The following is a 55,143-nucleotide window of genomic DNA, read 5'->3' as shown; positions in this document are numbered from 1 at the left end:
TGCGCGGGCGTTTGAGGAATGCATAGTGCTCGCCAGCCTGTGCGTGCAACATGAGTAATACGCCCATCGACCGGCGCATTGCCCGTGAAGCGGCCAATTGGTTCGTGCGCTTGCAGAACAGCAGCGCCGGCGCCGCAGAGCATGCGGCCGGTGCCGAGTGGCGAGCGCGGCACACTGACCACGAACGCGCCTGGCAACTGGCCGTGCGCTTCAGCAGCCGGGCACAGCAGCTTACCGGTGAACCCGCACGGGCGGCCCTGGAGCGCCCGCGCAGCCAGGAACGCCGGAATGCGCTCAAGACCCTTGCGCTGCTGATCGCCGCCGCTCCGCTTGGCCTCGCAGCCTACCGAGGGCTGCCGTGGCGCGAATGGCGTGCGGACGCGCGTACCGCCGCCGGGGAGCTACGCACCGTGCACCTGCCGGATGGCGGGCAGATTCGTCTGAATACCGGCAGCGCCGTCGATATCGCCTACGACGACAGTGCTCGCCGCGTGCACCTTATCACCGGTGAGATGCTGGTCGAGGTGCTGAGCGAGCCTGCAAGGCGCCCATTCATCGTCGATACCGCCGAAGCGCAAATCACCACGCTCGGTAGCCGTTTGCTAGTGCGTCATTACCCAGGCAGCACGTTCCTCGCCGCACTGGAGGGCGCTGTCGAAGTGCGCCCGCGGTTGTCACCGGGTGATGATGGCCTGGTGCGCCTGGCTGCCGGCCAGCAAACCCATGTCAGCATCCAGGCTGCACAGCCCCCCATGCCGCTGGCCCAGCATCATCTCGACTGGCTCAGCCATGTGCTGCGGGTAGAAAAGACGCGCCTGGATGACTTCATCAGCGAGCTGGGGCGCTATCGCCCCGGCCTGTTGCGGTGCGATCCGGCCGTGGCCGGGCTGCTGATTTCCGGCACCTTCCAGTTGCGCGACACCGATCAGATTCTGCGCGCCCTAAGCCAGACATTGCCGGTGGATGTCCACTACCGGACGCCTTACTGGGTCACCCTCACTGCGCGTGCCAACGCGTAGAAAGAATCGTTGTCGTGTTTTCCTCAAGCTGCGTGTCCCTTCCGTAAGCACATCACTTTCACAGGGCGGGGACGAACACATGGCGACGACACAGGGCATGCAACCATTGGCGCGGGCAGTGCATGCTGCTGCACTGGGCCTGATCATCACCGGTGGCAGCCTGGCGGCAGTTGGGTCGCAAGCCGCCGGGCAGACCGCGCAGCAGAGCCGTACCTTTCAGGTACCAGCCGGTAACCTGAGCAGCGTCCTCGCCGAGTTCGCCAGCCAGGCGGATATCACCCTTCCCATCGAACCGGGGCTGGTGGAAGGTTTGCGCAGCCCTGGCCTGAACGCCGCCACCAGCGTGCAAGACGGCCTGCACCAACTGCTGCAAGGCACAGGCCTGCAAGCTTCACCACAAGGCAATGGTCTGTACCTGCTGACCCCGCAGGCAATGGGCACAGGCATGGAGCTGGGCGCTACCAGCATTACCGGGCAGGGCCTGTCGGCAACTACCGAGAACAGCGGTTCCTACACCACCGGCACGATGCAGACTGCCACCAAGCTACCCTTGAGTCTGCGCGAAACGCCGCAGTCGGTCAGCGTGGTTACGCGCAAGCGCATGGACGACAAGGCCATGACGACTATCAGCGATGTGGTCAAAAGTGCGCCGGGGATTTTTCTCAGTAACTCCGGTGGCGCTGGGCGGCCATCTTTCAGCGCCCGCGGTTTTGACGTCGACAACATCATGTACGACGGGTTTTCCACCAGCTTCCTGACCTACCTGCCCAGTGGGGAAGCAAACCTGGCCATGTATGACCGGGTGGAGATCGTACGCGGGGCCACCGGGCTGGCCCAAGGCGCCGGCAACCCCGGTGGTGCAATCAACCTGATTCGCAAGCGCCCCACCCATGAATTTCAGGGCACGCTCACCGGCAGTGCTGGTAGTTGGGACGATTACACCGGCACGCTGGATGTCGGCGGCCCGCTCAATGAAAACGGCACCCTGCGTGCCCGCACCGTGGTCTCCCGGCAGGACGCCAAAAGCTTCCGTGATTCGGTAGAGAGTGATCACGACCTGTTCTACGGCGTAGTCGACGCCGACCTTAGCGAAAGCACCACCCTCACGCTGGGGGCCTACCGCCAGAAGAACCACACCAACTATATCTGGGGCGGGTTGCCCATGGCCCGGGGCGGCGGCCACCTCGGGCTACCGCGCGACACCTTCCTGGGCCATGACTGGGAATATTCGGACAATCGCACCACCGGCTATTTCGCCACCCTGGAGCATGCCTTCGCCAATGACTGGTCGCTTCGCCTCGCGGCCATGCAGACGAAAACCGACACCGACGTATTGGCCTCTTCGGTATGGGAATATGATCGCCACTATCTATGGACAGAAGCCATGGAGCAAAAGGAAAAAGGCTACGACCTGGCACTCAGCGGCCCCTTCCAGTTGCTCGGCCAGACACATGACCTGACCCTGGGCGTCAGCAAGCGCCAGCTGGATTATCGTTCTGGCAAGGCTTGGAGCGATTTCATCGACACCGGCAGCAACCCCTTCGAATGGAACCCCCGTGGTCATGCCAAACCGGATTACGTTACCGGCCCTGACGGCCTGCCCGAGACCACCACACAGGACAGCGTTTATGCCAGCAGCCGCCTGCGCCTGACTGAACCACTGTCGCTGATTCTCGGCGGCCGTCTCGACTGGTATGAATTCGATGACAGCGAAAACAGTGAAGGCAACTACAAGATCACGCGTAACCTGACCCGCTATGCCGGCCTGATCTACGACCTGGACGCCCATCACTCGGTCTATGTCAGCTACACAGATATTTTCAAGCCGCAGACCAGCAAAGGCATGGACAGAAAAGTGCTCGACCCTGTGGTGGGTGAAAACTACGAGGCGGGCATCAAGGGGGAGTACTTTGGTGGCGCACTGAACGCCAGCCTGGCTGTTTTTCAAATTGACCAGAAGAACCGCGCCCAGGAGTTACCTGACAACAAGGGTTGCGGTTCGGGCGCCGCCAGTGCCTGCTACGAGGCGGCCGGCCTGGTACGCAGCAAGGGCATCGACCTGGAAATTCAAGGCGCCCTGACCGACAACTGGCAGCTGGCTGCCGGCTACACCTACACCCAGACAAAATACGTCAACGACGCCAACAAGGCCCGCGAAGGCGAAGACTTCGACCGTGCCAAACCGCGCCAGCTATTCAAACTGTCCACGATCTACAACCTGCCCGGCGAGCTGCAGCGCTGGCGCATTGGCGGTGATATCTACCAACAGAGCCGCATCCGTACCTCTGGGGGCGCCGGTGCTACTGCATGGCAAAACCAGCAGGGCTCGTACACGGTGGTCGGGCTGGTGGCAGGCTACAAGGCTAGCGAGCAGCTAGACCTGCAGGTCAACGTCAACAACCTGTTCGACCGCACCTACTACAGTAGCGTCGCCAACGGTGGGTGGAGCCCATACGACATCTACGGTGACCCACGTAACGTGAAACTGACTGCCCGGTACAGTTTCTAGTAGCCGGTTAATCGCCGCGCGCGTGCTGCATGTAGCAGATGCGGCGATGTCAGCGTTGCGGGAGTCAAGTCGGCCGGTTAGAACCGTGCCCGCAACGCCACGTTGAAGTTGCGTGGTTCGCCATAGAAGTTCCAGTAATTGGGGTTGCCCAAGGTCTGGTAGTACTTCTTGTCGAACACGTTATCCAGGTTGTACTGCACCTCAAGGTTCTTGTTGATCTCGTAGATCGCATGCAGGTTGGTCAGGTGGTAAGCGTCCTGCTGGAGCTTGTAGTCTGCCCCAACCTCGGTCTGGGTCATCTTGCTCTGCGCATAGAAGCTGCCACCTACCCGCAGCTGGTCAAGCGCACCGGGCAGACGATAGTCGGTCGCAACTTTGAACAGGTGGCGTGGCGAGGCGCCGTTGAAGTCGTCGCCTTTCTGCTGGCCGCCGATGTACTTGGACTGGGTATAGGTATACCCCGCCGATACATTCCAGTTCGGCAGTACCTCACCGGTCAGTTCCAGCTCGATGCCTTTGTTGCGCACCTTGTCGGACGCGCGGTAGCAAGCCCAGGTCTGCGCACAGGTTACCCGCTCGGCACGGCCGGTCTGGTCAGACTGGAACAGCGCGATGGCAGTTTGCAAGCGCTTGTCCAGGAACTCACCCTTCAAGCCGATCTCGTAGTTGCTGCCGGTCATTGGCAGGAGCGTGGTGCCATTCACATCCTGCGCGCTCTGCGGCTTGAAGATTTCGGTGTAGCTGGCGTAGGCCGACCAGTTTTCGTTCAGGTCCTGCACCAGGCCCGCATAAGGGGTGACTTCGCCACTCTTGGAGAAGTGCTTGCGGTCGGAGGCTTCACGCACGCCATTGGTATCGTCCAGCGAATCGTGGCTGTACCAGCTCAGGCGGCTGCCGAGGATGAATGTGGTGCTGTCGGTGAGGCTGAACCGGCTGGCCACGTACACGCCCTTCTGCTCCTGGGTGCGGTTGTATTGCCACTGGTTGACGTTGAGGGCAGTCGGGCTGGGTGGATCGAAGGCTGCCAGGTTGTTCATGTCGACGATGTAGCGATAGGTTGCGTCGCGCCCGCCGTGATAGTCGAAGTCGTCCTTGTTCCAGTTGCCGCCAACGATCAGCTCATGCTGGCGGCCCAGCAGCTGGAACGGGCCGGTGAAATAACCGTCGATGCTGGTCTGGGTATCATCGAAGTGAAAGTGGCGGGGGTTGAGGGTGAACAGGTCGGTACCACCACCCGGGTAGGTGTAGTTACCCAGGAAGTCCGACTTGGCCCACATCTGGTTCACGGCCACCACGCCCTTCCAGCCGTTGGCAAAGGTGTGCTGGATGTCGGCGAACACGGTGGTATTGCGCTTGTCCAGGTGGTTCCACTCGCCGGTCAGCGAGGTAGAGCGCGAAACTGGGTAGAACGCGCCGCTCTGCTTGCTGGGCAGGCCCGACCAGTCATAACCTGAGTTGCGGTCCTTCTGGTAGGTAAAACCGAAGGTGGCCAGGGTCGACTCATCCAGGTCGGCCTCGATAATCCCGTAGAACAGCTGGTTTTCTTTCTGGGCAGTGTCCAGGTAGCTGTTGGCATTGTTGTATGTGATGACCGAGCGGCCGCGCAGGGTGCCTGCTTCGTTCAGCGGCGCAGACAGGTCGACCATGGTCTTGTAGTCGTCCCAGGAGCCGACCGATGTTTCGATCAACGCCTGGTGCTCGGCCGTGGGCCGCTTGCGGACCAGGTTGATGGAGGCCGACGGATTACCCGCGCCTTCCATCAGGCCGGTGGCGCCCCGCACCACTTCCACGCGGTCGTAGATGTCGGTGTTGGGCTTGGAAATGGTATCCATCGAGTACGGGTTGCCAATGTTGGTCGGCACGCCATCAATCTGCAGGTTGTCGACCGTCTGCCCGCGAGCCTGGTACAGCGAGCGCTCGCTGCCGTTCTTGATGATGGTGACGCCGGTGGCGTTACGCATTACGTCGTCAAGGTTCTTCATATTCTGGTCGTTCATGCGCTGACGGGTGACCACCGTGACCGACTGGGGCGTTTCACGCAGGCTCATCGGCAGCTTGGTGGCAGTGGACGAACGGCCCGTCGCATAAGCCCCTGTAGCCTCCGTCACAGCACCCAGGCCCTGGCCCGAGATGGTGGTGGCGCCCAAGGTCATCACGCCTGCCGCATCTTCGGCCTGGCTCACCAGCTGGAACTCCCGCTCACCCGTGCGCACGGCCGCCACACCGGTGCCGGCCAGCATCTGCGCCAGCGCCACCTCTACGCTCAAGGCGTGCACCGCCTGGCTCTGCTTGTTGGCCGTCAGCGCCGCATCACCGCCGATCAACAGCCCGGCCTGGCTGGCCAACAGGTTCAGTTGGCGCGCCAATGGCCCGGCTGGAATGTCGAATACCACGCTTTGGGCTGCAGCACTGCTGTCGGCCTCGGCGACGGCAACGTGGCCGCCAAGGGCCAGGAAAATGGCCAGGGCCAACGGATGACGGTGCGCGGAAGCAGAGTCGCGAAGCAGCATGGAAGAATCCTTTCGCAAAGAGGATGAAGTAGCGTCATCCCACCAAGCGAATGAGCGTCGCAAAACCGGAAAAAGAATTTTGAAAAAACTTCAGACCGCCTCGATGGAGACCCACCAAGGCAATGTACGCACAACCCGGATGGGCAACGCACGCTCGAGCATGGCCAACGCACGGTCGGTGTCGAGCAACGGGAAGGTGCCGACCGCACGCAGGCTTCCAATCGCCGGGTCGATGCCCAAGTGGCCAAGGCGGTAATCGCGCAGAATGCCGATCATCTGAGCCAGCGGCATGTCCTCCGCCACCAACACACCGCGGCTCCAATCCTCGCGCAAGCGTTGTGCAGTTGATGGGGCGCCGACTTGCTGCGCGTCGAACACCATCATTTGCCCGGCTTGCAGCGTGGTTTGCCTGCCGCTGCCGGAGCAAGTTGCCTGCACGGCGCCGGCAAATACGCTCAAGGTGGTCTGCAACCCCTGGTCCCGGACACTGAAGCGCGTGCCAAGCGGTTGCACCCGCCCTGCCCTCGTCACCACGGAAAGTGGACGTGGGTCCTGGCCGGACTCGATCAGGATTTCTCCGCGATACAGGCGCAATTGCCTTGATCCCTCATCGAACTGCAGATCCAGCGCCGTCCCGCCGTTCAGCCACAGCTGGCTGCCATCGGCCAGGGTGACCGGCCGCACCTCACCCAGGCCGGTGCGGTAAGTGGCGAACCAGGCACGTGGCGAATCGACCCAACCACGCTGCCATCCGCCCCAACCCAACACACCCGCCACACCCGCCACACAGAGGCTACCGAGCACGGCCCTGCGCGAATGCCGGTCACGGCGCACGCTGTCGAACACTTGCCGAGCCTGCTCTGCCTGGCCGCCAAGGCCACCAAAGCGCTGATTGATGTTCTCTACGTACGACCAGGCCAGGCGATGCCGCGCATCCTCGTTCAGCCACGCATGCCACTGCGCCTGGATCGCAGCGTCATTCTGCGCCGCGTGCAGCCGTGCGAACCAACCGGCAGCCGCTTGCAGTACGCCATGGTCGAGTGGCGCCCTGCTCATGCCAGCGAGCCATCCAGTTCGGCTTCCAGCAGCAGGCATTGGTACATAGCCTGAGCCAGGTAACTGTTCACACTGCGCTCGCTCACGCCCAACTGCTCGGCGATCTCGCGTTGCTTCATGCCCTGCAACTGCGCCATGGAAAATGCCTCGGCCACGCGCTGGGGCATGCGCTCGAACATTGCCTGCAGTTGCTCGAGGGTTTCGAGGATAACGGCCTGATGTTCCAGCGAAGGCGCAAGTTGCTCGGGCTGGGCGGCCAGCACTTCCAGATAAGCCTGCTCCACCCGCCGCCGTCGCCAGAAGTCCACACACGCATTGCGCGACATACGTCCCAGGTACGCACGGGCATGCTCGTGGTCATTGAACACACGGGGTTTGGACAACAGCCGCACGAACACATCCTGGGCCAGTTCCGCCGCATCATGGGCATTGCCGAGCTTGCGCTGGAGCCACTGGCGAATCCAGCCATGGTGGGAACGGTAGAGTTCCTCCAGGTCGAAACCAGGGGCTGGAGCACTGGGAGAGGCATTCATGGGGCCGGCCATTATGCTAATAGGAATTATTCACAATGGTAGCGTGGATGAATGACGCCGGGCAATTGCGATAAGCAACGCTGCCCGGTTTGGTCATGGCAGGGATGATTTTGCGATCAGGCCGAGGCCTGCCCATATCAAGCAACTGGTCTGCGCTTTCAGCCTAGCGGTCACAGTGAATCCGGGCACCCAGGGCACACAGCGAACACCTGCACCTCTACCAGGTAGCCATCCCCCAGGGCTGCGCCCACGCAGGCCCGCACCGGTTTTGCACAGCCTTGCAACCAGGCGTCGTACACTTCGTTGACCAGGTCGAAGTGGCGGTAGTTGGCAAGCCACATCTGAACCCGCGTCAGCTGCGCCTTGCCGACGTTGGCCTGCACCATCAGGCCGTCGATCACGCTCAGCGCCTGAAGCAACTGCCCCTGCACATCCTGTTGCAGGTCATCCGCCACGATGCCTGCCGTTTCAAACAGGCCCCTGTAACTGACCGCCAGTGACATCCGCGCGCTTGATCCGTAGCGAGTGATCATCGAGGTACCCTCCCCCTCAACCCATCTGGTTGAAGCAGACGACTTTAGGTTGGGTCATGTCCTCGTAGGCGAACCGCACCCCCTCACGCCCAAGGCTCCCATACTTGGCACCACCAAATGGCATGGCATCGAAGCGGTAGTCGGAAGAGTCGTTGATCATTACACCGCCGGCCTCGATACGCCGGGCCAGGTTCAACGCCAGCGACAGGTCGCGGGTGAACACACCGGCATGCAAGCTGTACTCCGGGGCATTGGCCAGCGCTATCGCCTGCTCGACAGTCTCGAAAGGCGCCAGCATCACCACCGGTGCGAAAACCTCCTCAAGCCACAGCCGGCTGACGGGGTCAACGCTTTCGAGCACTGTCGGCGCATAGACCGCCCCCTGACGCTGGTGGCCGCAGAGCAGGCGGGCACCGCCCTCAAGCGCCTGGTTGACGCGTGCTTCGATCTGCCGTGCAGCCGCTTCGGTGATCATCGGCCCCATATCGGTTTCGCGCCGGCCCGGATCGCCCCAGACCATCGCCTGGGTCAATGCCACGAAGCGTGCACGAAACGCCTCGTAGATCGAGGCATCTACGAGAATGCGCTGGGTGCCGATGCAGTTCTGCCCGGCCGCCCAGAACGCGCCCGACACACACGACTCGACCGTGGCTTCAAGATCGCAGTCCTTGAGCACCAGCACCGGGGCGTTGCCGCCAAGGTCCATGGCAAGCTTTTTCAAGCCAGCCCCGTGCGCAATCTGTTCGCCCGTCGCGAAACCGCCCGTAAAGGAAACCATGCGCACCTCACGCACGGCCACCAGCGCCTTGCCCAGTTCGGCGCCCCCTGTGGCTACGGTGACGACGGCCTCCGGCAACCCTGCATCCACCAGGTACTGCACCAGTTTCAGGGCAGAAAGAGGGGCCAGTTCCGAGGGTTTCAGAATGACTGCATTGCCCCCTGCAAGTGCTGGCCCCAGCTTGTGCGCCACCAAGTTGAGCGGGTCGTTGTAAGGCGTGATGGCAAGGATCAGCCCCAACGGCTCGCGGGTGAACCAGCCCTGACGCGATTCGGAGCCTTCATAGGCATCGAAAGGCACCACCTCACCGGCGTTACGCCGCGCCTCTTCGGCAGACAGCTTGAGCGTGTTGATGCAGCGTTTGACCTCTTTTTCGGCCTGCCGCAGGGTCTTGCCCGCTTCATCGACGATCAGGCCGGCAAAGTCTGCCGCATCCCGTTCAATGAGCTGAGCGGCGTGTTCCAGAATTCTGGCCCGGCGGTGCCGGGGCAGCGCCGCACTTTCACGCACACCCTGACGGGCACGGGCGAGCAAGGCAGGCACCGCTTCTGCCCCGAGATTGTCGACGCTGCCGACCAGGCTGCCATCGAAGGGGTTGTACACATCGATCAAGGCGGGTTGCTGAACAAGCGCCCGGGAAACGGAAGTCAGGCTCATGAACGTTGCTCCTCAGGCCGAATGGCCGGCCGTGTGAATGGCGATGATGTCCGACAGCAGGGCAAAAGCCGTTTCGATACGCCCCGCCCCCGGGCCGGACACGGTTACAGCCCCCAGCAACTCGGTGTCGAACGCCAGCGCATTGGTGGCGCCTGAAATACCTGCCAAGGGGTGATGGCCAGGCAGCAGCTTCGCTTCGACGCTGGCTCGCACCGAGCCATCGGCCTCACGGCGGGCACTGCCGATCAGCTTCCAACGCTCGCCCGCCGCCCGTGCCCGCTCGATAGCCGCGCTGTCGATGGCACTGATACCGCTGCACGCCACATCACCCACCTGCAGACAGGCGCCGAGCAACTCATTGGCGAGGATCACCACCTTCAGGCGTACGTCATGGCCTTCCACATCGGCGGTCGGGTCAGCCTCGGCAAAGCCAAGCGCTTGTGCCTGGGCCACCGCCTCGTCGAAGCCAAGCCCTTCCTCCATGCGCGTTAGCACATAGTTCGAAGTCCCGTTGAGAATGCCCTCGAAACCCACCAGGCTCGCGCCCGCCAGGGTCTGGCGCGCCATGCGCAGCACCGGTGTGCCGCTCATTACGGCGCCTTCGTATTCGAACGACACATTGTTGGCCTGGGCCAAGGCCTTGAGCGCCTGGGCATGCAAGGCAATCGGCCCCTTGTTGGTGGTGACCACGTGCTTGCCCGCCTCCAGCGCCCAGCGGCAGAAGGTTGCCGCCGGCTCACCGTCCTTGGGGTTGGTGAATGTGGCCTCGGCGATGATGTCGGCGCCTGATTGCTTGATCACCGCCTCATTGAACGCCTCGGCCGAACCTTGAGGGATTTGCGCCAGCGCGCCCTTCTGGGCCGGCAGCGCGGCCAGCATGGCGGCATCCAGGCCGTCGTGGTCGATCACCGACCCCAGGAACAAGTCGGTGACACCAACGATTTTCAGGCCAAAGCCCAACTCTTGCTGCCAGCGCGCATTGCGTTCGGCGATCAGTTGGGCAAGAGCGCGGTTAACGCCACCAAAGCCAACGAGTGCAATTTTGTATTCGGTCATGGTTTGCTGTCCTGCTCAGGCAGTGGGTCGATGAGGACTAGCGTAAGAGCCGTGCACTGCCAGTTGAATATGGCAATCCGCTGTATTTATTGGCCAATTTGGCCAGTGCAAAGCGCGCACCTGCGCCGGGGCAAAACGCACAACGCCGCCTGGGCGCGAACCCAGGCGGCGTTGTGCTAGCCAATGCAAAGACGCGGTTCAGACCACCGCAGCCAGGACGAACGAAGTCACCGTGTTCTCCACCCCGGGCATGGCAGCGATTTCCTTCCACACATGATGCACCCGCTCCGGGCTGGAGGCCTCGACGCGCAACATCAGGTCGAACTCGCCGCTGAGCACTTCACACTGGATCACCTCGGGGATCTGGCGCAGTGCATCGAGTACCGCCTCACCGCGCATGCGGTCATAGCGGTAGACGAAGATCACCGCGTTGATCAACGACGCCGGCCGTCTGCCCTCACCGATGCGCAGGGTATAACCCTGAATGGCGCCGTCGCGCTCCAGGCGCTCGATGCGCTGGCGTACCGCATTGCGCGACAGGTTCACCTTCAACCCCAACTCGGCGTGGGCAATACGCGCATTGGCGGTGAGCTCGGCGAGAATGCGCTCGTCCAGGGGATCGAGGATGCGCTTCATCGCCCAGCCTGCAACCGGGTTAACAAGGCATGAACACCGGCCAGGTCGTCAGGTGCCAACAGCGGCCCATCACCCGCTGTGCCGACCGCGCTGGCCGGCACCTCACCGTGCCAGGCCCCCAGCTCCGCCAGCAGCCCGGCAGACTTTTCGGGGGCAAACTGCCCCAGCGTAACGATGGGCGCACCGATGTTGCGCCGGTGCAGGCGCCCGGCGAATACCCCTGTCGCGGCATGGGGGTCTACTGCGCTGCCCGTTTCGTGGAACAGCGTGACAATTTCTTCGCGAATCAGCACGTCGTCCACGGCATAGGAGTCGAACAGCATGCGCGCATGCAACCACTGGCGGTTGCCGATGCTCAGCTCGCCACACGCCTCGAAGTGCTCCATCAGTGCCCGGGTCGCCCCACCATCGCGGTCATACAGTTCCCAGACGAAGCGCTCCAGGTTGGAGAACAGCGAAAAGTCCATGACCGGTGACAAGGTCTGGCTGGTTGAGCCACGGCTGTAGCGGTTGCAGTGGATGAACCGGTGCAAGGCATCGTTGCGGTTGGTGGAGACGATGATCTGGTTGATCGGCAGGCCCATTTTCTGGGCAATGAACCCTGCGTAGATCTCGGCAAAACTGGCCGTGGGGATGCTGAACCCGACCGGGCGTATTCCGCCACCGAGCTGCAGCGCTGCATGGAAATAGAACACGATCTGCGCCAGCACACCGACCCAGTTGGTGGAGTTGAAGCTGACCGGAATCAGCCCGGGGCATGGCCAATCACGCAGCAGCGCCGACACCAGCGACTGGCAATCGTCAAAGCTGCCATCCACGGCCACGCAGCTCACGCTGTCAGACGCGGCGCTGCGCATCACTGCAGCACGGTCGGCGGGCGTGCCTGCGCTGGGGTATAGCGCCAGCAAGCCTGCTGCAGGGCAATGCCGCAACGCTTCGATAGCCGCTACTGCGGTATCGCCGTTGCTGGCACCGACCAGCATGACCCGCTCGCACTCCGCCCCCAGAAAGTGCCGGACAAAACGCGCCTGCAACTGCGCGGCAAAGTCCTTGGAGGACCGGGTAGGCCCATGGAAAAGCTGCAGGATCCATTCGTTATGGCCAAGCTGCTGCAACGGCGCAATGCCGCGGTGGCGGAACCCGCGATAGCTGTCGCTGACCAGCGCCCTGAGGGTAGGCTCGTCGAGGGTATCGCCGACAAACGGTGCCATTACCCGCCAGGCCAGTTCGTCGAAGGGCAACCACGACCAGCTGGCAATTTCCTGTGGGCTGAACACCGGCACCGAGATGGGCACATAAAGCCCGCCATCGTCGGCCAGGCCAGAAAGCAATGCCGTGCGGAAATCGACCCGTGTCTCGTTGCCGCGCGTGGATGTGTACTGCATCGGTGCTCCAGATAGCTACGTAAATTAACGATGCGCCATGGCCACCAGCCAATGGCTGAACGCCTGGGCATCGGGGGACAACGCTTCACCCAGGCCGCGTACCAGGAAAAACGACTCGCTTGCCTCGATACGCTGGGCAAAGGGAGCGACCAGCCGCCCCTCCTGCAGCAGATCCTCGACCAGCGACGAGCGTGCCAGCGCCACCCCGAGCCCCAGCTCCGCCATGCGCAGGGTCGACACCAGGGTGTCGAACTGCAGGCCACTGGAAGAGTCGACCTGATCGGCGCCGACCCGCTCCAGCCAGTAGCCCCACCCCTCCTCGTAACCCAGCACATGCAGCAACGGCACACGGGCCAGGTCGCGCGGGTCGCGCAGCGGGCAACCGGCCAGCAGCGCGGGTGCGCACACCGGCACCAGCATGTCGCGGGTCAGGCGCTGCGCCTCTACCCCGGCCCACTGCCCGCTGCCCCAGCGGATTTCCAGATCATCTTCGGCATCCAGCTCCTTGACCCACAGGTTGCTGATGTAGCGGATGTCCACCTGCGGGTGCGAACGCCGAAAGTCGGCCAGCCGCGGGGCCAGCCAGAAGTGCAGGAACGACAGGCTGCCCCGTACTTTCAGGGGCCGACGTTGGCGTTGCCCGAAGATTTCATTGGTGCCGACCGCAAGGCGGCTGATGGCGTCCTGCACCACCGGCAGGTAGGACTGCCCTTCTTCGGTCAGCCCCAGCCCGCGCGGCAGGCGCTTGAACAGCGCCACACCCAATTGGCTTTCCAGGTGACGAATCTGTTGGCTCACCGCCCCTTGGGTAAGGTGCAGCTCTTCTGCCGCATGGGTGAAGTTCAAGTAACGCGCCGACACTTCGAAGGCTCTCAGCCAGTTCAGGGGGGGCAAAGTTTTCTGGGTCATCGGCGGCTTCTCGTGGCTAGGTTCCGGTGGCCTAGTATCACCTGCTCAGGCGGCCTCGGAACCTGGGGCGACGATTTCCAGCGGGGCCGTACGGCGGCTGCGGTACTTGCACGTCAGCCAGTAGGCCAGGTAGCACCAGGCAATGAAGGGCAAGCCGAAGTACAAGGCAACCCGCTGAGCAGGGTCGAAGGCAATGCCGACGCAGGCCAGTACGCAGCAGAATATGGCCCCCAGTGGTACGAACGGATAGCCACGCACCCGGAACTTGAGGTCCTCGAGCTTGCCGCCGCTGGCGATGTAATGACGGCGGAATGCGATTTGGCTCGCCGCGATGCTGATCCACACCACCACCACGGCCAACCCTGAAATCGACACCAGCGCCAGGTAGATGGTGTCGGGGGCAAACACACTGCTCAACAGCGAAGCCATGCCGCCAGCCATGCTCAGCACGATTGCATTGAAGGGTGTGCCGCGGCGCGACAGCGTGGCGTAACGGCGGGGCATGTTGCCTTGGTCGCTGAGGGTCCAGAGCATGCGCGAAGCGGCGTAGAGGCCGGAGTTGGCGGCAGACAGCAGCGCGGTGATGATGACGAAGTTCATGATATCGGCCGCATACGGGATACCAATCATCGCAAAGACCATCACGAACGGGCTTTCAATAACCCCGGCCTGTTCACGCGGCAGCAAGGTGGCCAGCACAAAGATGGTGCCGATGAAGAACAGCGCCAGGCGCAGCACCGTGGTGCGAATGGCCTTGGGCACGTTCTTTTCCGGGTCTTTGGTTTCGCCGGCAGCGATGCCGATCAGCTCGGTACCCGAGAACGCGAAGGCCACTGCCAGCAGGGTCATGGCAATTGACCAGAAACCGGTGGGGAACAACCCTTCACGGGTAAAATTGCCCAGCCCTGCACTGTGCGCCTGCTGGATCTCGAAGCCACCCAGAATGGCTCCGCCGCCCACCACCAGAAAGGCGATGACGGCCAACACCTTGACCAGTGACAACCAGAATTCGGTTTCGGCGAACGATCGCACCGAAATGATATTGCTGATGAACACCGCAGCGCCGAACAGCGCACTCCACATCCATACCGGCGTGTCGGGGAACCAGCGCACCATCAGGATGCCCGCGGCGGTGAATTCGGAGCCGATGGCCACCGTCCAGGTCAGCCAGTACATCCAGGCCACCATGTAGCCGGTACCCGGGCCGAGGTAACGCGTGGCATAACTGCTGAACGAGCCGACTTCCGGCATGTGTACCGCCAGCTCGCCCAGGCACATCATGACCAGGTACACCATGATTGCGCCGAGTATGTAGGCGATAACCGCGCCCAACGGGCCGGCCTGGTTAACGGTGTAGCCCGACGTGAGAAACAGGCCGGTGCCTATCACACCGCCCAGTGCCAGCATGACGATGTGGCGGGTTTGCATATCCTGCTTGAAGGTATGCGCCGAGGCATTTCTAGTTGTGGTTGTCTGCACGGACATTGTGGGTTACTCATGAAAGTTGGCGGGCAAGGACGTAGCAACGACCTCGTCTTGGCAGAGCGAATCGAGTTGCCTTGCATATTGTTTTTGTTCGACTTCATGAAGTGGCACCCACCGCACGGGTGAGTGCTACGCGCCAGCCTCAGGCCTGCACCGGGCGCTGGCAGGCGTCTGCGTCAGCGTGCAATTCCTTTGCGACGGCCAGTTCCTCACGCACCGATGCACAGGCCTGTGCCAGGTCCGCCAGCAGGTCATCGGTTTCCTCGATGCCCACTGAAATGCGCACCAGCCCTTCGGAAATGCCCAGCGCCAGGCGCTCTTCCAAAGTGTTCTCGACATGGCTGGTGGTGCGCGCCGGGCCATAGATGGTTTCTACCGCGCCGAGGTTGCCGGCCCGATGGGCATACTTCAGCCGCGGCAGCAAACGGGCCACGGTCGGCATGCCGCCCTTCAGCACGAAGCTGACAATGGCGCCAAACCCGCGCATTTGCGCCTTGGCAATGGCATGCCCGGCATGCGTCGGCAAACCTGGGTAGTTGACAGCTTCAACCAGCGGCTCGGTGCTCAGGTAAAGGGCCAACGCCATGGCACTGGCTTGCTGCTGGCGCAGGCGCACTGCCAGGGTCTTGATACCGCGGATGATCAGGTAGGCCGAGAACGGGTCCAGCGCCGCACCGTTGATTTCCCGGTAGTGCCGCACCTGAGCCATCAACGCCTCCGCGCCGCACACCACGCCACCCAGCACGTCACCATGCCCGGACAGAAACTTGGTTGCGCTGTGCACCACTACATCAACGCCCAGCGCCAGCGGGTTCTGGTTCAGTGGCGTGGCAAAGGTGTTGTCGGCCACCACCAGCGCCCCCACCTTGTGCGCAGCGGCGCTCAGCCGACGAATGTCCAACACCTTCAGCGTCGGGTTGGTGGGGGTTTCCAGGTACAGCAGGTCGCAGCCGGCGGCAATCTCGCGCTCCAGCGCTTCAGTGTCCAAGGTATCGCACAGGCACACTTGCACGCCCATGCGCGGCAGGAACTCTTCGAAGATCTTGTTGGTGCCGCCATAGCTGTCGCGGGTCGACACCACGCGTTTGCCGTTGGACAGGAAGGTATGCAGCACGGCACTGATGGCCGCCATGCCGCTGCTGAACGCGACTGCCGACTCGGCTTGCTCCAGCTCGGCCAGTTTTGCTTCCAGCGTGGCGACCGTGGGATTGCTCATGCGGCTATAGATGAAGCCCGGCTGCTTGCCCTGCGCCACGTCGTACCAGGCATCGATATCGTTATAGCCATAAGCGGCGCTGACCACGATCGGGGTCTGCGTGGCGTTGTACGGGTGCTGTACCTGCTCCCCGCTCCACACGACCCGCGTCCCCACACCGGCCGCAGCATTGCCCTCGAATTTTTCGTTGTTGTTCATATCCGGTTCCCGCCCAGCTGAGTTGTGTACACCGATGCAGCATCGGCCTTGAGCGGACTATAGGGAGATGGCGGGGGCCTGAAAAACGATGGAATCCGGGTCTGACTGGCGTTTTTTTTAATGGCTGCGGACCGGGCGCTGCAAAAGCCGCCCGGCCACGTGGGCGCTTAGGCCAGGTTGCGCTTCAGCTCGGCGATATGCTCCGGGCCGATGCCACAGCAACCGCCGACCATGCTGGCACCACGCGCACGCCAGTCCTTGGCCCATGCCAGGTAACCCGGCGGATCGAGGTCTTCGCGTAGTTCGTCCAGGCCATCGTTGGCAGTGGCTTCTTTGGGCTGCGGCGGGAAGGCGTTGGCATAGGCACCGATGGCAATCTCGGCGTTGTGTCGCTCGATGACCGAGCGCGCGACATCGATGGCGGCGCCGATCACCTCCGGCTGGCTGCAGTTGAACAACACCGCAGCCACCCCCAGGCTGACTGCGGCTTCGATGGCGTCGGCCACCGGTTCACCGGAGCGCAGGCGCGGAACCTCGTCGACGTCCTCGTCCTGCAGGGTGAAGGACACCCAGAACGGCCTGCCGTCTGCTGGCAAATGGCTACGAATGGCCCGCACTTCGGCCACGGAACTCTGGGTTTCGGCCAGCCACAGGTCAACATGCGGGGACAGGCCCTGGAGCAGCGGGGTCAGCACCTCTGCCACACGCTCGGGCTGGAACAGGTCGGGGCGGTAGGACCCGAACAGCGGCGGCAACGAACCCGCCACCCTGACCGGGTGCGCGCCGCTATCTGCCGCGTGCCGCGCAAGCTGGCCTGCGATATGGGCCAGCTGTCGCCCTTCGGCGGCAAAGCGTTCTTCACCGATGTGGAATGGTACTACCGCATAGCTGTTGCTGGTGATGACCTGCGCACCCGCATCGATGAAGGCTGCATGCACGCCCACGACCGCCTCCGGCGCCTCGCTCAGCGCCAGCGCCGACCACTCGGGCTGGCGAAACGGTGCACCGCTGCGCTGCAGCTCTCGGCCCATACCACCGTCCAGAATTACCATCGTTCGCTCTGCCATATAACTTCTCTGAAGGTTCTTATGAATAAAATTCATTATGGGGATTAGGGTTATAACTATTAAATACCCTATCACCCATTTGCCCAACATATCAGGTATGTACATGCGATTTTCTTCTCTGCTGGGTGCGGGCCTTGTACTGCTCGCAACTGCCACCCAAGCCTTTGCTGGCGCCACGTTGGAGCGGGTTGAATCGCGCAAGGAAATGGTCAACGTGCTGATGGAAAGCTACCCGCCGTTTTCCTTCCTCAATGACCACAACCAGCTCGACGGTTACGACGTGGACGTGGCCAAGGCAGTGGCCGACAAGCTCGGCGTCAAACTGCGCCTGGAAACACCGTCCTGGGACGTGATTGCCGCTGGCCGCTGGAGCGGGCGCTACGACATCTGCATTTGCTCGATGACCCCAAGCAAGGCGCGCGCCGAGGTGTTCGACTTCCCCGTGGAGTACTACGCATCGCCCGCCGTGATCGTGGTCAATGCCTCGGATGAGCGCATCCATGGCGCCAAAGACCTGGAAGGCCGCAAGGTGGGTTCGATCAGTGCATCGAGCTACGAAAGCTACCTGAACAAGAACCTGGTCATTGAAGGCAAGGAAGACCAGAAGATCGATTACCCGTTCGACTTCGTGCAGGCTGCGCCCTACGACACTGACAACGTCGCCTTCCAGGACTTGGGCCTGGGCACTGGCGTGCGCCTGGACGCCATCATTACCAACCTGGTGACCGCGCAGCCGCGCCTGCAGCAAGACAAGCGCTTCAAGCTGGCCGGCGCGCCGCTGTATGAAGAGCCCAACGCGGTAGCCATCGAAAAAGGCGACCCTGAGTGGGATGCCAAGGTACGCCAGGTGTTCGCCGAGCTGAAGGCTGATGGCACCTTGGCCAAGCTGTCGCAGAAATGGATTGGCGCCGACATCAGCAAATGAGCACCTTCCCCCCCTCCCCCAAGCCCGTGGCAAAGCCTGCGGGCGCCGGCCTGTTCGGCTTTCGCACCCGGTTACTGCTGACCTGGCTGGCGCTGTTCGGGCTGTTTGTCGCCTTCTTCCTCAGCTTTGACCTGAAGTTCGCCATCATTCTGGAGAAGTTTCCCAACCTGGCCGGTTTCAAGCTGGGGCCCAATGGTTTTCTGCAAGGCGCCGCACTGACCCTGTTCCTGTGCCTGTGCTCGATGGTGGTATCCGTGCTGCTCGGCTTTGCCGCCGCGCTGGCACGGTTATCCAACAGCGCGGTACTGGTGGGTGTGGCCAGCTTCTACACCTCGTTCTTCCGTGGCACGCCGCTGCTGATCCAGATTCTGCTGATCTACCTGGGGCTGCCGCAGGTGGGCCTGGTACCCGGCGCCATCAGCGCCGGCATCATTGCCTTGTCGCTGAACTACGGGGCCTACCTGAGCGAGATCTTCCGCGCCGGCATCCTCGGCGTGGCCCGTGGGCAACGTGAAGCAGCATTGGCGCTGGGCATGCGCACGCCGCAGATCTTCTGCCACATCATCCTGCCCCAGGCCATGCGGATGATCATTCCGCCCACCGCCAACCAGTTCATCTCGATGCTCAAGGACTCGTCGCTGATTTCCGTGATGGGGGTTTGGGAGGTGATGTTTCTGGCGCAGTCGTATGGGCGTTCGAGCTATCGCTACCTGGAAATGCTGACCACCGCCGCCGTGATCTACTGGGTGCTGTCGATACTGCTGGAACTGCTGCAGGCGCGGCTGGAACGGCATTTTGGCAAGGCTTATCAGCGCTGAGGGCTGCACACGGCCCCTGCGAAATCATCTACGCAGGCACGACGCGCAGGAGCGCCACCAGGGCGCTCCCGCATCTACTGCGTTAACTGAAGCCGCTTTGCTGCTCACAAAGCTTTCATCTCGGCAATATCCCTCACCACCTGGTCTGCAGAGTGGTCGAACATCGCCTGTTCCTGCGCATCCAGCGGCAACTCGATAATCCGCTCAAGCCCCTTCTCTGCCAGTACGCAGGGCACACCCATGGCGATATCCGTTCGCCCATACTCGCCCTCGAGAATCGCCACCGCCGGCAAAATACGGTTCCGCCCATTGGCGATCGCATCGACCATCTGCGCAATGGCCACGCCCGGTGCATCGCAGGCGCTCCCCGTCTTCTTCAACCCCAGAATCTCACCGCCGCCCTTACGGGTGCGCTCGACAATCTGTTCGATCTGCTCGCTGGACAGGAAGTGCGACAGCGGCACCGAGCCGATCTGGCAGTAGCGCATCAGCGGCACCATGCTGTCGCCATGGCCGCCCAGCACCAGCGCGGTGATATCCCGGGCAGAAAACCCGGTTTGTTCGGCGATGAAACACTTCATGCGCGCGGTATCCAGCACCCCCGCTTGCCCGAACACCTTGTCCCGCCCAAGGCCGCTGACGCTCCAGGCGCGGTAGGTGAGCACGTCGACCGGGTTGGACACCACCAGCACCGTGGCTGCCGGCGCATGGTGCTGGATGTCGGCCATGATGCTGTCGAGGATTGGCAGGTTGATGCTCAGTACATCCTGGCGAGACTGGCCGGGCTTGCGCGGCACGCCTGCGGTAATTACCACCAGCTCGGAGCCGTCCAGCATGTCGGCTTTGCCCCCGCCGTAAACCCGGGTATCGGAGCCTGATTCCACGGCTGCCTGCCACACGTCCAGCGCCTTGCCCTGCGCCAGCTCACCCTGCACGTCCATCAGCACCAGCTCACGGCACAACTCGTCCCGCGCGATGATCTGCGCCGCCGCCTCGCCGACCAAGCCGGCGCCCACGATTGAAAGTTTGTTCACCTGACACCTCCCAGCGGCGCGCGCCACCAGGAACACGCCTGCGTATAGAGAGAAGTATTGCCTGCCGAGGCGAAAAGGCCACCCAAAGGCTGATGGCCGGCAACTAACGGGACACTGGCCTGCCCTGCCCGGGGATCAAACGGGGTATTAACCGCGCATCTGCCAGAGAATGAAATCCACTTTCTTCAGGTCGGTCAGCTTGTTGTGCTCTGGGGTCAGTTGGTTGAACTGGTCAATCCAGCTGGCGCCCTGGCTGGATGCGAGGAAGGCCTGGTACCAGTCTTCCATCTTTGCGTAGCAGCCCTTGGCGTCCTCGATTTTTTTGCGCGAATAGTAGGCCGGCGCCTTCTGGTTGATGTTGCGCAGCACATGAATATCCCAGACCGGTTTGCCAGGGTTCAACGTCGCAACCAGCTTGCTGGAGAACGAAGGCTCGTAACGGCCGGTGGCTTCGTACATCTGATCGAGCACGTCGCCAAACGTAGGCTGCGCGCCCTTCATTTGCTGCATCAACTGGTAGTAGGCGCCATACCAGGAGCGTTCACGCCGCTGCACGCGGTAAAACCCGTTGTACATGCGCTGGAACACTGCGTCGGTCGAAACATCCACCGTTTCCACTTGGTCCATCAGGGCCAGGTATTTCTGGATGCCAGGCTTGGCGTTGATAATGGCAGAGGTCACATCAGTGCTGACCATAGTGTGTACTTCCTTGGTTGGCTGACAGTTGCCCGGTGACAGGCGCTTACTGGGTATCGGTTTGGCCACGTCGCGCTTGAGCGATCATGTCATCAAGTTGTTTGATCAGATCGTCTGCGTCGATCTCTTGAAACGCTCCACAGGATGCAGCAATGATGCGTTCTGCAAACTGAGGGCTGTATTCCGGCGTTGCGCTGGCAGGGTCGTTCTGATCGATGCTCGTGTACCACCATTGGCCTTCTACTTCCTGGCCGTAAAGGCGGCCCTCTTCCTGGAGTGCGAACAGGGTCATCTGAATTTCAATTCCCGCCAGATGGGCACCCTGTGGCATTAGCCGCAGGAACAGTTCCGGAGCACTGATGCCGCCGGCCGCGTGTTGAACAATCAGTGCTTTCACCTTATCGATGTCGCTCATCGCGATGCCCTCTTTATCTCTGCTGCATCCTCGACGCAGGACGCGGGAATACCGTGATCAAGGTCGTTGCCTTGCCAACGAAGAACATCTTGAACTCCAATAGGGACACTTCTTGTCCGGATTCAAAAAAAATGATCAATCTTGCCCATCGCCGTGACTATCTGCGGCAAATCCTTCATGCAGCGGGTAAGCCTCTCTCCACCGCAGACGTGCACGCGAAGCTGGTTGCCTGGGTTGGGCGCCATGGGGATGCTGCTGATGACCAACGTGATAAAACCACCATCAGGGATTTGAAGGCGCTGGAGGAGCTGAACTACGTTCAGTCGCAAACGGACCCAGAAGATAAACGAGGGTTGCTCTGGTCTGCGGTGGGCCGCAGCCACTCGCTGGTGCTTTCACCTTCAGACGCCATGTCACTCTGGGCGGTTTTCCAGCATGCCGAACGGTTCGGCCTGCAATCAGCCACCGATGAGTTGAAGGGCTTGCGCGACTATACGGAACTGGTGATGCAGGACGGCTCGGTGCGCAAGCTGAACTTCACCAAGCGTATTACTTCAGGTACGCGGTTTACCCAGCTACAGCCGGGCAAGTACAAAGCCCAACACCTCAAGCAGATACAGATGGCCATCCTCGATAACGAAGCCCTTGAAGTCTGGTACCGCCCGCGTAATGCCGACGGGGTCGAGTGTGTCTACCAGCTCAAACCACTGGGCCTGTCCCACCAGGATTCCAATATCTACCTGTCTGCCTATGTCACCGAAGAGCACTGGCTGGGTAAGGCACCCGCGCCCGACGTGCCACGAGGCAAGTACAGCAGCAACGGGCCCAATACACTCTGCGCGCTGATGCTGCACAGGATTACCAAGGTAGAGCCGGGCAAGCGGATTATCGACGACCCGGAGGGTTACGATATTCACGCAGACGAAGCCCAGAAAGACCTGGTGACCATCCACTCCCCTGCGCAAAAAACCCGCCTTCGGCTTAGCCAGAACCTGTACAACCGCCTTGCTGAAAACCCGCTGGATAAAAACCAGAAGCTGCTGCAGGACGGCGACAAATGGCTGCTGACCTGCAAGGTTCGCGATACCCAGGGGCTACGGTTGTTTCTGATGGCAAATGCTGCCGACATCGAGGTGCTGGAGCCGCTTGCCTTGCGGGCGCACATTCATCAAATGCTTACCCTCGCCCTGAAGACTTACGAACAGTGAACAACACGGTTCCAAAAGCACCTTCCTCGTACCGGTAAATCAACGGACCAAGGGACGAACCACAACAAACAGTACTACCAGGCCCACAAGCCCAGAAGCAACCAGCCACCCGGTCGAGGCCATTGCCTGGAAAAACCCCGGGAAGAAAGGAACCCTCCCAAGCTTGACCAGCGCCAGGCAAAGCCATGGCATCAGGAGGATGTAAAGCAGCGGGATATAAACGATTGCCTGAAGGACTAGCGTCAATCCGCCGGCCCAGTCATTCCAGTGGTGGTTGGACATGGTGATTTCCTTATCTTGAACGTGACGGGGAGTCATCCGCCTCTTGGTACCCCATACCGCCGTTAGTACACAAGGCATGAGCCCCATTTACCATGCCTGTAAAGATATCCCAACCCGCCCCAAAGTGGTCATTTCCAGGAGCGGCCTTGTGTCGCGAAAGGGCTGCAAAGCAGCCCCAGTAATCTATACCTCCACACCGAACACCGGGTGTACGACAGCTGCCCAGCTCAACTCCTGAGACCTGACACGATCCCTGTGGGAGCGGGCGCAGCCCGTGCCACCCACCGTGATGCCTGCTCAACGGCTAGCCGGCGGCGCACTGCGCAGGAAGCGCCGATCAGTAAAGGCCCAGCCTAATCAGCCGGGGCCTGACCACTCTGCTCCATCACCTTCCCACACTGCTCACTGGCCAATCGACTGATGATCCGGATCGCTTGGTGAATGCCGGCAGTGTTGCGGAAGCTCAGTTGCGGGTTGTGTTCGCATTCCAGCATTTCGTCATGCTGGACCAGGGCCTCGCCTAGTAGTTCGAGGGTCCAGGCGTAGCTTTGGATGGTGGAGAGGCGTTCTTGATCAGTCATGGCGTGCCTCCGGTTGGGCGGAGACGAAGCGGGATTGGCTAACGGTGAAATAGCTGAGGGTCGTCGAGGAACGACGGAGGAGAACGGATGCGAGGGTCCTGCTTGGACTTGAGGTAAGCATGCATGAGGCTCCAAGTTTTAGTTGGAGCTGCCACGATCCTTCCTACGGGATTGGGTGGCAGCTGTGTGCGGGGTAGGAATACCGGGAAACTTGGAAACCCGGCCAGGCCGAAGCCTGCCCACACACAGCCGCCATGACACAGCACGGCAGACACAAAAAAAGCGCCAGCTGTGGTGCAGGGGCGCCTAGTGCATGCGCCAAGTTTACCAACGGGTTCCTACGCCCGGTCACGGGATTTACCGTGACGCAGAGATTTAGCCTCACATTGCTTGGCCGGGCAACTATGGAAGTTGTAGGAAACTTCTCTGAATAATGTACGAACGGCGCCGAAGCAGCTGCTAACCATACGGACGACTTCTGCATTTCTACTTACATGCCTGGGCTCATGACCGACCCTCCCTTAATTGATCAGAGCGTCCGCCGCTTCGATTTCAACGTAGTTTGACTCCCCACCACCCTGAGCCCCCGACAACCAACCCCATACGAAATGGAGCGTAGTACGCCCCGCATCATCGACCATGACCCTGCCACGTGACCAACCGGCGAGCATTTCGCCGTCGTTAGTGATGCAGTGGTAAAGCAGCTCGATGGTATCGGGGCCAGTTACTCGACCCACCTGATGGCCGGTCCGAATCCGGCCACCCTGGTAGGTGCTGGTGATCGCAACACCATCGACCTGGTAATGGAAAACCGTGCCAGTGCCAGACAGGCCCTGGGAATTGTTGGCGACTGCAAAACGACGATTGTGCAGCCGGTCTTTGACTTGGGCGAAAGTGCTTTCCATAGCGATGTATTCTCGATGTTGGATGGAACTGGGAGCAGCTAGCTACCGGTAAATCATCGGGGCAAGCTACGAACCACAACAAACAGTACTACCAGGCCCGCAAGCCCAGAAGCAACCAGCCACCCGGTCGAGGCCATTGACTGGAAAACCCCGGCAAGAAAGGAATCCTCCCAAGCTTGACCAGCGCCAGGCAAAGCCATGGCATCAGGAGGATGTAAAGCAGCGGGATATAAACGATTGCCTGAAGGACTAGCGTCAACCCGCCGGCCCAGTCATTCCAGTGGTGGTTGGACAGGGTGATTTCCTTTTCTTGACCATGACGGGGAAACGACCGCCTCTTGCTACCCCATACCCCCGGTAGTACACAAGGCATGAGTTCAATGCGGCCGGTGTGGGAGCTGGCTTGCCTGCGATGGGCTGCGCAGCAGCCCCATACCCCGGCCTGGCAGGAATTACCCACCATCGGCCTTCAACAGAAGGAGCCAGTTGCCACCCCGACATCTGGCCCACCACTCATCAACGACCTCCCCTATCCCTCCAACTCATGGCCGTTCTGCTCCATCACCTTCCCACACTGCTCACTGGCCAGCCGGCTGATAATCCGAATTGCCTGATGGATACCGGCCGTGTTGCGAAAGCTCAATTGCGGGTTGTGTTCGCATTCCAGCATTTCATCGCGCTGGACCAGGGCCTCGCCTAGCAGTTCGAGGATCCAGGCGTAGCGAGGTGGAGTGTCCCCTTCCAGCCTCCGCCTGCGCAGAAATTCGACCTCGGCCAGAACGTCAACCAGCGGCGAGTCGAAGGATGGGTTCAGTAGCTGCAGGTCGTGGTGAGAAAACTGGGGCATCTCAAAATTATCTCTAAACGGGAAAATCATTATCTAGAAAAATTTCGGCTCTAACCCCGTAAACACTGGCCAAAACCTGATCGACAGCTAACCATTATCTAAAAACACGTACACCCCTAAGTGGAAAACTGCGAACCATTAAGTCAAAAACACGCAGATCCGCGGGAAAAAAGCGGGAACAAAAAAGCCCGCACAAGGCGGGCTTCTATTGGTGCCACGTAGCGAGAAATCGCCATAGGCCAACTGATTCTGGTGCCGGAGACAGGAATCGAACCTGCGACCTTCGCGTTACGAGTGCGCTGCTCTACCGACTGAGCTACACCGGCGTGTAGCGCAACGTACCACTGCTCACACCCGCAACGCAAACCCCTGTTTCCGCTGGTTTATTGCCCTGCCCTCAAGCCCCCTTGCACCCCTTGGGCGCCAGGTCTTCCTCGATGTCGGTGGTGCACGCCCAGCCGCTGGCCGAACGGGTCAGGGTCAGTGCCTTGCCCAGCACGTTGGCCGGCGCATCCACCAGCGTGCAAGCAATGCTGCCGCTGCCATCTGCCGCCTTGCCGCTAGCGGTGATCGCACAATGCGCGGTCGCCGGCTGGCCACCCAGTTCGGCCACGGCCGCTACGTCTTTCCCGTCATTCAACCGCAGGTCCATCGCCGTCTTCAGCGCGCTGATCTCCAGCAGCCCGGCCGCGGCCTTGGAGCGTGCCTGGTGGTTGGTGTACATCGGTAAGGCGATGGTCGCCAGAATGCCGATGATCGCGACAACGATCATCAGTTCGATCAGGGTGATACCGCGTTGCCCTTTCATGAACATCTTTCCTTTTTGATTCGCTTACACATTGAGGTGGGTTGCGCCCCAACCGGCAGCGGCGCAGTAGGCCTGAACAGACACCTTTTGTCACCCCTGCCCGCTTGGGCGTCATCTTCGCTGAACTACTCTAGTGAGCATCACGGACGCGCGCCCTTGCATGGACGCGGCAAGCTGTTTCCAGGCTTGTCGCCGGGGCAGAAAAAGGACCTTTGAATGACTTCAACTTCACTGCTTTACCGCTGGCACGGCACCGACGCCAACGGCACGCCGGTCAGCGGCCAAACGCCTGGGCGCAGCCCGGCTTATGTGCGCGCCGGGCTGATTCGCCAAGGCATAACAGTGGCCAGTCTGCGGCCGGCCAGCGGGCTGGCGTTCAGTTTGCCGAAGCGGCGGGTGAAGGCGGACCCGGCGGGGTTCAGCCGGCAGTTGGCGACCTTGCTCAAGGCCGGGGTGCCGCTGTTGCAGGCGTTCGAGGTGATGGGGCGCAGTGGTTGCGATGCGGCGCAGGCGGCGTTGCTGAGTAGATTGAAGCAGGATGTGGCCTCGGGCCTGGGGCTGGCGGATGCGTTGCAGCGTCACCCGGCATGGTTTGATGCGTTGTACTGCAACCTGGTGCGGGTAGGTGAGCAGTCCGGCACGCTGGACCGGCAGCTGGAGCAGCTGGCGGGCATGCTGGAACAGCACCGGGCGCTGCACAAGAAGGTGCGCAAGGCGATGGTCTATCCGCTGCTGCTGTTGCTGACGGGGTTGGGGGTGTCGGCGATATTGTTGCTGGAGGTGATCCCGAAATTCGAGAGCATATTCTCGGGCATGGGCGCGGCGTTGCCGGCATTTACCCAGTGGGTGATCGACTTGTCCACAGGGCTGAGCCGGTTTGCGCCGCTGTTGCTGGTGATGGGGGTGGTGCTGGGTTTGGCCGTGCGCCAGCTGTATCGGCAGCATGCGCCAGCGCGCCTGTGGATATCTCGGCGGGTGCTGGGCTTGCCGGTGTTCGGCAAGTTGCTGAGGGAGGCGGCGCTGGCGCGGTTTGCGCGTAGCCTGGCAACGTCGTACGGCGCCGGGGTGCCGTTGCTGGATGCGCTGGGCACGGTGGCCAGGGTGATGGGGGGCGAGCTGCATGAGCAGGCGGTGTTGCGGCTGCGCCAGGGCATGGCCAATGGGCAAGGGCTGAACCAGGCGATGGCGGGCGAGTTGCTGTTCCCACCGCTGCTGGTGCAGCTGACCGCCATCGGAGAGTCCAGTGGCACGCTGGACCAGATGCTGGAAAAAGCCGCCAGCCATTACGAGGAACAGGTCAGCCAGGCGCTGGACCAGTTGACCAGCCTGCTGGAGCCGGCCATCGTGCTGATCCTGGGCCTGCTGGTGGGTGGCCTGGTGGTGGCGATGTACCTGCCAATCTTCCAGTTGGGTAGTTTGATCTGAACATGACTTTATGGACTTTGCTGGCTGAGCAGCCGGCGTACTTCCTCACCTTGGCCACGGTGCTCGGCTTGCTGGTGGGCAGCTTTCTCAACGTGCTGGTGTATCGCCTGCCGATCATGCTGGAGCGCCAGTGGCAGCGTGAGGCGCAGGAGGTATTGGGGCTGCCGCTTGCGCAACACGAACGGTTCGACCTGTGCCTGCCGGCATCCCGCTGCCCGCAATGCGCGCATCAGATTCGTGCGTGGGAGAACATTCCGGTGCTCAGCTACCTGGCGTTGCGCGGGCGGTGCTCAGCCTGCAAAGCGCGTATCAGCCCGCGCTACCCGCTGGTCGAGATAGCTAGCGCGCTGCTGTCGCTGGTGGTGGCCTGGCGTTTTGGCGCTTCGGTCGAGGCGTTGCTGGCACTGCCGCTCACGTGGTGCCTGCTGGCCCTGAGCCTGATCGATGCGGACCACCAGCTGTTGCCGGATGTGCTGGTGCTGCCGATGCTGTGGCTTGGGCTGATCGTGAACGCCTTTGGCCTGTATGTGCCACTGGCCGACGCGTTGTGGGGTGCGGTGGCCGGGTACCTCAGCCTGTGGGCGGTGTACTGGGTGTTCAAGCTGGTCACCGGCAAGGAAGGCATGGGCTACGGCGACTTCAAGCTGATGGCGCTGATCGGGGCCTGGGGCGGTTGGCAGGTGCTGCCGTTGACGCTGCTGCTGTCGTCGGTGGTGGGGGCGCTGGTTGGCCTGTGCCTGCTGCGTTTGCGCCGGCATGCGATGGGCACGGCGATACCGTTTGGCCCTTATCTGGCGATTGCGGGGTGGATTGCTGTGCTCTGGGGTGATGAAATATACGCCTCTTACATGCAACTGCTTGGATACTGATGGCCACTGCAGCCTTTACCCCCTGGATTCTCGGCCTGACCGGCGGCATTGGTAGCGGCAAGAGCGCTGCTGCCGAGCGCTTTGTCGAGCTTGGCGTGCACCTGGTCGACGCCGACCAGGCGGCGCGCTGGGTTGTCGAACCTGGCCGCCCGGCCCTGGCCAACATCGTCGAGCGCTTCGGCCCGGGTGTGTTGCAGGCGGACGGCCAGCTTGATCGCGCCGCCCTGCGCCAGCTGATCTTCGCCGACCCGGCGCAGCGCAAATGGCTGGAGCAACTGCTGCACCCGCTGATCGGGCAAGAGATTTTCAGCTACCTGGCCAAGGCGCAGTCGCCGTATGCGGTGTACGTGTCGCCGCTGCTGATCGAATCGGGCCAGTACCACAAGACCCAGCGCGTGCTGGTGATCGATGCGCCGCAGGAACTGCAAATAGCCCGTACCTTGGCGCGGGACAACACCAGTGCCGAACAGGTGCAGGCGATTCTGCAGGCCCAGCTGGCCCGTGAAGACCGCCTGCGCCATGCCGATGATGTGGTGGTCAACGACGGCGATTTGGCCGCGCTGCATGAGCAGATTGACCGCCTGCACCACTTTTACCTGACTTTGAAAGGAGGCCAGCCATGAGCCAGCCGTTGACCGTCGATTGCCCTACTTGTGGCGCACCTGTGGAATGGGCCGAGAAAAGCGCGTTCCGGCCGTTTTGTTCGGACCGCTGCAAACTGATCGACCTGGGGGCCTGGGCAGCCGAGGAGCACAAGATTGCGGGGTCGGAAGAGTCCGAAGATGAGCTGTATTCGGGGGACCTGGAGCCGCGGCACTGAGCTGATTGCAAGGCGGCTGTGCCGGCCTGCGGGAGGGGCCTTGTGTCGCGAAAGGGCCCTCCCACAGAGACCGCGTCAGGTTTTAGATATGATGGCAGAGCCGCCGTATGATCACCGCTCATCGTCCTTCCAGGGCGCCTGCAGATACCGTGTGCGGTTGAAGGTTTCCAGCCATTCCGGGCAAAACACCACCAGCGCACTGATCACCATGCCGTTGATGAACGCCTCGGGGAACATCATCAGCCACAGGTAGCCGACAAAGTCGCTGAGCCACTCCGGCAGGGCAAAACGCCCGTCCAGCCACAACAACCCTAGCGCCGCCGGTACGCAAACCAGCACGGTGAGCGCTGCCGGGAAGAACCCCGAACAGAAGATATAAACGAACAGGTTTCGCGGCTGGGCGCGCTCGACCACTATCGCGCACACCTCGGTAATGAGCACCGGCAAACCAATCAGCAACAAGCCGTTCACCCCCAGCGCCGCCAGGTCCTGTCGCCCTAGCGCCAGCAAGCCAAGCTGGGCCATGAACCCGCCCAGCACCGCCAGCGGCCAGTCCAGCAACAGGGTGACTGCGGTCATGCCAATAAAGTGGTACGACACCCCGGTATCAAAATCGCGCCTCACCAGCCACAGCGCGAACAGGCAGAACACCGTGCCAAACAGCAAATGCTGGCGGCGCCGGTCGGTGAACAGTTCAACCCAGCGAACCCGGCTTACCGCCCAGATCAGCAACGGCACAAAACCCAGCCAGCCAAGAGTAAGGGTGGTGCCGGACAACACCTGCGCGCTGATCACCTGAACAATACCCTTTGCAGCCATGTGGATAAGATCGAGTCTACACCCATTCTCCCTTTCCTTCGGCTGCGGTGGATTAGTGCCCTCATTCGATCCAGGAAGCATCGGTCAAGCCCGAAGAAATCGGGCGCACCTGTGCAAGCGTTGTCGGTACTGGGCTGATTCCCACGCTTAAACAGCATCTTACCGTCATCGATTAGCGGCTAAGCTTGTCTGCATGGATGACTCAGACTACCTGCGCCTGCTTACCATCCAGGCCGAACAAGCTAACGCCTTTCTCTCCAACGCCCGCAAGTGGGAGCGGGAGCGTTGGGTGTGCCAGCGTCTGTTGCAGGGGTTGAACATCCCCTACCGCAGCGAGGACTTCACCCCGGCCGGGCAAGAGCCGCCCGATGTGCTGTTCCGCGATGCGGCCTTCGAGGTGTTTTTCGTGCTCGACGAGGGGCGTCGGCTGAACGATGAGTGGCGCGAAGAGCTGCAGCGCCGGCGCAGTGCGTTTTCCCTGGCACAACTGGTGCGCCGTGAAGCGCGTCCGCGGCGCATCAGTGCCACCGAGCTGCTGGCGCGCCTGGCGCCGACCTTGCGCAAGAAAGCGCACAACTACCGGGAACGCGGGCTGGAGCTGAACGAGCTGGACATCATCGCCTTCTCCAGCCTCAAGCGCGAAGTGCTCGACCTCAACACCCACTTCCCGCCGCCCACCGAATACCTGCGCCAAGGCTGGCGCTCGTTGTCGCTGGTGGGGCCGACGTTTGCCCGGGTGCTGTTCGCCCACCCCGACGCGCCAGACTTCCTGCGTGGCAACCTGGGGCGCAGCATTGTTTTTGATGTGGGCATCAGTCTTTGATCCAGTGCAGCGAGTGTTTGCGATGGCGTACACTCGGCGCCAGAGATAGAAAGCATTATCATTTGTTTCAAAGCGCCTGCACGAACGCTGTAGCGTTTGCGCAGTCACAAACGTCTACCTGACGAGGCCCACCATGACCAGCCGCCTGAACCCGGAAGATCAGCGTCGTGTCGATGAGTATCTGCGAGCCCCCCAGCACCAAGTCGAGCGCAGGCCATTCCGGCCGTGGCTGCTCCTTGTGCTGGTGGTGGCCGTGACCATCGGGTTGGGTCTCATCAGCCGCCTGCTGAGTGGACTGGTGCTATGAGCTGCTTCGCGCTCGCCCTCCCCTCGTGCAGTTTGCGGCCGGCCCAAAGGGCCACGAATTCCGTAAACCTTATGAGATATCCCCATGACTCATCGCATCGTGATTGTCGGCGGCGGCGCCGGCGGCCTGGAACTGGCGACCCGCCTGGGTAAAAGCCTGGGCAAGCGCAAGCAGGCCGAAATCACCCTGGTCGACGCCAACCTCACGCACATCTGGAAGCCACTGCTGCACGAAGTGGCCGCCGGCTCGCTGAACTCTTCGGAAGACGAACTGAACTACGTGGCCCAGGCCAAGTGGAACCACTTCAACTTCCAGCTGGGGCGCATGAGCGGCCTGGACCGTGAGGGCAAGCAGATTCAACTGGCCGCCACCCTCGATGACGAGGGCCGCGAGCTGTTGCCTGCGCGCACCCTGGGCTACGACACGCTGGTCATTGCCGTGGGTTCCAACACCAACGACTTCGGCACCTTGGGCGCGGCGCAGCACTGCCTGTTCCTCGACACGCGCAAGCAGGCTGAGCGCTTCCACCAGCAGTTGCTCAACCACTACCTGCGCGCCCATGCCGGCGACGTGGCTAGCGAGCAGATCAGCGTAGCGATCGTCGGCGCCGGTGCCACCGGTGTGGAACTGGCGGCCGAGCTGCACCACGCCGCCCACGAACTGGCGGCCTATGGCCTGGACCGCATCCAGCCCAAGGACATGCACATCACCATCATCGAGGCAGGCCCACGCGTGCTGCCGGCGCTGCCGGAGCGCATCAGCGTGCCGGTGCACAAGACCCTGGAAAAACTCGGGGTGAAGGTGATGACCAACGCGGCTGTCAGTGAAGTGACCGAGGACGGCCTGAAAACCAAGGACGGCGAGGTGATCCAGGCCAGCCTGAAAGTGTGGGCGGCGGGTATCCGTGCGCCGGGCTTCCTGAAGGACATCGATGGGCTGGAAACCAACCGCATCAACCAGCTGGTGGTGCGCCCTACCCTGCAGACCACCCGCGACGACAACATCTTCGCCTTCGGTGACTGCGCTGCCTGCCCGCAACCGGGCAGCGACCGCAATGTGCCGCCGCGTGCCCAGGCGGCACACCAGCAGGCTTCGATGCTGGCGCAAAGCCTGAAGGCGCGCCTGGAGAACAAGACGCTGCCGACCTACGAGTACAAGGACTACGGCTCGCTGGTGTCGCTGTCGCGGTTCTCTGCGGTGGGCAACCTGATGGGTAACCTGATGGGCAGCGTGAAGCTGGAAGGCTGGCTGGCGCGGATGTTCTACGTGTCGCTGTACCGCATGCACCAGATGGCGTTGTACGGGTTCTTCCGCACGGCGTTGATGATGCTGGGTAGCAAGATAGGCCGGGGTACCGAGCCGCGCCTGAAGCTGCACTGACAGGCACTCGCTCCTGCAGGCAATGCACTGACCTGTAGGAGCAGCCTTGTGCTGCGAAGAGGCCATTACCAGCAGAGAAAATCTTTTGCCGTACCGGCCCTTTCGCAGCACAAGGCTGCTCCCACAAGGGCCCGTGTTGCGGTAAGAGGTGGGTTAAATTGAGGCAAAAGAAAAAGGGCATCTCTTTCGAGATGCCCTTTATTCATGGTGGGTCGTGTAGGATTCGAACCTACGACCAATTGGTTAAAAGCCAACTGCTCTACCAACTGAGCTAACGACCCTAAAATGGTCGGGGTGAGGGGATTCGAACTCCTGACATCCTGCTCCCAAAGCAGGCGCGCTACCGGACTGCGCTACACCCCGGGTCTTTCAAAAAAAAGGGCATCTCTTGGAGATGCCCTTCTTTACATGGTGGGTCGTGTAGGATTCGAACCTACGACCAATTGGTTAAAAGCCAACTGCTCTACCAACTGAGCTAACGACCCGGAAAATGGTCGGGGTGAGGGGATTCGAACTCCTGACATCCTGCTCCCAAAGCAGGCGCGCTACCGGACTGCGCTACACCCCGAGATGGCTCCGCGACCTGGACTCGAACCAGGGACCCAATGATTAACAGTCATTTGCTCTACCGACTGAGCTATCGCGGAACTGAACTTCGGTACAACTTACCGATTTGCTACTTCGAAGGCTGTGTTCGCTTCGGACTCTTTAGCTTCTTAGCTTTCGCTTTGTCGCTGCTGAGGCCGGCTATTCTACATTCTTCGTTTTGCTTGTCAACCACTTTTTTTCATTCAACTTACTGATTTGTAAGTTGTTTTGCGGTCACCGATGTTGCTGGTGATTCGCTTAGTGCCTGACAACGCGGCGTATATTAGGGTCACTCGAATTTTGATGCAAGCAAAAATTTCAAAAATTTCAGCAAGTTATCCTGAATTCCCCGAAAGCCCCGATTTTACTGGGCTGTGCCGGCCTCTTCGCGGGTAAACCCGCTGCCACAGGGGCCCCACAACGCCTGTGAGAAAGCAAAAAAAAGCCCCGCAAAAGCGGGGCTGATGGTGAAACACATTACCCAAAGACGATTTCGTCGCCTTCCACTGTGGCGGTAATCGACGTACCCGGCACAAACTGGCCAGCCAAAATCAGCTGCGCCAGCGGGTTTTCGATCCAGCGCTGGATAGCCCGCTTCAGCGGCCGTGCGCCGTACACCGGGTCGTAACCCACGGCAATCAGCTTGTCCAGGGCCTCCGGGCTCAGGCTCAGCGACAGTTCGCGCTCCAGCAGACGGCTGCGCAGGCGGCCCAGCTGGATCTCGGTAATGCCGGCGATCTGCTCGCGGCCCAGTGGCTCGAACACCACCACTTCGTCGATACGGTTGATGAACTCCGGACGGAAATGCGCGCCCACTGCATCCATCACCGCCGCACGCTGTGCCTCGCGGTCGCCTACCAGTTCCTGGATCTGCGCCGAGCCCAGGTTGGAGGTCATCACGATCACCGTGTTGCGGAAGTCCACGGTGCGCCCGTGGCTGTCGGTCAGGCGGCCGTCTTCCAGCACCTGCAGCAGCACGTTGAACACATCCGGGTGGGCTTTCTCCACCTCATCCAGCAGCACCACCGAGTATGGCTTGCGCCGTACGGCCTCGGTCAGGTAACCGCCCTCTTCATACCCTACATACCCTGGTGGTGCACCGATCAGGCGAGCCACGGAGTGTTTCTCCATGAACTCGGACATGTCGATACGCACCATCGCCTCTTCGGTGTCGAACAGGAACTCGGCCAGCGCCTTGCACAGCTCGGTCTTGCCCACACCGGTGGGGCCGAGGAACAGGAACGAACCGCTTGGCCGGCTCGGGTCGGACAGCCCGGCACGCGAGCGGCGCACGGCGTTGGCCACGGCGGTCACCGCCTCGTTCTGGCCGATCACGCGCTGGTGCAGCAGCGCTTCCATTTTCAGCAGCTTCTCGCGCTCGCCTTCCAGCATCTTGGACACAGGGATGCCGGTCCACTTCGACACCACTTCGGCAATTTCTTCCTCAGTCACCTTGTTGCGCAGCAACTGGTTTTCGGTCTTGCCGTGCTGGTCGACCATCTGCAGGCTGCGCTCCAGGTCGGGGATTACCCCGTACTGCAGCTCGGCCATGCGGCTCAGGTCACCTTTGCGGCGGGCGGCTTCCAGTTCCTGGCGGGCCTGTTCGATCTTTTGCTGGATCTGCGCAGAGCCCTGCACTTCGGCCTTTTCCGATGCCCAGATTTCTTCCAGGTCGGAATATTCACGCTCCAACCGCTCGATTTCTTCGGTCAGCTTCTCGAGGCGTTTTTTCGCCGCTTCGTCTTCTTCCTTCTTCAGCGCCTGCGATTCCACCTTCAACTGGATCAGGCGGCGATCAAGGCGGTCGAGCACTTCCGGCTTGGAGTCGATCTCCATGCGGATGCGGCTGGCCGCTTCGTCAATCAGGTCAATCGCCTTGTCCGGCAGCTGGCGGTCAGTGATATAGCGGTGGCTGAGCTTGGCGGCTGCGATAATGGCACCGTCGGTGATGGCCACCTTGTGGTGCACTTCATAGCGCTCTTTCAGGCCACGCAGAATCGCGATGGTGTCTTCCTCGCTTGGCTCCTCTACCAACACCTTCTGGAAGCGGCGTTCCAAGGCGGCGTCCTTCTCGATGTACTGGCGGTACTCGTTCAGCGTGGTGGCGCCGACGCAGTGCAGCTCACCGCGCGCCAAGGCTGGCTTGAGCATGTTGCCGGCGTCCATGGCGCCTTCGCCTTTACCGGCGCCGACCATGGTGTGCAGTTCATCGATGAACAGGATGATCTGGCCTTCCTGCTTGGACAGCTCGTTCAAAAGCGATTTGAGGCGCTCTTCGAACTCGCCGCGGTACTTGGCACCGGCAATCAGCGCGCCCATGTCCAGCGCCAGCAGGCGCTTGCCCTTGAGGCCATCAGGCACTTCACCATTGATGATGCGCTGGGCCAGGCCTTCGGCGATGGCGGTTTTACCCACACCAGGCTCACCGATCAACACCGGGTTGTTCTTGGTACGGCGTTGCAGCACCTGCACGGTACGGCGGATTTCGTCGTCACGGCCAATCACCGGGTCCAGCTTGCCTTCTTCGGCACGCTTGGTGAGGTCGACGGTGTACTTGTCCAGCGCCTGGCGCGACTCTTCGGCGTTGGCATCATTCACTGCCGCGCCGCCACGCAGGTTGTTGATGGCGTTTTCCAGGGCTTTCTTGCTCACGCCCTGGCTCAGCAGCAGCTTGCCGAGCTTGCTGTTCTCGTCCATGGCAGCCAGCAACACCAGTTCGCTGGAAATGAACTGGTCGCCCTTCTGCTGGGCGAGGCGGTCGGCCTGGTTAAGCAGGCGTGCCAGGTCCTGCGACATGTTCACGTCGCCGGTGGGGTTCTGGATTTTCGGTAGCTGGTCGAGCTCTTTCACCAGTGCCTGGCGCAGGCTGTTGATGTCGAAGCCAACCTGCATCAGCAGCGGCTTGATCGAACCGCCCTGCTGTTCAAGCAGTGCCTGCATCAGGTGCACGGGCTCGATGGCTGGGTGGTCCATGCCAACGGCCAGGGATTGAGCATCGGATATCGCTAATTGCAGCTTGCTGGTCAAACGGTCTATTCGCATGGTGTACCTTCCTTTAAAGGGCAGGTCGGAGCGATGGACAGCGCCTGTTTATGAAGAAACCTGCCTGAGATGACCTTATAGATAAGGCTGATTCTGGAAGATTCAAGCGTAGCGGGGTTGACCGAAGTCAACCTGTTGGATTAACGGAGGCCATTCGCGGGCGAGCCCGCGAAGAGGCCAGTACAGGCTAGCGGGGTTGCAGCCACACCAGTGATGCAAACCGCCCGCCCTGCGGGGTACGGCGATAGGAGAAGAACCGCGCATCACTGACCGTGCACAAGCCGCCGCCATACACGGCAGTTACGCCACGGGCAGCCAGACGAATGCGCGCCAGCTGGTAGATATTCGCCATAAGCTTGCCAGGCCGTTCGCCCTCGACGAATGCCCGAGCGGCTTGCGGGTGGACGGCGGTAAAGGCATCACGCACTTCCAGCCCCACTTCGAAAGCCTGTGGGCCAATGGCCGGCCCCAACCACACCAGCACTTCTTCAGGTGGCAGTGCCAGGCGGTCCAAGGTGGCTTCCAGCACGCCGCCCGCCAACCCGCGCCAGCCCGCATGCGCCGCCGCCACGCGAGTACCGGCCCGGTCGCAGAACAGCGCAGGCAGGCAATCGGCGGTCATCACCGTACAGGCAATGCCAGGCTGGTCGGTCCAGCTGGCGTCGGCCTCGGCCACCACGGCCGGGTCGGCATCCGCCACCACCAGCCCATGCACCTGCTTGAGCCAGGCCGGCCGGATGGCGAACGTGTCGCTGAGGCGACGGCGGTTCTCGGCAACGGCAGCAGGGTCATCCCCTACGTGGTCGCCAAGGTTGAAGGTTTCGTAGGGCGGCAGGCTGACGCCGCCCTGACGGGTGGTGACACAGGCGCGAACCGAAGCCGGGGCCGGCCAGTCGGGAAACAGCAGCGACTGCGTCAGGCCACTCATCCGATAAAGCTCTCGCGGTCTTCGCTCAGCAGCGACAGCAACCAGAGGAAGTCATCGGGCAGTGGCGATTCCCACTTCATGATTTCACCGGTGATCGGGTGAGCCAATGCCAGGAAGCGCGCATGCAGCGCCTGGCGCGGGAAGGTTTTCACCGCCTCGACCATGGTCGGGCTGGCAGCCGGTGGAATGCGGAAGCGCCCACCGTACGTCTGGTCACCGACCAGCGGGAAGCCAACGTGGGCCATGTGCACACGAATCTGGTGGGTACGGCCGGTTTCCAGCTTTACCCGCACGTGGGTGTGCGAGCGGAAGCGCTTGAGCACGCGGTAGTGGCTGACCGCCGGCTTGCCGCCGTCGGTGACTGCCATGCGCTGGCGCATGCCGCCGTGGCGGCCGATCGGGGCATCGATCTTGCCACCGGAAGTTACCACGCCGATCACGATGCATTCATAAATGCGGCTGACCTTGCGCGCCTGCATCTGCTCGACCAGCCTGGTCTGCGCTTGCAAGGTCTTGGCCACCACCATCAAGCCGGTGGTGTCTTTATCCAGCCGGTGAACGATGCCGGCGCGCGGTACGTTGACGATGTCTGGCACGTGGTGCAGCAGCGCATTGAGCAGCGTACCACTGGCATGACCGGCAGCCGGGTGCACAACCAGCCCGGCAGGCTTGTTGATTACCATGATATGGTCGTCTTCGTAGACGATATCCAGTTCGATATCTTCTGGGATCCACTCGCCCTGGGCCTCTTGTTCGGCCTGCAGTGCTAGCAGCGAGCCACCATAGACGGTGTCTCGAGGGCGCACAACGGCGCCATCGACCGTCAGGCGGCCCTCTTTGATCCACGAAGTAAGCCGCGAACGCGAGTACTCAGCGAACAATTGGGCGGCGACCTGGTCGAGGCGTTGGCCGCCCAGTTCGGACGGTACCTCTGCGCTAAGTTGAATGATCTCGGACATGCTCGATTCGGCGGGCGCACAGCCTTTGGTTTCGGCTGCGAGCTTGTGGTTAAATACGGCTTCTTTTGTCCCGGGGTTGGCCGGGGCGCTCATCATAACAGGACGGCACCGCCCAAGACAGCGGCCGTCAAAGGGACGCAAGCCGCCATGCAAGTGAAACACCTGCTGCTGATCGCCATCCTCGGGCTTACCGCGGCCTGTTCCTCTAATAAAGAGGTCATTGACGAGAACCTCAGCGAAGCCGAGCTGTACCAGCAGGCGCAAGCTGACCTGGACAACTCCAGCTACACCAGCGCCGTGAACAAACTCAAGGCCCTGGAGTCCCGCTACCCGTTCGGTCGCTATGCCGACCAGGCGCAGCTCGAGCTGATCTACGCCAACTACAAGAACTCCGAGCCCGAGGCTGCCAAGTCGGCCGCCGAGCGCTTCATCCGCCTGCACCCGCAGCACCCGAACGTCGACTACGCCTACTACCTCAAAGGCCTGACCTCGTTCGACCAGGACCGTGGCCTGCTGGCGCGCTTCCTGCCGCTGGACATGACCAAGCGTGACCCGGGTGCCGCCCGCGACTCGTACAACGAGTTCGCCCAGCTGACCAGCCGCTTCCCCAACAGCCGCTACTCGCCCGACGCCAAGCAGCGCATGATCTACCTGCGCAACCTGCTGGCCTCGTATGAAATTCATGTGGCCGACTACTACCTGAGCCGCCAGGCCTATGTGGCCGCCGCCAACCGTGGCCGCTACGTGGTAGAAAACTTCCAGGAAACCCCATCGGTCGGCGACGGCCTGGCGGTGATGGTCGAGTCGTACCAGAAGATGCACCTGGACGAACTGGCCGCCAGCAGCCTGGAAACCCTCAAGCTCAACTACCCGGACCACCCGAGCCTGGCCGATGGCGAGTTCCAGCCCAAGCAGACCGAGTCTGACGGGCGCGGCTGGCTGTCCAAGGCCACCCTGGGCCTGATCGAAACCGATACGCCGCTGCCGCCGGGCGAAACCCGCGCCAACCAGGACGTGGTCAAGCAGTTCCAGGACGCGCGTGACGAGATGCCGCAAGAGCTGCTACCGAAAGACGAAAACGGCGATCCGATCGTGCCGGAAGGCCCGAAAGCAGCCGAAAAAGACCGTTCCTGGTTCAGCTACATGACCTTTGGTCTGTTCGACTGACACACAGCGGTAAATGAAAGGGAGGCCTTGGGCCTCCCTTTTTTATTGGCCGCGCCCTAGACTGTCAGCTTCTTCAATCGACAAGCTGGACACCATGGTTCGCCTACTTTTCTGGATCGCCCTGATCGCCGCCGCGTTCTGGCTGTGGCGCAAGTTCAAAGTCAGCCAACAGTCGCACCCCGAGGCGAAGCTGGATGCGCCCCTGCAGATGGTGCGCTGCGCCCATTGCGGCGTGCACCTGCCCAACGACCGGGCGCTGCAGCAGGGCAAAGAGTGGTATTGCAGCCAGGCGCACCTGCAACAGGGGCCTGGCCAACAAGGCTGAACACCAAACCGCTGCAGGAGCGGCCTTGCCTCGCGATAGGGCCGCGCCTACAAAGCATCGTGTACTCTCTGTAGCCCCGGCGATCTCAACCCAGACGCCCTGCTGGTGCATACGGCGCCGGGTCGATGATTGGCTTGGCCCCGGTCAACAAGTCGGTAAACAGCTGGCAGGAAGCCGGCGCCAGCACCAGCCCGTTGCGGTAGTGACCGCAGTTCAGCCACAACCCCTCGTACCCTGGCACCGGCCCGATGTAGGGAATACCCTCGGGCGAGCCCGGCCGCAACCCGGCCCAGTGCCCCACCACCGTGGCCCCTTCGAGCCCTGGCAGCAACTCCACCGCCGATGCCTTAAGGCTTTCCAGTGCATCTTCGGTCGGGGTCTTGTCGTACCCGGCATGCTCCAGCGTGCTGCCCACCAGAATGTGCCCATCCCGCCGCGGGATCGCATAGCGCCCCTTGGCCAGCACCATGCTCGGCAAAAAGTCCTCGGCGCACTTGAACAGGATCATCTGGCCCTTCACCGGCTCTACCGGCAGTTCAAGGCCAAGGGTACGCAGCAGGTCGCCACTCCAGGCGCCAGCACTGAGCACCACCTCATCCGCCGCCAGCACGCCTTCAGCGGTCTGCACACCGGTGACGCGCCCGCCCTGCTGAACAAAGCCGGTGATCTGGCAGTTCTCTCGCAGGGTTACGTTGGGCAACGCCAGCAGCGCCGCCTTCAGCGATTTCACCAGGCGCGGGTTGCGCACGTTGGCTACACCGGCCATGTAGATGGCGCGCTTGAAACCCGGGCCCAGCACCGGCACCGCGTCGTAGGCCGCCGAGATATCCACGGCACTGAGCGGCCGCTGCTCACGTTCGGCCCAAGCCAGCGCTTCGGCTTCGTCATCCAGGTCGAGCCAGTACAAGCCCGTGGTGTGCACTTCGGGGTCGACGCCGGTGCTGGCGAACAAGCGCTCGCCCAGCTGTGGATAAAAGTCCTGCGACCAGTGCGCCAGGGCGGTGACTGCCGGGCTGTAGCGCCACGGGTACAGCGGCGAAACAATGCCGCCCCCGGCCCACGACGACTCACGGCCGACTTCGCCCTGATCACACACCACCACCTGCCCGACCTTGGCCGCCAGGTTGAACGCCGTCAGCAGGCCGATCACCCCGCCGCCGACCACCACTACTTGCTTGCTCATCTGTCGATCCAACACCTGAAGTAAAACCGCGATGCACCGGGCACCATTCAACCTTCAGCTTCCCCAGCAGTGCTCGCTGCCGTCAACGGCACCGAGGTTGCGCTGCACACCGGCCTGGTCGAGCTGGAAGTCGCCACAGCCATCCTGCGCCATCAGCCCATGGGGCAGCCGCCGGGCGCGCAGCGTGAAGGTGTCGCTGTCGCGCTGGGCCTGCAGGCTGTAATAGCGGGTACCGTCGGGCAAGGCCGGGTCGCCCTGGGCATATTGGCCGGTGCGTACGCGGTGGCGCTCCAGGCGCAGGGCGGCATCATGCAGCAGGCCAACCACTTCGCTGCGTGCGGCTCGCCGAAGCTGGTCGCTGTAACTGGGGTAGGCAATGGCTGCCAGAATGCCGGTCACGGCCAGCACAATCAACAACTCGATCAGGCTCAAGCCTTGCTGCATGTCAGTCTCCCCTGAGTCTTTGCCGCCAGGTGATGCGCCGGGTTGTGTCGCCGGCCACGGCGTAGACGGCCTCCAGCACATGCCGGGACTGGGTTTGCTTGCTGACGGCCGTTATACGGAACAAGGTGACAAGCAGCTCATCCGGCATATGCGCAGCGCAGGTGCTCGTGCCCAGGTTCTGTACATGGAAGTAACCGCTCTGTGTGCCCTGCCACTGCCCGGCCAGATCGTGCGGTCGAGCTGGCGGCAAGCACGCGGTACACCGATCGGGAGGTGCCCGCTTGAGCTCACCCTCACCTGCTTGCAACGCGGCCTCGGCCTCTTCGAACGCCAGCAGACCATCGCGCATGTAGCCAGCCATTCGCGTCTCCACCAAGGCCTCGCGCAGGGCCGAGGCCGCCAACAAGCCGAGCAGCAAGCTCAGTACCAACGCCAACAGCAGCACAACACCGCGTTGACGCTTCATGGCCCCGGCACCGGGTTGCGCAGTGCCACGCTCAGTTCATGGCGCTGTTCGAGTTTGAGCGTGGGCTCGTACAACGTGAGTGCGATATCTACCCGCTCTCCCCGGGGCGTTTGCACACGCTCGAAATGCACTTCTCGCACATTCTCCACCAGCGGCTGGAAGCTGGTTCGTCGTCTAAAGCTCAGGGTATCGCCGTTAAGCTGGTAGACGTACTTGCTAACGGGATACGCCAGTGGGTGGGGCTTGCTCGCGCTTTGCCCATCCTCCACAGATACCTTTTCAAGGCAGTCTGTCTGCAAGAACCAGTCAGGTGCTCCTGCCTGCCCGGGCAGCTCTGCTACCACGAGGCTCAGCATGGACGGTGCCACCTCCAGAGGACGGGCGAAGGCCTGCTGTGCAGTGGCGCTCTTGAAGTCGTCAGGTCGCAGGCGCAGGCAGCCGAACATTCCGGCCATGCGAATATCCTGAGCCATACGCAGCAACGCCTGACGTGCCTCATCCTGCATGCGCACCGCGGTACTTTGCAGGCGCCACGTCTGGTGTGCCGAAGCGAAGAGCTGGCTGGCTGCGGCCAGCAGCATCAACCCGATGGCCAGCGCCATCACCACCTCAAGTAAACCGAACCCGCTCTGACGGGCCTTCATCGCCGCCTCTCAAGCTCACTGTGCGCCGCCATTGCCGCCTGCCCATCGCGACGCGCGCTGTCCGCAGCCTGCAATGCCTGCAACTGTATTGATGCCGTTGCGAACATGCCCACGGCCACAACCACGACCGCCAACAACACTTCCATGAGCGTCATGCCCCGTTGCCTCGCGTGCATCCCTGCACCTCCTGCGACTTTTCCTGCAATAGCCCTGAACCTGGCCGACTAGACCGCCTGGCCAGCGAACGTGAAGCTATAGCCAAGCACTTCCAGGGAGGAATGCACGGTGAAGCAACGAGGCGTAACACTGATACAAATGTTGTCGGCCTTGGCCATAGCTGTCTTGCTGACACAGCTCGGTATGCCGGCCTACGCCAGGATGAGCGACGACCTACACAGGGCAGCCGCGGCGCGTGATTTGGCACAGGCACTGCGCAGCGCACGCAGCCACGCGATGCTGCAAAGCCAGCCGGTGCTGGTGCAGGCGCTGGACGGTAATTGGGGGAATGGTTGGCGGGTGGTGCTGGAGCATAACCAGCAGCTGCTGCGCGAGCAGCGCCTTTCGAGGCCGCTCAACATTAGGAGCAATCGCGGGGAGCAGTTCAAGTTCAGTGCGCTGGGCGTTCCAATGACGCTGAACAACAGCTGGTTGGGAGCAACGCTGGAAGTGTGTGAACGCTCATCTGCCAGCAGCCGATATCAAGTGGTGCTGGCATCGACCGGGAGAGTCAGATTGCTTGCAGAGGACCGAAACAATACTCGCTGTGCAAGCACATAGCCTTGAGCCGACCTTGCCGGCCCTATCGCCGGCAAGCCAGCTCCCACAGGGATATCACTGCCTTCAAGGCTTGTGCAGTACCTGTAGGAGCTGGCTTGCCGGCGATGAGGCCAGCACAGGCTTCAGTCAGATCAGCGAGCGAACCCGCAGCTCTTTGGGCATCGAGAAGGTGATGTTCTCTTCACGCCCGTCCAGCTCTTCAGCACCGGTAGCGCCCCAGGCCTTGAGCTGTTCGATCACGCCACGTACCAGCACTTCGGGGGCCGAAGCACCCGCAGTGATGCCAATACGCGCCGACTGTTCGAACCAGCCCTGTTGCATGTCCTCGGCACCGTCGATCAGGTAGGCCGGGGTGCCCATGCGCTCGGCCAGCTCACGCAGGCGGTTTGAGTTGGAGCTGTTCGGGCTGCCCACTACCAGCACCACGTCGCACTCGCCCGCCAGTTGCTTGACGGCGTCCTGGCGGTTCTGGGTGGCGTAGCAGATGTCGTCCTTGCGCGGGCCACCGATGTTCGGGAAGCGCGCACGCAGGGCGTCGATGACGCGGCTGGTGTCGTCCATCGACAAGGTGGTCTGGGTCACGAAGGCCAGGTGGTCAGGGTCGCGCACCTGCAGCCTGGCTACATCATCTTCGTCTTCGACGAGGTAGATGGAACCACCGTTGCTGGCGTCGTACTGGCCCATGGTGCCTTCGACTTCCGGGTGCCCTTCGTGGCCGATGAGAATGCACTCACGGCCGTCGCGGCTGTACTTGGCCACCTCGATGTGCACCTTGGTCACCAGCGGGCAGGTGGCATCGAACACTTTCAGGCCACGGCCAGCGGCTTCCTGGCGCACTGCCTGGGAAACACCGTGAGCACTGAAGATGACGATGACATCGTCCGGCACCTGGTCCAGCTCTTCGACGAAGATGGCACCGCGGTTGCGCAGGTCTTCTACCACGAACTTGTTGTGCACCACTTCGTGACGCACATAGATCGGCGGGCCGAAGACTTCCAGCGCGCGGTTGACGATCTCGATCGCCCGGTCGACCCCCGCGCAAAAGCCGCGAGGGTTGGCGAGTTTGATTTGCATGATCGGCTCCAGGCTTACAGGGCCTTCACCTCGAGGATCTCCACCTCGAAGGTCAGGGTCTTGCCAGCCAGTGGGTGATTGAAGTCGATGGTCACCTGGTCGTCATCGAACGCTTTGACCACACCCGGCAGCTCGGCGTTGGCGGCATCGTTGAAGATGATCAGCAGCCCGTCGGACAGCTCCATGCCCTCGAAGTTGGACCGCGGCATGACTTGCACGTTTTGCGGGTTCGGCTGGCCGAAGGCGTTCTCCGGGGCCACTACCACGGTGCGCTTGTCACCGGCCTTGAAGCCGAACAGCGCGTTTTCGAAGCCCGGCAACAGGTTGCCATCGCCAACCTTGAAGGTGGCCGGGGCTTTGTCGAACGTGCTGTCGACGGTGTCGCCGTTTTCCAGGTGCAGCGCGAAGTGCAGGGTGACTTCGGTGTTCTGGCCGATACGGGTGTCAGTCATGGACCGGATCCTCGGACTTCTTGCTCTTGAACATATCCAGCGCCAGCATCACCGCACCAACGGTGATGGCGCTGTCGGCCACGTTGAAGGCCGGGAAGTAATGGCGGTTTTGCCAGTGCACCAGGATGAAGTCGACCACATGGCCCAGCACGACACGGTCGTACAAGTTGCCAATGGCGCCACCCAGCACCAGCGCCAGCGCCACGGCCAGCCAGGTTTCGTTGCGCCCCAGGCGCTTGAGCCACACCACCAGCACGGCACTGACCACCACTGCGATCAGGGCGAACAGCCAGCGCTGCCAGCCAGCGCCATCAGCGAGGAAGCTGAAAGCGGCGCCGGTGTTGTAGGCCAAGGTCCAGCTGAAGTAGTCAGGGATGACAACAATCTGCTGGTACATGGTCAGGGCGTTGTTGAAATACAGCTTGGTGGCCTGGTCGACGACCAGCACCAGCAAGCTCAGCCAAAGCCATGCAAGGCGCCCGAAGCGCCCCACTGCCGGGTTAGGCATAGTGACGCACCTCGCCCGAACCGGTCAGGTTATCGACGCAACGGCTGCAGATTTCCGGGTGCTCCGGGTGGCTGCCTACGTCGGCGCGGAAGTGCCAGCAACGGCCGCACTTGGCATGGCCGGACTTGACCACTTTCAGCTTGAGGCCTTCGACTTCGGTGGCCACGGCGTCCGCCGGTGCCTGCACGAACGGCACCACGCTGGCGGCCGAGGTGATCAGCACGAAGCGCAGCTCGTCGCCCAGCTTGCCCAGGTCGGCGCTCAGGCCTTCGTCGGCATACAGGGTGACTTCGGCCTGCAGGTTGCCGCCGATGACCTTGGCGGTACGCTGGTTTTCCAGCTCCTTGTTGACCGATGCCTTCACCGCCATTACACGGTCCCAGTAGGCGCGGTCCAGCTCGGTGCCTTCCGGCAGCTCGCTCAGGCCCTGGTACCAGCCGTTGAGCATCACCGACTCGTTGCGCTCGCCCGGCAGGTATTGCCAGATTTCGTCAGCGGTGAACGCCAGGATCGGCGCAATCCAGCGCACCAGCGCTTCGCTGATGTGGTACAGCGCGGTCTGGCAGGAACGGCGGGCGACACTGTTGGCGCCGGTGGTGTACTGGCGGTCCTTGATGATGTCGAGGTAGAAGCCGCCCAACTCCTGCACGCAGAAGTTGTGCACCTTGGAGTAGACGTTCCAGAAACGGTACTCGCTGTAGTGCTCTTCAAGCTCGCGTTGCAGCAGCAGGGTACGGTCTACGGCCCAGCGGTCCAGTGCCAGCATGTCTTCCGGGGCCAGCAGGTCGCGGGACGGGTCGAAACCGGACAGGTTGGACAGCAGGAAGCGTGCGGTATTGCGGATACGGCGGTAGGCGTCGGCGCTACGCTGCAGGATCTGCTCGGAAACCGCCATTTCACCGGAATAGTCAGTGGCCGAAACCCACAGGCGCAGGATGTCGGCACCCAGGGTGTTGTTGACCTTCTCCGGCTCGATGGTGTTACCCAGCGACTTGGACATCTTGCGGCCGTTCTCGTCCACGGTGAAGCCGTGGGTCAGCAGTTCGCGGTACGGCGCGTGGTTGTCGATGGCGCAACCGGTGAGCAACGACGAGTGGAACCAGCCACGATGCTGGTCGGAGCCTTCCAGGTACAGGTCGGCGACCGGGCCGGTGGCGTGGCCGATATCGTGCGAGCCACGCAGCACGTGCCAGTGGGTGGTGCCGGAGTCGAACCACACGTCCAGGGTATCGGTGATCTTGTCGTACTGGCCGGCTTCTTCACCCAGCAGTTCGACGGCATCCAGCTTGAACCACGCTTCGATACCTTCCTGTTCAACGCGCTTGGCCACCGCTTCCATCAGTTCGACGGTACGTGGGTGCAGCTCGCCGGTCTGCTTGTGCAGGAAGAACGGGATCGGCACGCCCCAGTTGCGCTGACGCGAAATGCACCAGTCAGGGCGGTTGGCGATCATCGAGTGCAGGCGCGCCTGGCCCCAGGCCGGTACGAACTTGGTTTCTTCGATGGCTTTGAGGGCGCGCTCACGCAGCGGCTCGCCAGCGCTTGGCTGCTTGTCCATGCCGACGAACCACTGCGCGGTGGCGCGGTAGATCAGCGGGGTCTTGTGGCGCCAGCAGTGCATGTAGCTGTGGCTGATGGTTTCGGTGTGCATCAGCGCACCGGCTTCGCTCAGCTTCTCGACGATGGCCGGGTTGGCCTTCCAGATGAACTGGCCGCCGAAGAACTCCAGCGACTCGACATACACGCCATTGCTCTGCACCGGGGTGAGAATGTCGTCGTTGACCATGCCGTAGCGCTTGCAGGTGACGAAGTCGTCTTCACCGTAGGCAGGCGCGGAGTGAACCACACCGGTACCGGCGCCCAGTTCGACATAGTCGGCCAGGTAGACGGGCGACAGGCGGTCGTAGAACGGGTGGCGGAAGTTGATCAGCTCCAGGGCCGAACCCTGGGCAGTGGCGACGACCGAGCCTTCCAGGCTGTAGCGCTTCAGGCACGACTCGACCAGCTCTTCGGCCAGCACCAGCAGACGCTCGCCGGTATCGACCAGGGCGTACTTGAACTCCGGGTGGATGTTCAGCGCCTGGTTGGCGGGGATGGTCCACGCAGTGGTGGTCCAGATCACGATGGCGGCCGGCTTGGCCAGCGCCTCCAGCCCGAAGGCGGCAGCCAGCTTGGCCTCGTCGGCAACCGGGAAGGCCACGTCGATGGTCTGGGATTTCTTGTCAGCGTATTCGACTTCCGCTTCAGCCAGGGCCGAACCGCAATCGAAGCACCAGTTCACAGGCTTGAGGCCCTTGAACACGAAGCCTTGCTTGACCATCTCGGCCAGGGCACGGATTTCACCGGCCTCGTTGGCGAAGTTCATGGTCTTGTACGGGTTGTCCCAGTCACCCAGTACACCCAGGCGAATGAACTCGGTCTTCTGCCCTTCGATCTGCTCGGCGGCGTACTCGCGGCACAGCTCGCGGGTGCGGTCGGCAGACAGGTGCTTGCCGTGGGTAACCTCGACCTTGTGCTCGATCGGCAGGCCATGGCAGTCCCAACCCGGTACATACGGCGCATCGTAGCCGGCCAGGGTCTTGGAGCGGACGATCATGTCCTTGAGGATCTTGTTCAGCGCATGACCGATGTGAATCTTGCCGTTGGCATAGGGCGGGCCGTCGTGCAGGACGAACTTGGGACGATCCTTGCCAATTTCGCGCAGCTTCTGGTACAGGCCAATGCTGTCCCAGCGCTGCAGGATCTGCGGTTCGCGCTGAGGCAGGCCGGCCTTCATGGGGAAGGCGGTGTCCGGAAGGTTAAGCGTGGCTTTGTAGTCGGTCATTTCAGGCTCTTCGTTAGCGGTTGAGCGTGCCAATGTGCACGTGCGGCGGCGATATCCGCATCGATCGCCGACTTCAGCGCCTCCAGGGAGGCGAATCGCTGCTCTTCACGCAGCTTGTGGTGGAACTCCACCGTCAGACGCCGGCCATACAGGTCGCCGGCAAAATCAAGAAGATGAATCTCCAGGTGCGGGCGCCCATCACCGGCAACGGTGGGACGCACGCCAATATTGCCTACACCCGGCCAGGCCTTGCCGTCGATTTCGATGCTGGCCAGGTAGACCCCGGACAGCGGCACGCGGCGGCGCTTGAGCTGGATGTTGGCGGTAGGTGTGCCGAGCTGGCGGGCCAGCTTCTGGCCATGCAGCACACGGCCGGTGATGCTGTACGGGCGGCCCAGCAGGTGCTCGGCCAGCTCGAAGTTACCTTCGCACAGGGCCTTGCGCACTTCGGTGCTGCTGACCCGCAGGCCGTCCTGGATTACCGTGTTGGCGGCCTCGACGGTGAAGCCGTACTGCTTGCCGGCCTCGATCAGGAAGGCGAAGTCGCCGGCGCGGTCGCAGCCAAAGCGGAAGTCATCACCCACTTCGAGGTGGCGCACGCCCAGGCCGTCGACCAGGATGGCTTTGACGAAGGCATCGGCGCTGAGCTTGCTCAGGCGCTGATTGAACGCCAGGCACAGCACCCGGTCGATGCCCTCGGCGGCCAGCAGTTCGACCTTGTCGCGCAGGCGGGCCAGGCGCGCCGGTGCGGTATCGGGGGCGAAGTACTCGCGTGGTTGCGGTTCGAAGATCACCACGCAGGTCGGCAGGCCCAAGGCCTGACCACGCTCGCGCAGGCGCGCCAGGATAGCCTGGTGGCCGCGGTGAACCCCGTCGAAGTTGCCAATGGTGGCGACACAGCCCCGGTGCTCGGGGCGCAGGTTGTGAAGACCTCGAACCAGCTGCATAACGCGCTTCTTGCTCATAAAGTGGCCGATTATAACCACACCCGGGCGCCGGTGACAGGCAGCAGCGCCCAAGGGCGGCGTGGAATATGAAAAACCGACGCCTGACCCGCCTGACGCCTCAGTGCAGGGCCTTGCGAGCGAAGTGCCGGGGCCGGAAGCCGCACAGGTACAGGCAGCCGAAATACGTCACGACACCTGCCACAATCAACGCCCCAAGCCGCAGGAAGCGCTCAAGCATGATGCCCTGCTCCCAGGCCGGCATATAGTGCATGCCCGCCAACAGTACCGCCGACATCAGCACCACTGCCAAGACAAGCTTGAGCAGGAACATTGCCCAGCCTGGCTGTGGCTCGAACAACTGCTGGCTGCGCAGCTTCCAGAACAGCAAGCCGGCATTCAGGCAGGCACCCAGGCTGATTGCCAATGCCAGGCCGGCATGTGCAAGCGGGCCGACCAGGGCGAGGTTGAACAACTGGGTACAGACCAGGGTGAAAATCGCAATCTTTACCGGCGTGCGGATATTCTGCTGCGCATAGAAGCCGGGTGCCAGCACCTTGACCAGAATGATCGCCAGCAAACCTACCGAATAGGCCATCAGCGCCCGCTGTGTCATGGCCGCATCAAACGCACTGAACTTGCCATATTGAAAGAGCGCAACGGTCAGCGGCTCGGCAAGGATGGCCAAGGCCAAGGTGCACGGCAGCACCAGCAGGAAGCATAGGCGCAGGCCCCAGTCGAGGATCCGCGAGTATTCCTCGCGGTCCTTGTTGGCGTAGGTCTTGGCCAGGGTGGGCAGCAGGATGGTGCCCAGGGCCACGCCCAGTACGCCTGAAGGCAGCTCCATGAGGCGGTCGGCGTAATACATCCACGACACCGAGCCGGCCACCAGGAACGAGGCGAAGATGGTGTTGATGATCAACGAAATCTGGCTCACCGACACCCCGAGAATCGCCGGCAGCATCTGTTTAAGTACACGCCACACACCCGCGTCCTTGAGGTTCAGGCGCGGCAGTACGAGCATGCCGATCTTCTTCAACGCTGGCAGCTGGTACAGCAACTGCGCCAGGCCACCCGCCAGCACGCCCCAGGCCAGGGCCATGATTGGCGGGTTGAAGTACGGCGTCAGCAGCACGGCGAAGGCAATCATCGCCACGTTCAACAGGGTCGGGGTGAAGGCCGGTACCGAGAAGCGGTTCCAGGTATTGAGGATCGCACCGGCCAGGGAAGACAGCGAGATCAGCAATATATAAGGAAAGGTCACCCGCAACAGGGAGGTGGTCAGCTCGTATTTTTCTGCGTTGTCGACAAAGCCTGGGGCTGTTGCCCACACCACCCACGGCGCCGCGAGGATGCCGATGGCAGTCACCAGGGCGAGGACCAGGGTCAGCAGGCCGCTGACATAAGCGATGAAGGTACGTGTCGCCTCCTCGCCCTGCTGGGTCTTGTATTCGGCCAGGATCGGAACAAAGGCCTGGGAAAACGCACCCTCGGCAAAAATGCGCCGCAACAGGTTGGGCAGTTTGAACGCGATGAAAAAGGCGTCGGTGGCGACGCCGGCACCAAAGATGCGCGCCAGGATGGTGTCGCGAACGAAGCCCAGCACCCGCGAAATCATGGTGATCGAGCTTACTGCGGCCAGGGATTTGAGCAGGTTCATCGAAAAGATTCACGCCAATGGCAGAGGACGCTGCCAGACAGCGTCCGAATGTGCGATACTCCCGCGCCTTCGCAGGGGAGCCAAAAATTCCCGAGTGTACAGGTCGCGCAGCAGAAAGGAATCTTTCCCTCTTGTTGGCGCACCGCTCGGCGGAACCTTGCAGGTGGCCTTGACAATCGATCTCTTGATCGGCATGATTCGCGGCCTATTTTGTTTGCTATTTACCTAAAGTCTTTCGAGGAGCTCGACGGTGGCCAACACACCTTCCGCCAAGAAACGTGCAAAACAGGCTGAGAAGCGTCGCAGCCACAACGCCAGCCTGCGTTCCATGGTCCGCACCTACATCAAGAATGTAGTTAAAGCCATTGACGCAAAAGACGCCGAAAAAGCGCAAGCCGCTTACGTTCTGGCTGTACCTGTAATCGACCGTATGGCCGACAAAGGTATCATCCACAAGAACAAAGCTGCTCGTCACAAAGGCCGTCTGAATGGCCACATCAAGGCGCTGAAAGAAGCTGCAGCTGCCTAAGCGACGCGCTATTCGAAAAACCGACCCTAGGGTCGGTTTTTTGTTGCCTGCGATTTATGCTTGCTGGCACGGCCCCATATGAAACTCGGTCTCTGTGGGAGCGGCCTTGCGCCGCGAAAGGGCTGCGGAGCAGCTCCGGCAATCTCAGCTTCTGCGCCAAGACCGAGGGGCCGCTACGCGCCCCTTTCGCGACGCAAGGCCGCTCCCACAAAAAAGCGGGGCCGCGGTTGGCGGCCCTACTTTTTTTTACATTACTTGGCTATCTGAATCTTCGGCGCCCACTGCAGCCAGTCATCCTCTGCCTTGTCGAACAACGCGAAGGTCTGCTGCGGCCGCGCCGGGTTGCCCATCTGCTCGCCATCCGGCGTTGCAAAGGCGATACCGCCATCGATCAGAGTCTCCACCGACTCGGTACGCACGGTAGCCCCCTTGAACAGCCCCCAGTCGAAACCGAAGCCACTGCTGTTCCAGAAGCGGCTGCCACTACGGACCAGGGCTGCATAGCGCGGCTCGATGAGGATATGGATCAGCACGCGGTCAGCGCTCTGGCCCAACTCGAAACCCGTCACCTTGCCAACCGCAACCTCTCGATAGGTCACTGGCACACCGGGCTTGATCGAACCACGCCGTGGCGCACTGAGCGTCAATGGCAAGCCCACCTCAGGCCCAGCCACTTGCGGGGCATCGGCCAAAGCGATGAAGTCGCGCTGCGGGCCACGGTCCTTGGCTGCCGGCTGCACCTCCAGGTACTGCCCGCCAATCAGCGTGTCGAGGTTCTCGGTGCGTACCAGGCCCAAGGCTGGCTTGACCACCCAGAACTGCGTACCGGCACGAGCAATACGGCCCGCCGCCTCGGTGATACGTGCCCGCAGCAGCACTGCCTGCAAGTCATCGGTCAGGTCGACGCTCTCGATACTGCCCACATCCAGGCCACGGAAGCGGATTGGCGTACCCGGCTTCAGGCCATCTGCACGGTCTACACGGACGGTGATCAAGGTACCCGCGCGGTTTACCGCTTCCTGGCTGTCATGCAGACGGAAGCGTGGAATGTGGCGTTTCAGCGCCACATCGGGCCGTGGCGTGTCGAACGCAATACCGCCGGCCATCAGCGTTTGCAGCGATTCACTCTTGATCTTGATGCCCGACAGCCCCCCGGTCAGGGTAATGCCACTGACGTTCCAGAAGCGCGACGAGCCGTTGACCAGCTTTTCGTATTCCTTCTCGATATGCACACCGATCAGGATACGGTTGCTGTTACGAGCAAACTGGTAGCTCTGCACGCTACCCACTTTGACTTGGCGGTACATCACCGGGCTGCCGATTTCCAGAGAACCCAGGGTATCGGCGAACAACACCATGTGCAGGCCTGGCGCCTTGAGGTCGAGCGGCGGCGCCTTGGCGCGGGCCTCGAACTCACGCTCGGGCCGTTCACCCTTCTCACCCGGGCGGATGGCGATGTAGTTACCTTTGACCAGCGCCTCCAGGCCGGTGATACCTGCCAGGGAAATCGACGGCTTGACCACCCAGAACTGCGTGCCCTCGACCAGATAGTCTTCGGTGAGCGGGTCCAGCGTCAGCTCGGCCGATGCGCTGGACAGGTTGTCTTCCATCTTCAGGGCTTTCAACGAGCCCACTTGAATGCCCTTGTACATGACCGGCGTGCGGCCTGCCTGCAGGCCCTCGTAATCGCTCAGCTTTACCTTGACCCGTATACCCGCCTGGGCGGCGTCGAAGTCTTCATAAAGGCGGAACGGCAGGCTAGGGTCGGTAGCCGGGCTGTCCTTGCGGTATTCCGGCGTGGCAAAGGCAATACCACCGGCCACGATGCTCGACAGCGACTCGCTGCGCACCTTCACACCTGACAGCGAAGCATCGATGCTGACGCCGCTGGCGTTCCAGAAACGCGTGTGCTTGCGCACCAGGCTGGCGTAGGCGGGCTCGATGAACACCTTGATCTCGACGGTGCTCTGATCCTCGGACAGGCGATAGCTTTTCACCCGACCCACCTGGATCTGCTTGTAGAAGATCGGGCTGTCACGGTTGAGCGAACCCAGCCTGTCGGCTTTAAGGGTCAGATGCAGGCCAGGCTCCGAATCCGAGAGCGGCGGCGCAACCTTCAGGGCGGTAAAGCGCTTGGTACGCTCACCCTCCCCCGGGCTGACGGCAATGTAGTTACCCGACACCAGTGTTTCAAGGCCGGTAATACCCGCCAGGCTGACACTCGGCTTCACCAGCCAGAAACGCGTGCCTTTGGTCAGGTGTGGTTCGGCGTCCTTGTTCATCTCGATGGTGGCGATCACACCTTGGTTGTCACCCTTGGCGTCGAGCAACAAGCTCTTCACTTTGCCTACCGGCATGCCCTTGTAGATGACTTCGGTCTTGTTGGCGACTATACCTTCACCCGACTCGAAGCGGACTTCAATTTCCACGCCGGCCTTGCTATAGGCCTGCCACGCGAGCCAGCCACCGATCATCAGGGCGATCAAAGGCAGGATCCAGATGGCCGACCAGTTCGAGGCTGGCCGGGTTTTAGCCGTTGGCAGATCACTCATGGTCGTCATCCGACTCCGTGTTATCCCAAATCAGTCGGGGATCGAAAGTTAAAGCGGCAAGCATTGTCAGGATCACCACAGTTGCAAAGGCGACAGCGCCCAGATTGGCTTCGACACTGGCTATTCGGCCGAAATTCACCACTGCCACCAGGATGGCGATGACGAAGATATCGAGCATGGACCAGCGCCCAATGAATTCGATGAAGCGGTACATCAATATCCGTTGCCGCGCTGAAAGCGGCTGGTGACGCTGAACGGAGTACAACAGCAAGCCGATGCCCACGAGCTTGAAGGTGGGCACCAGGATACTGGCAATGAACACCACCGCGGCAATCGGCACCATGCCGTGCTTGAGCAGGGTGATGACGCCGGACATGATCGTGTCGGGGCTGCCCTGGCCGAGGGTACTCACGGTCATGATCGGCAGCAGGTTGGCCGGGATGTACAGGATCGACGCGGCAATCAGCAGAGCCCAGGTACGTACGATACTGTTCGGGCGCCGGGCATGCACAATGGCGCCGCAACGTGTGCAGGTCTGCGAAGTGCCATCTGGCACTTGCCGGTTCAGTTCATGACATTCATTGCAGACAACAATGCCTGCATCAATCGCCCGCATGCAGGTCCTCCCCCGATAGCGCACTCCAGATCTGGTGCGGCGACATCACCACCTCCAGCCATACCTGGACCAATAACAGGCTGATGAAGCAGAACAGCCCCAAGCCCACGGTCAGTTCTGCCAGGTCCACCAACTTGACGATAGCCACCAGCACACCCATGAAATAGACCTCGAGCATGCCCCAGTCACGCAAGTGGTGATAGATGCGGTAGAACAGCAGGCCGAAGTTGCGCCCCACGTTCAAGCGGATACTCAGCAATACCGCCAGCTGGCAAAGCAGTTTTGCCAGAGGGATGGCCATGCTGCACAGGAACACGACTACCGCCACACCGCGCATCTGCGAATTGTACAGGCCCAGTACGCCGCTCCAGACAGTATCGTCCGAGGTCTGGCCAAGCAGGTGCAGTTGCATGATCGGTAGAAAATTGGCAGGTACGAACAGCAACAGCGCGGTCAGTACCAGGGCCAGGCTGCGGTTGACTACATTGTGCCGGTGGGCATAGAGCTCGTAGCCGCAGCGGGGGCATTCGGCTTTTTCATCGCACTGCAGCACAGGCTTGCGCAGCAGCAGGTCGCATTCGTGGCAGGCGACAAGCTCGTCCAACGGCAATTGGGCCAGTGCTTCGGGTTCGACAGGATTGGGCATATAGCGCTTCTGGATAGGTGCGTGGGCCTATTCTAGTGTTCTGGCTCGAATTGTGGGAGGCGACTTACCACAGATCCCTGTAGGAGCAGCCTTGTGCTGCAAAGAGGCCATTGCAGCCGAAGATAATCTTTAGCCTTACCGGCCTCTTCGCAGCACAAGGCTGCTCCTACAGGGAGTCGGGCAGGACTGGGGTATTTTCGCTGAAAAGACAAAACCCCTACCTGCATGCGCAGATAGGGGTTTTGCGAAATGAATCTTGACGATGACCTACTCTCACATGGGGAAACCCCACACTACCATCGGCGA

Annotated in this window: 55 protein-coding genes, 6 tRNA genes and 1 pseudogene (1 of these 62 only partly in view); 17 read left to right on the top strand and 45 right to left on the bottom strand. The window is 61.7% G+C overall.

Annotation, left to right across the window (positions count from 1 at the left end; genetic code table 11):
* The 3 genes from SB756_RS09385 to SB756_RS09375 form a co-directional block, all read left to right on the top strand.
* A protein-coding gene (locus tag SB756_RS09385; protein WP_258655093.1) for a sigma-70 family RNA polymerase sigma factor crosses the window boundary here: on the top strand, positions 1 to 58 show its final stretch. It extends 482 nt beyond the left edge of the window; the window shows 58 of its 540 coding nt (coding positions 483–540); its start codon lies off the left edge, out of view; the stop codon is at positions 56 to 58.
* Positions 51 to 1,019 (top strand): FecR domain-containing protein, encoded by a 969-nt coding sequence (locus SB756_RS09380; RefSeq protein ID WP_341797515.1) that lies wholly within the window; start codon positions 51 to 53, stop codon positions 1,017 to 1,019. The genes SB756_RS09385 and SB756_RS09380 overlap by 8 nt, the downstream gene beginning before the upstream one ends.
* A gap of 79 nt (positions 1,020 to 1,098) precedes the next feature.
* Positions 1,099 to 3,528, top strand: coding sequence for a TonB-dependent siderophore receptor (locus SB756_RS09375; RefSeq protein WP_410910735.1), 2,430 nt, complete (start codon positions 1,099 to 1,101; stop codon positions 3,526 to 3,528).
* A 77-nt stretch (positions 3,529 to 3,605) separates the two neighbouring features.
* Here the strand turns inward: SB756_RS09375 and SB756_RS09370 are convergent, their stop codons facing one another.
* The 12 genes from SB756_RS09370 to SB756_RS09315 form a co-directional block, all read right to left on the bottom strand.
* The gene (locus SB756_RS09370; RefSeq protein ID WP_410910734.1) at positions 3,606 to 6,038 is read right to left on the bottom strand and encodes a TonB-dependent siderophore receptor; all 2,433 of its coding nucleotides are present in this window, start codon (positions 6,036 to 6,038) and stop codon (positions 3,606 to 3,608) included.
* Between the two features lie 90 nt (positions 6,039 to 6,128).
* Positions 6,129 to 7,094 carry a FecR domain-containing protein gene (locus tag SB756_RS09365; RefSeq protein WP_410910733.1) on the bottom strand — a complete coding sequence of 322 codons (966 nt, stop codon included), beginning with the start codon at positions 7,092 to 7,094 and terminating at the stop codon, positions 6,129 to 6,131.
* Complete coding sequence (locus tag SB756_RS09360) at positions 7,091 to 7,627, bottom strand: sigma-70 family RNA polymerase sigma factor (RefSeq protein WP_010951925.1); 537 nt, start codon at positions 7,625 to 7,627, stop codon at positions 7,091 to 7,093. Before SB756_RS09360 ends, SB756_RS09365 begins: the two co-directional genes overlap by 4 nt.
* 170 nt (positions 7,628 to 7,797) lie before the next feature.
* Positions 7,798 to 8,160, bottom strand: coding sequence for a RidA family protein (locus SB756_RS09355; RefSeq protein WP_410910732.1), 363 nt, complete (start codon positions 8,158 to 8,160; stop codon positions 7,798 to 7,800).
* Between the two features lie 16 nt (positions 8,161 to 8,176).
* Positions 8,177 to 9,595, bottom strand: coding sequence for an aldehyde dehydrogenase family protein (locus tag SB756_RS09350; RefSeq protein ID WP_410910731.1), 1,419 nt, complete (start codon positions 9,593 to 9,595; stop codon positions 8,177 to 8,179).
* Between the two features lie 12 nt (positions 9,596 to 9,607).
* A complete protein-coding gene (locus SB756_RS09345) occupies positions 9,608 to 10,651 on the bottom strand; it encodes a homoserine dehydrogenase (protein WP_410910730.1) in 1,044 nt (347 codons plus the stop codon).
* Between the two features lie 198 nt (positions 10,652 to 10,849).
* Positions 10,850 to 11,287 carry an Lrp/AsnC family transcriptional regulator gene (locus SB756_RS09340; protein WP_010951921.1) on the bottom strand — a complete coding sequence of 146 codons (438 nt, stop codon included), beginning with the start codon at positions 11,285 to 11,287 and terminating at the stop codon, positions 10,850 to 10,852.
* Positions 11,284 to 12,672: a threonine synthase gene (locus SB756_RS09335; RefSeq protein WP_410910729.1), complete on the bottom strand. Its 1,389-nt coding sequence runs from the start codon at positions 12,670 to 12,672 to the stop codon at positions 11,284 to 11,286. Before SB756_RS09335 ends, SB756_RS09340 begins: the two co-directional genes overlap by 4 nt.
* Positions 12,673 to 12,696: 24 nt before the next feature.
* Positions 12,697 to 13,581 (bottom strand): LysR substrate-binding domain-containing protein, encoded by an 885-nt coding sequence (locus tag SB756_RS09330; RefSeq protein WP_014859427.1) that lies wholly within the window; start codon positions 13,579 to 13,581, stop codon positions 12,697 to 12,699.
* 45 nt (positions 13,582 to 13,626) lie between these two features.
* Complete coding sequence (locus SB756_RS09325) at positions 13,627 to 15,066, bottom strand: amino acid permease (RefSeq protein ID WP_010951918.1); 1,440 nt, start codon at positions 15,064 to 15,066, stop codon at positions 13,627 to 13,629.
* 142 nt (positions 15,067 to 15,208) lie between these two features.
* Positions 15,209 to 16,480, bottom strand: coding sequence for a cystathionine gamma-synthase family protein (locus SB756_RS09320; RefSeq protein ID WP_410910728.1), 1,272 nt, complete (start codon positions 16,478 to 16,480; stop codon positions 15,209 to 15,211).
* A gap of 167 nt (positions 16,481 to 16,647) precedes the next feature.
* Entirely contained in the window at positions 16,648 to 17,532 is an 885-nt protein-coding gene (locus SB756_RS09315; protein ID WP_341797506.1) for a homocysteine S-methyltransferase family protein, read from the bottom strand.
* 118 nt (positions 17,533 to 17,650) lie between these two features.
* Between SB756_RS09315 and SB756_RS09310 the strand changes: the two genes are divergently transcribed.
* Positions 17,651 to 18,472 (top strand): ABC transporter substrate-binding protein, encoded by an 822-nt coding sequence (locus SB756_RS09310; protein WP_341797505.1) that lies wholly within the window; start codon positions 17,651 to 17,653, stop codon positions 18,470 to 18,472.
* The gene (locus SB756_RS09305; protein ID WP_410910727.1) at positions 18,469 to 19,290 is read left to right on the top strand and encodes an amino acid ABC transporter permease; all 822 of its coding nucleotides are present in this window, start codon (positions 18,469 to 18,471) and stop codon (positions 19,288 to 19,290) included. The genes SB756_RS09310 and SB756_RS09305 overlap by 4 nt, the downstream gene beginning before the upstream one ends.
* Before the next feature lie 104 nt (positions 19,291 to 19,394).
* Here SB756_RS09305 and SB756_RS09300 read toward each other — a convergent pair whose 3' ends face one another.
* The 3 genes from SB756_RS09300 to SB756_RS09290 form a co-directional block, all read right to left on the bottom strand.
* Positions 19,395 to 20,324: a malate dehydrogenase gene (locus tag SB756_RS09300; RefSeq protein WP_410910726.1), complete on the bottom strand. Its 930-nt coding sequence runs from the start codon at positions 20,322 to 20,324 to the stop codon at positions 19,395 to 19,397.
* A 147-nt stretch (positions 20,325 to 20,471) separates the two neighbouring features.
* Positions 20,472 to 21,020 carry a hypothetical protein gene (locus SB756_RS09295; protein WP_410910725.1) on the bottom strand — a complete coding sequence of 183 codons (549 nt, stop codon included), beginning with the start codon at positions 21,018 to 21,020 and terminating at the stop codon, positions 20,472 to 20,474.
* 46 nt (positions 21,021 to 21,066) lie between these two features.
* The gene (locus SB756_RS09290) at positions 21,067 to 21,435 is read right to left on the bottom strand and encodes a hypothetical protein (RefSeq protein ID WP_410910724.1); all 369 of its coding nucleotides are present in this window, start codon (positions 21,433 to 21,435) and stop codon (positions 21,067 to 21,069) included.
* 53 nt (positions 21,436 to 21,488) lie between these two features.
* On the opposite strand from SB756_RS09290, the gene SB756_RS09285 reads away from it, so the two are divergent.
* Positions 21,489 to 22,643: a helix-turn-helix transcriptional regulator gene (locus SB756_RS09285; RefSeq protein ID WP_410910723.1), complete on the top strand. Its 1,155-nt coding sequence runs from the start codon at positions 21,489 to 21,491 to the stop codon at positions 22,641 to 22,643.
* 39 nt (positions 22,644 to 22,682) lie between these two features.
* On the opposite strand, the gene SB756_RS09280 is transcribed toward SB756_RS09285, so the two are convergent.
* From SB756_RS09280 to SB756_RS09250, 7 genes and pseudogenes are all read right to left on the bottom strand, one after another.
* Positions 22,683 to 22,925, bottom strand: coding sequence for a hypothetical protein (locus SB756_RS09280; protein ID WP_016501565.1), 243 nt, complete (start codon positions 22,923 to 22,925; stop codon positions 22,683 to 22,685).
* 353 nt (positions 22,926 to 23,278) lie between these two features.
* Entirely contained in the window at positions 23,279 to 23,506 is a 228-nt protein-coding gene (locus SB756_RS09275) for a hypothetical protein (RefSeq protein ID WP_049278030.1), read from the bottom strand.
* A gap of 521 nt (positions 23,507 to 24,027) precedes the next feature.
* Positions 24,028 to 24,411 carry a hypothetical protein gene (locus tag SB756_RS09270; protein ID WP_340622720.1) on the bottom strand — a complete coding sequence of 128 codons (384 nt, stop codon included), beginning with the start codon at positions 24,409 to 24,411 and terminating at the stop codon, positions 24,028 to 24,030.
* Positions 24,412 to 24,940: 529 nt separating this feature from the next.
* Positions 24,941 to 25,123: a hypothetical protein gene (locus tag SB756_RS09265; RefSeq protein WP_410910852.1), complete on the bottom strand. Its 183-nt coding sequence runs from the start codon at positions 25,121 to 25,123 to the stop codon at positions 24,941 to 24,943.
* Positions 25,097 to 25,258: pseudogene (locus tag SB756_RS09260) on the bottom strand (Fic family protein); the annotation flags it as partial. The gene SB756_RS09265 and the pseudogene SB756_RS09260, both read right to left, overlap by 27 nt.
* 250 nt (positions 25,259 to 25,508) lie before the next feature.
* A tRNA-Thr gene (locus tag SB756_RS09255) sits at positions 25,509 to 25,584 on the bottom strand.
* 71 nt (positions 25,585 to 25,655) lie between these two features.
* Positions 25,656 to 26,066, bottom strand: a complete 411-nt coding sequence (locus tag SB756_RS09250) for a pilin (protein ID WP_016484801.1) — start codon at positions 26,064 to 26,066, stop codon at positions 25,656 to 25,658.
* 216 nt (positions 26,067 to 26,282) lie between these two features.
* On the opposite strand from SB756_RS09250, the gene SB756_RS09245 reads away from it, so the two are divergent.
* The 4 genes from SB756_RS09245 to yacG are packed head-to-tail and all read left to right on the top strand — an operon-like array spanning position 26,283 to position 29,180.
* Entirely contained in the window at positions 26,283 to 27,491 is a 1,209-nt protein-coding gene (locus tag SB756_RS09245; protein ID WP_410910722.1) for a type II secretion system F family protein, read from the top strand.
* Between the two features lie 2 nt (positions 27,492 to 27,493).
* On the top strand, positions 27,494 to 28,360 hold the full coding sequence (locus tag SB756_RS09240; RefSeq protein WP_410910721.1) for a prepilin peptidase: 867 nt from the start codon (positions 27,494 to 27,496) through the stop codon (positions 28,358 to 28,360).
* Positions 28,360 to 28,983, top strand: a complete 624-nt coding sequence (gene coaE / locus SB756_RS09235) for a dephospho-CoA kinase (protein ID WP_410910720.1) — start codon at positions 28,360 to 28,362, stop codon at positions 28,981 to 28,983. The genes SB756_RS09240 and coaE overlap by 1 nt, the downstream gene beginning before the upstream one ends.
* Positions 28,980 to 29,180 (top strand): DNA gyrase inhibitor YacG, encoded by a 201-nt coding sequence (yacG, locus tag SB756_RS09230; RefSeq protein ID WP_016501579.1) that lies wholly within the window; start codon positions 28,980 to 28,982, stop codon positions 29,178 to 29,180. Before coaE ends, yacG begins: the two co-directional genes overlap by 4 nt.
* A gap of 111 nt (positions 29,181 to 29,291) precedes the next feature.
* Here the strand turns inward: yacG and SB756_RS09225 are convergent, their stop codons facing one another.
* Positions 29,292 to 29,999: an energy-coupling factor ABC transporter permease gene (locus tag SB756_RS09225; RefSeq protein WP_016501580.1), complete on the bottom strand. Its 708-nt coding sequence runs from the start codon at positions 29,997 to 29,999 to the stop codon at positions 29,292 to 29,294.
* Between the two features lie 193 nt (positions 30,000 to 30,192).
* On the opposite strand from SB756_RS09225, the gene SB756_RS09220 reads away from it, so the two are divergent.
* From SB756_RS09220 to SB756_RS09210, 3 genes are all read left to right on the top strand, one after another.
* Positions 30,193 to 30,822 (top strand): DUF1780 domain-containing protein, encoded by a 630-nt coding sequence (locus SB756_RS09220; RefSeq protein WP_016501581.1) that lies wholly within the window; start codon positions 30,193 to 30,195, stop codon positions 30,820 to 30,822.
* A gap of 133 nt (positions 30,823 to 30,955) precedes the next feature.
* Positions 30,956 to 31,129: a DUF3094 family protein gene (locus tag SB756_RS09215; protein ID WP_013970765.1), complete on the top strand. Its 174-nt coding sequence runs from the start codon at positions 30,956 to 30,958 to the stop codon at positions 31,127 to 31,129.
* Positions 31,130 to 31,213: 84 nt separating this feature from the next.
* The gene (locus tag SB756_RS09210) at positions 31,214 to 32,509 is read left to right on the top strand and encodes an NAD(P)/FAD-dependent oxidoreductase (protein WP_234229745.1); all 1,296 of its coding nucleotides are present in this window, start codon (positions 31,214 to 31,216) and stop codon (positions 32,507 to 32,509) included.
* A 205-nt stretch (positions 32,510 to 32,714) separates the two neighbouring features.
* Here SB756_RS09210 and SB756_RS09205 read toward each other — a convergent pair.
* The 8 genes from SB756_RS09205 to rluD all read right to left on the bottom strand — a co-directional run bounded on the left by SB756_RS09205 (position 32,715) and on the right by rluD (position 38,026).
* Positions 32,715 to 32,790: transfer RNA gene (locus tag SB756_RS09205), tRNA-Lys, on the bottom strand.
* 5 nt (positions 32,791 to 32,795) lie between these two features.
* Positions 32,796 to 32,872 (bottom strand) — tRNA-Pro (locus tag SB756_RS09200).
* Positions 32,873 to 32,918: 46 nt separating this feature from the next.
* Positions 32,919 to 32,994, bottom strand: a tRNA-Lys gene (locus SB756_RS09195).
* A gap of 6 nt (positions 32,995 to 33,000) precedes the next feature.
* Positions 33,001 to 33,077, bottom strand: a tRNA-Pro gene (locus SB756_RS09190).
* A 3-nt stretch (positions 33,078 to 33,080) separates the two neighbouring features.
* Positions 33,081 to 33,156, bottom strand: a tRNA-Asn gene (locus SB756_RS09185).
* Between the two features lie 418 nt (positions 33,157 to 33,574).
* Positions 33,575 to 36,139, bottom strand: coding sequence for an ATP-dependent chaperone ClpB (gene clpB, locus SB756_RS09180; RefSeq protein ID WP_016501583.1), 2,565 nt, complete (start codon positions 36,137 to 36,139; stop codon positions 33,575 to 33,577).
* Between the two features lie 187 nt (positions 36,140 to 36,326).
* Positions 36,327 to 37,067, bottom strand: coding sequence for a peptidoglycan editing factor PgeF (gene pgeF, locus SB756_RS09175; RefSeq protein WP_410910719.1), 741 nt, complete (start codon positions 37,065 to 37,067; stop codon positions 36,327 to 36,329).
* Complete coding sequence (gene rluD, locus SB756_RS09170) at positions 37,064 to 38,026, bottom strand: 23S rRNA pseudouridine(1911/1915/1917) synthase RluD (protein ID WP_041168125.1); 963 nt, start codon at positions 38,024 to 38,026, stop codon at positions 37,064 to 37,066. The genes pgeF and rluD overlap by 4 nt, the downstream gene beginning before the upstream one ends.
* A 147-nt stretch (positions 38,027 to 38,173) precedes the next feature.
* On the opposite strand from rluD, the gene SB756_RS09165 reads away from it, so the two are divergent.
* Both SB756_RS09165 and SB756_RS09160 read left to right on the top strand, forming a co-directional pair.
* Positions 38,174 to 39,193 carry an outer membrane protein assembly factor BamD gene (locus tag SB756_RS09165; protein ID WP_049273319.1) on the top strand — a complete coding sequence of 340 codons (1,020 nt, stop codon included), beginning with the start codon at positions 38,174 to 38,176 and terminating at the stop codon, positions 39,191 to 39,193.
* A 94-nt stretch (positions 39,194 to 39,287) separates the two neighbouring features.
* Entirely contained in the window at positions 39,288 to 39,518 is a 231-nt protein-coding gene (locus SB756_RS09160; protein WP_016501587.1) for a PP0621 family protein, read from the top strand.
* A gap of 85 nt (positions 39,519 to 39,603) precedes the next feature.
* On the opposite strand, the gene thiO is transcribed toward SB756_RS09160, so the two are convergent.
* From thiO to SB756_RS09135, 5 genes are read right to left on the bottom strand one after another with little or no spacing between them, the layout of a single operon-like run.
* Positions 39,604 to 40,701, bottom strand: a complete 1,098-nt coding sequence (thiO, locus tag SB756_RS09155; RefSeq protein WP_410910718.1) for a glycine oxidase ThiO — start codon at positions 40,699 to 40,701, stop codon at positions 39,604 to 39,606.
* Between the two features lie 54 nt (positions 40,702 to 40,755).
* Complete coding sequence (locus SB756_RS09150) at positions 40,756 to 41,145, bottom strand: type IV pilin protein (protein WP_410910717.1); 390 nt, start codon at positions 41,143 to 41,145, stop codon at positions 40,756 to 40,758.
* A 1-nt stretch (position 41,146) separates the two neighbouring features.
* On the bottom strand, positions 41,147 to 41,611 hold the full coding sequence (locus SB756_RS09145; protein WP_410910716.1) for a hypothetical protein: 465 nt from the start codon (positions 41,609 to 41,611) through the stop codon (positions 41,147 to 41,149).
* A complete protein-coding gene (locus tag SB756_RS09140) occupies positions 41,608 to 42,255 on the bottom strand; it encodes a PilW family protein (protein ID WP_410910715.1) in 648 nt (215 codons plus the stop codon). The genes SB756_RS09145 and SB756_RS09140 overlap by 4 nt, the downstream gene beginning before the upstream one ends.
* Complete coding sequence (locus SB756_RS09135) at positions 42,252 to 42,431, bottom strand: prepilin-type N-terminal cleavage/methylation domain-containing protein (protein WP_016501592.1); 180 nt, start codon at positions 42,429 to 42,431, stop codon at positions 42,252 to 42,254. Before SB756_RS09135 ends, SB756_RS09140 begins: the two co-directional genes overlap by 4 nt.
* Before the next feature lie 109 nt (positions 42,432 to 42,540).
* On the opposite strand from SB756_RS09135, the gene SB756_RS09130 reads away from it, so the two are divergent.
* Positions 42,541 to 43,032 (top strand): GspH/FimT family pseudopilin, encoded by a 492-nt coding sequence (locus tag SB756_RS09130; protein WP_410910714.1) that lies wholly within the window; start codon positions 42,541 to 42,543, stop codon positions 43,030 to 43,032.
* A 126-nt stretch (positions 43,033 to 43,158) separates the two neighbouring features.
* Here the strand turns inward: SB756_RS09130 and ispH are convergent, their stop codons facing one another.
* The 6 genes from ispH to murJ all read right to left on the bottom strand — a co-directional run bounded on the left by ispH (position 43,159) and on the right by murJ (position 50,494).
* Complete coding sequence (gene ispH / locus SB756_RS09125; RefSeq protein WP_019473246.1) at positions 43,159 to 44,106, bottom strand: 4-hydroxy-3-methylbut-2-enyl diphosphate reductase; 948 nt, start codon at positions 44,104 to 44,106, stop codon at positions 43,159 to 43,161.
* 14 nt (positions 44,107 to 44,120) lie between these two features.
* Positions 44,121 to 44,558, bottom strand: coding sequence for an FKBP-type peptidyl-prolyl cis-trans isomerase (fkpB, locus tag SB756_RS09120; protein ID WP_016501595.1), 438 nt, complete (start codon positions 44,556 to 44,558; stop codon positions 44,121 to 44,123).
* Positions 44,551 to 45,066, bottom strand: a complete 516-nt coding sequence (gene lspA, locus SB756_RS09115; RefSeq protein WP_016501596.1) for a signal peptidase II — start codon at positions 45,064 to 45,066, stop codon at positions 44,551 to 44,553. The genes fkpB and lspA overlap by 8 nt, the downstream gene beginning before the upstream one ends.
* Positions 45,059 to 47,890, bottom strand: coding sequence for an isoleucine--tRNA ligase (gene ileS, locus SB756_RS09110; protein ID WP_410910713.1), 2,832 nt, complete (start codon positions 47,888 to 47,890; stop codon positions 45,059 to 45,061). The genes lspA and ileS overlap by 8 nt, the downstream gene beginning before the upstream one ends.
* Complete coding sequence (gene ribF / locus SB756_RS09105; protein ID WP_016501598.1) at positions 47,887 to 48,837, bottom strand: bifunctional riboflavin kinase/FAD synthetase; 951 nt, start codon at positions 48,835 to 48,837, stop codon at positions 47,887 to 47,889. The genes ileS and ribF overlap by 4 nt, the downstream gene beginning before the upstream one ends.
* 118 nt (positions 48,838 to 48,955) lie before the next feature.
* A complete protein-coding gene (gene murJ, locus SB756_RS09100; protein WP_049277614.1) occupies positions 48,956 to 50,494 on the bottom strand; it encodes a murein biosynthesis integral membrane protein MurJ in 1,539 nt (512 codons plus the stop codon).
* Between the two features lie 250 nt (positions 50,495 to 50,744).
* Between murJ and rpsT the strand changes: the two genes are divergently transcribed.
* A complete protein-coding gene (rpsT, locus tag SB756_RS09095; RefSeq protein ID WP_003247625.1) occupies positions 50,745 to 51,023 on the top strand; it encodes a 30S ribosomal protein S20 in 279 nt (92 codons plus the stop codon).
* Between the two features lie 251 nt (positions 51,024 to 51,274).
* Here the strand turns inward: rpsT and SB756_RS09090 are convergent, their stop codons facing one another.
* The 3 genes from SB756_RS09090 to SB756_RS09080 are packed head-to-tail and all read right to left on the bottom strand — an operon-like array spanning position 51,275 to position 54,837.
* Positions 51,275 to 53,575, bottom strand: a complete 2,301-nt coding sequence (locus tag SB756_RS09090) for a PqiB family protein (protein WP_341797486.1) — start codon at positions 53,573 to 53,575, stop codon at positions 51,275 to 51,277.
* Positions 53,568 to 54,191, bottom strand: coding sequence for a paraquat-inducible protein A (locus tag SB756_RS09085; RefSeq protein ID WP_016501601.1), 624 nt, complete (start codon positions 54,189 to 54,191; stop codon positions 53,568 to 53,570). The genes SB756_RS09090 and SB756_RS09085 overlap by 8 nt, the downstream gene beginning before the upstream one ends.
* Entirely contained in the window at positions 54,178 to 54,837 is a 660-nt protein-coding gene (locus SB756_RS09080) for a paraquat-inducible protein A (protein WP_410910712.1), read from the bottom strand. Before SB756_RS09080 ends, SB756_RS09085 begins: the two co-directional genes overlap by 14 nt.
* Between the last annotated feature and the right edge of the window lie 306 nt (positions 54,838 to 55,143).

This window comes from Pseudomonas sp. SIMBA_068, from assembly GCF_046534705.1.
Classification (GTDB): domain Bacteria; phylum Pseudomonadota; class Gammaproteobacteria; order Pseudomonadales; family Pseudomonadaceae; genus Aquipseudomonas; species Aquipseudomonas putida.
The sequence above is the reverse complement of the archived record's forward strand: the minus strand, read 5'-3'. Positions and strand labels throughout refer to the sequence as shown.

Excerpts from the sequence above, each read along its gene's own strand:
- SB756_RS09380 (WP_341797515.1), top strand. The coding sequence starts at position 51 with ATGAGTAATACGCCCATCGACCGGCGCATTGCCCGTGAAGCGGCCAAT.
- SB756_RS09375 (WP_410910735.1), top strand. The coding sequence starts at position 1,099 with ATGGCGACGACACAGGGCATGCAACCATTGGCGCGGGCAGTGCATGCT.
- SB756_RS09370 (WP_410910734.1), bottom strand. The coding sequence starts at position 6,038 with ATGCTGCTTCGCGACTCTGCTTCCGCGCACCGTCATCCGTTGGCCCTG.
- SB756_RS09365 (WP_410910733.1), bottom strand. The coding sequence starts at position 7,094 with ATGAGCAGGGCGCCACTCGACCATGGCGTACTGCAAGCGGCTGCCGGT.
- SB756_RS09360 (WP_010951925.1), bottom strand. The coding sequence starts at position 7,627 with ATGAATGCCTCTCCCAGTGCTCCAGCCCCTGGTTTCGACCTGGAGGAA.
- SB756_RS09355 (WP_410910732.1), bottom strand. The coding sequence starts at position 8,160 with ATGATCACTCGCTACGGATCAAGCGCGCGGATGTCACTGGCGGTCAGT.
- SB756_RS09350 (WP_410910731.1), bottom strand. The coding sequence starts at position 9,595 with ATGAGCCTGACTTCCGTTTCCCGGGCGCTTGTTCAGCAACCCGCCTTG.
- SB756_RS09345 (WP_410910730.1), bottom strand. The coding sequence starts at position 10,651 with ATGACCGAATACAAAATTGCACTCGTTGGCTTTGGTGGCGTTAACCGC.
- SB756_RS09340 (WP_010951921.1), bottom strand. The coding sequence starts at position 11,287 with ATGAAGCGCATCCTCGATCCCCTGGACGAGCGCATTCTCGCCGAGCTC.
- SB756_RS09335 (WP_410910729.1), bottom strand. The coding sequence starts at position 12,672 with ATGCAGTACACATCCACGCGCGGCAACGAGACACGGGTCGATTTCCGC.
- SB756_RS09330 (WP_014859427.1), bottom strand. The coding sequence starts at position 13,581 with ATGACCCAGAAAACTTTGCCCCCCCTGAACTGGCTGAGAGCCTTCGAA.
- SB756_RS09325 (WP_010951918.1), bottom strand. The coding sequence starts at position 15,066 with ATGTCCGTGCAGACAACCACAACTAGAAATGCCTCGGCGCATACCTTC.
- SB756_RS09320 (WP_410910728.1), bottom strand. The coding sequence starts at position 16,480 with ATGAACAACAACGAAAAATTCGAGGGCAATGCTGCGGCCGGTGTGGGG.
- SB756_RS09315 (WP_341797506.1), bottom strand. The coding sequence starts at position 17,532 with ATGGTAATTCTGGACGGTGGTATGGGCCGAGAGCTGCAGCGCAGCGGT.
- SB756_RS09310 (WP_341797505.1), top strand. The coding sequence starts at position 17,651 with ATGCGATTTTCTTCTCTGCTGGGTGCGGGCCTTGTACTGCTCGCAACT.
- SB756_RS09305 (WP_410910727.1), top strand. The coding sequence starts at position 18,469 with ATGAGCACCTTCCCCCCCTCCCCCAAGCCCGTGGCAAAGCCTGCGGGC.
- SB756_RS09295 (WP_410910725.1), bottom strand. The coding sequence starts at position 21,020 with ATGGTCAGCACTGATGTGACCTCTGCCATTATCAACGCCAAGCCTGGC.
- SB756_RS09290 (WP_410910724.1), bottom strand. The coding sequence starts at position 21,435 with ATGAGCGACATCGATAAGGTGAAAGCACTGATTGTTCAACACGCGGCC.
- SB756_RS09280 (WP_016501565.1), bottom strand. The coding sequence starts at position 22,925 with ATGTCCAACCACCACTGGAATGACTGGGCCGGCGGATTGACGCTAGTC.
- SB756_RS09275 (WP_049278030.1), bottom strand. The coding sequence starts at position 23,506 with ATGACTGATCAAGAACGCCTCTCCACCATCCAAAGCTACGCCTGGACC.
- SB756_RS09270 (WP_340622720.1), bottom strand. The coding sequence starts at position 24,411 with ATGGAAAGCACTTTCGCCCAAGTCAAAGACCGGCTGCACAATCGTCGT.
- SB756_RS09250 (WP_016484801.1), bottom strand. The coding sequence starts at position 26,066 with ATGAAAGGGCAACGCGGTATCACCCTGATCGAACTGATGATCGTTGTC.
- SB756_RS09245 (WP_410910722.1), top strand. The coding sequence starts at position 26,283 with ATGACTTCAACTTCACTGCTTTACCGCTGGCACGGCACCGACGCCAAC.
- SB756_RS09240 (WP_410910721.1), top strand. The coding sequence starts at position 27,494 with ATGACTTTATGGACTTTGCTGGCTGAGCAGCCGGCGTACTTCCTCACC.
- coaE (WP_410910720.1), top strand. The coding sequence starts at position 28,360 with ATGGCCACTGCAGCCTTTACCCCCTGGATTCTCGGCCTGACCGGCGGC.
- yacG (WP_016501579.1), top strand. The coding sequence starts at position 28,980 with ATGAGCCAGCCGTTGACCGTCGATTGCCCTACTTGTGGCGCACCTGTG.
- SB756_RS09225 (WP_016501580.1), bottom strand. The coding sequence starts at position 29,999 with ATGGCTGCAAAGGGTATTGTTCAGGTGATCAGCGCGCAGGTGTTGTCC.
- SB756_RS09220 (WP_016501581.1), top strand. The coding sequence starts at position 30,193 with ATGGATGACTCAGACTACCTGCGCCTGCTTACCATCCAGGCCGAACAA.
- SB756_RS09215 (WP_013970765.1), top strand. The coding sequence starts at position 30,956 with ATGACCAGCCGCCTGAACCCGGAAGATCAGCGTCGTGTCGATGAGTAT.
- SB756_RS09210 (WP_234229745.1), top strand. The coding sequence starts at position 31,214 with ATGACTCATCGCATCGTGATTGTCGGCGGCGGCGCCGGCGGCCTGGAA.
- clpB (WP_016501583.1), bottom strand. The coding sequence starts at position 36,139 with ATGCGAATAGACCGTTTGACCAGCAAGCTGCAATTAGCGATATCCGAT.
- pgeF (WP_410910719.1), bottom strand. The coding sequence starts at position 37,067 with ATGAGTGGCCTGACGCAGTCGCTGCTGTTTCCCGACTGGCCGGCCCCG.
- rluD (WP_041168125.1), bottom strand. The coding sequence starts at position 38,026 with ATGTCCGAGATCATTCAACTTAGCGCAGAGGTACCGTCCGAACTGGGC.
- SB756_RS09165 (WP_049273319.1), top strand. The coding sequence starts at position 38,174 with ATGCAAGTGAAACACCTGCTGCTGATCGCCATCCTCGGGCTTACCGCG.
- SB756_RS09160 (WP_016501587.1), top strand. The coding sequence starts at position 39,288 with ATGGTTCGCCTACTTTTCTGGATCGCCCTGATCGCCGCCGCGTTCTGG.
- thiO (WP_410910718.1), bottom strand. The coding sequence starts at position 40,701 with ATGAGCAAGCAAGTAGTGGTGGTCGGCGGCGGGGTGATCGGCCTGCTG.
- SB756_RS09150 (WP_410910717.1), bottom strand. The coding sequence starts at position 41,145 with ATGCAGCAAGGCTTGAGCCTGATCGAGTTGTTGATTGTGCTGGCCGTG.
- SB756_RS09145 (WP_410910716.1), bottom strand. The coding sequence starts at position 41,611 with ATGAAGCGTCAACGCGGTGTTGTGCTGCTGTTGGCGTTGGTACTGAGC.
- SB756_RS09140 (WP_410910715.1), bottom strand. The coding sequence starts at position 42,255 with ATGAAGGCCCGTCAGAGCGGGTTCGGTTTACTTGAGGTGGTGATGGCG.
- SB756_RS09135 (WP_016501592.1), bottom strand. The coding sequence starts at position 42,431 with ATGCACGCGAGGCAACGGGGCATGACGCTCATGGAAGTGTTGTTGGCG.
- ispH (WP_019473246.1), bottom strand. The coding sequence starts at position 44,106 with ATGCAAATCAAACTCGCCAACCCTCGCGGCTTTTGCGCGGGGGTCGAC.
- fkpB (WP_016501595.1), bottom strand. The coding sequence starts at position 44,558 with ATGACTGACACCCGTATCGGCCAGAACACCGAAGTCACCCTGCACTTC.
- lspA (WP_016501596.1), bottom strand. The coding sequence starts at position 45,066 with ATGCCTAACCCGGCAGTGGGGCGCTTCGGGCGCCTTGCATGGCTTTGG.
- ileS (WP_410910713.1), bottom strand. The coding sequence starts at position 47,890 with ATGACCGACTACAAAGCCACGCTTAACCTTCCGGACACCGCCTTCCCC.
- ribF (WP_016501598.1), bottom strand. The coding sequence starts at position 48,837 with ATGCAGCTGGTTCGAGGTCTTCACAACCTGCGCCCCGAGCACCGGGGC.
- murJ (WP_049277614.1), bottom strand. The coding sequence starts at position 50,494 with ATGAACCTGCTCAAATCCCTGGCCGCAGTAAGCTCGATCACCATGATT.
- SB756_RS09090 (WP_341797486.1), bottom strand. The coding sequence starts at position 53,575 with ATGAGTGATCTGCCAACGGCTAAAACCCGGCCAGCCTCGAACTGGTCG.
- SB756_RS09085 (WP_016501601.1), bottom strand. The coding sequence starts at position 54,191 with ATGCGGGCGATTGATGCAGGCATTGTTGTCTGCAATGAATGTCATGAA.
- SB756_RS09080 (WP_410910712.1), bottom strand. The coding sequence starts at position 54,837 with ATGCCCAATCCTGTCGAACCCGAAGCACTGGCCCAATTGCCGTTGGAC.